This window comes from Cellulomonas sp. HZM (assembly GCF_000708885.1).
In the GTDB taxonomy this organism is placed as follows: domain Bacteria; phylum Actinomycetota; class Actinomycetes; order Actinomycetales; family Cellulomonadaceae; genus Cellulomonas.
Genome location: NZ_JEOE01000003.1, coordinates 57,672 through 115,342 on the forward strand (window position 1 = coordinate 57,672; position 57,671 = coordinate 115,342).

Consider the following 57,671-nt stretch of genomic DNA (forward strand, 5'->3'; position numbering starts at 1 on the left):
GCGGCCGCAGACTTCCGCAGGAAGTCGTCGGGGTGGAGGTACAGGTGGGTGATCGCAGCCGCCAGACCTTCGTGGTCGTCGAAGGGAGCGAGGAAGCCGACACTGGCATCGACGAACTCAGGGATCGCCGCCACGTCGCTGCTGACGGGCACGAGTCCGGAAGCCATCGCCTCGTCTTTCGACACACCCTGGGCGTCCATGCGGGTGGGCACGAGAAACACGCCGTACTGGCGGTGCAGCGCTGCGATCTGGCGCTGGTCGAGGAACCCTCGCTCGATGACGACGTTCGAGAACGGGCGCAACGGCTCGAGCGTCCGGTCGAACAACGGGCCGTCGCCGACGAACCGGAACTCGAGCTCGCTGAACCACGGCATCCGAGCGAGCTCGAGGACCGCAGCCACGGACAAGTCGTTGGCGTACTTCGCCGAGGCGTAGGGCCGGATCGACAGGATGCGCGTGCGCTGCGACGCGTCCTTGTCGACATACGTGAAGATCGACGTGTCGATCGGGTTGTGAATGATGGACACCTGACCGGGCGGAAATTGTTTGTCCACGTCCTGCGCCACCTCGTCCGCGAAGTACCGCGAGACGAAGACGAAATGGGTCTGCGGGTGCAACTCCTCGAGCACCCGTCGCCAGAATGCGAGACGGGCGTCAGACGCGGGCTTGGCGGCCTCCAGCTGTTCCTGCGTCTCGTAGTTGTACGCACGTCTCCACCACGGCTGGACCTCGGCGCCATGCACCCAGACGATCACGCGCACGCGGTCCTGGAAAACACGCAGGACTTCCCACATCTCCGGGCTGAGAAAGTGCACGAGCACTGTCCGGTAGGAACCGCTCGACAAGAGCCGACGTAGTGCACGCGCCGCACCCGTGGCGACCTGAACGCCCTCGAACTCCTCGTACGTGAGGGGTGCGTCACGTCGGAACCGGAAGACGTCCGCGACGACCCCGGCCTCACGGTAGGACCGCACGCGCGAGTGGACGAATCCGTTGCGATAGAGCGCACCGTAGGCGGGGTAGTTGTCGCTCAGAACCAGGATGTCCGACGTCCCTGACAGGAGAGGCGAGGTCAGCGCCGCGTCGTCGAGCCACACCCGGTGCACCGTGCTCCGCCCCGGACCGAGGATCCTCAAGCCGAACGCCAGCTCGACCGCGTTCTCGGGTATGTGCTGGACCAGGGCATGCTCGCCCGAGACGCTCTGGCTGCGCACTACGGCACCCGCCGCGTCGTAGAAGCGCACGGCAAGCCGCACGTCGGCGTCACCCACGATGATCGGTGCCAGGTGGACGGACCGGGAAGGCCAGATCTCGTCGGGTGCGTACCTCTCCGTCGACCACAGGTAGCGGCTCTTGTCCTCGTCGAGCGTCGACGTGACGACCAGTCCTGAGCTCGTTCGCCGTGCCTGCAGCTCGTCACCTTCGACAGCCGTCCGGACCGGAAGAGCCTCCTGCCTGAGCAGTCGTGCACCGGCACGGACAGTGTGCGCACCGACGTGGGTGCCGACCCGACGGTAGAGCTCATGGGTCTCGATGCCGCAGTCGATCGGAAGCCAGCCCTGGGCGCTCTCGCGGGCCTGTGTGTCCGCCACCGAGCCCATCTCGATGTAGTCGAACCGCCCCACGGCGAGCTGCGAGAGGCCGTCGAGCACCCACTGGCCAGAGCTCGCCCAGTCCGCCGCGTCGAGAGCCTCGGCGCCGCGGCGAGAGACCGCAGCTCGGCGCGGGGCGAGCCCGCTCGCCGGCACGTACTCATCGCCCGCCGCATGCTCCTCGAGCCCTGAACCGTTCCAGATCAGGCGCGCCTTCTTGCCGACGACCTCCGCATCCGTATAGCTCCGCGCGTGAGCGAGATCGACGAGATAGTGGTCGCCGTACCAGTCGTCGGAGTGGATCAGCGCGATCGACTCTGCGCCGTCCATCACCTCTGCGAGCCGGACACCCTCGAGCGATGACGGCGACGCGACCGCCGCGCCACGCGTCGTGAGCCAGGCCGCTGCGTCGACATCGTCCGTGAGGTACAGGGCACGGACTTCGACCGAGCGCTGACGCGCGACGGTGTCCCATCCAGACTTCGCTGCGCTCACGTCGCCCACCGGCACGACGACCGCAATGACCGGAACGCGCGGTACGTACTCGGTGCCGGCCGCAGTCGCGACGACGTACGCGAGCCGGTCCGCGTAGGTGTGCTCGCCGTGCACCTTGCGCAGCCCCATGAGGCGGAGCTTGTCGGCACGGTCGCGGTCGGCAACCAGGTCCGCGAGGTGGGCTCGCGTGCCCGCCGCGGAGTCGCTCATCGGGATGAGATCCCCGAAGACCTGCTGCAGGCCCCGCGCATAGTTGGAGATCGTGATCGTCCCGCACGACAACAACTCGTACGCGCGCCGTGCAAACATCGTCTGCGACGACTTCACCGAGTTGAGGTTCAGGGCGAAGCGGTACCCCTTGTACGCGACGTCGATCTCGCTCGGGTCGAGGGTACCGACGATGAGGTGCTGGTACCTGTCGGGAAACGAGTACTCGTCGTAGGTCGTTCCAAGCATCCGGTCATAGATCTCCACCGGCATGACATCGACTGCGCCGTCGATGATTGCAGCGAGGTTCTCCATGCGCTCGCGATAGCGCGTGTAGTAGCCCCCTGCGAAAACGAGCGCGTCGCGACGAGGTCGCGTCTCGATCGGATTCTGCAGGCGGGGCTGGCATGCGAAGCCGAGATAGCGCACGCGGTCGTGCCCGAGCATCACACGGTAGTGGTCGATGCGATCGGCATCGGTCGTGAAGACGTGGTCGAACTGAGCGGCGGTTCGCAGGAACGACTCGAAGTGGACGGGATCTTCCTTGTTCCAGAAGATCGTCGGCACGCCGTGCGCTGAGCACCACTCGATAATGTCCACGAGTTCCTGCGGGGTGCTGGGGATCGTGTTGTGCCACGAGCCCCCCTCCCCGCGCCACGCCGACTCGACGAAGAGCAGGTGCGGCGCAAATCCCTCGATCTCATCCCTCCACGGGCCGGGATGCAGATCCAGGAGGGAGCAGTCGAGCGACAGCGACTGGCGCGTGAAGTCGTCGACGATGGCCGCGACCCTCAGCCTGTCCCCCGAGGCGAGAGACTCGCGCAGGACCGCTCCACTGGCATTCGCCGTCACGCTGCGCTGCTCGAGCACGTCGGGTGCGGTTGCTCGAAGCGTCTCGATGACCGCCGTCGGCTGCGCCTTGGTGAGGGCGATCGTGGCCTTCTCGGCGGCCGCCCGTGCGCTTCGGGGGCGGGGCTTCGGGCGACGCGCCTCACGAACCAGGTCCAGGGGCAGGCGCACGAGCGCTCGCGGAGACCTCAGCGATTCCGTGACGACCTTTGCCATCCGCACGGATCGCTTCGAACGCTCTTTGGCGAGACGAGAGTTGGCCGTACGCGTGGCCCGCTTCTGCTCGTCCAGCGCGCGCGAGAGCTTCCTCGCCCGCCGCTTGGCCTCTCGCACCTCAGCACGGAGCTGCACGATCCGCTGGGTGCCCTCGTCCCGCGAACGCCGATACACGAACGCCTCGCCACGTACGCGCTCGTATGCAGCGCGCATGTTGGCCAGGTCCCGCGTCAACCGCGCAATCTGTTCGTGCTGCTCCGTCACTTGTTCGTCGAGGTGAGCAGCCGATCGGTGCGGGCCGCCCTGCGCCTCTGGGCCAACGCGGTCGGTCAACGCCACGCGCCCTTGGTGTCGATCACCACTACACCGGGATCCAGTAGGGGAGCCGACCGGAATACCACGTGGTCCACGAGAAGGACGACGACGTCCGCCTGTTCCATCGCTGCGTCGTAGTCAGTGAGCTCGACGTTGCGCCGGTTTCCCAGCTCGATCGGCAGCGCATCGACGTGAGGTTCGACGGCGAGCACGCGGCCAGACGGAACGGCGTCGGCGACCAGGCCGACGATCTGTCGCGCAGGCGACTCCCGCATGTCGTCGATGTCGGCCTTGAAGGCCAGACCGAGGGTCGCGATGACGGGGTTGGCGATCGTCGCCACCGCTTCGACCACCTGCTCGACCACCCAGCGCGGCTTGGCGTCGTTGACCTCGCGGGCCGTCCGGATCAGGCGCGCGTCCTGCGGGTCAGCGGCGACGATGAACCAGGGGTCGACAGCGATGCAGTGACCGCCGACGCCTGGGCCTGGCTGGAGGATGTTGACCCGAGGGTGATGGTTGGCGAGATCGATGAGCTCCCACACGTCGATCCCAAGGCGGTCGGCTATGAGCGACAACTCGTTGGCGAACGCAATATTGACGTCCCGGAACGAGTTTTCCACCAGCTTGGCCATCTCCGCGGTCACGGCGTCGGTCAGAAGGATCTGCCCCTGGCAGAACACCTCATAGACCTCTTTCGCGCGCTCCGCAGCAGCCGGCGTGAGACCGCCGACGATGCGATCGTTCGTGACGAGCTCGACCATCACGCGGCCTGGCAGCACACGCTCGGGGCAGTGCGCTATGAGGAACGTCGCCTCGCCTGACGTATCGCGGAGGTCTGGCCGGGCCTCGATGAGCCAGTCGTAGAGCTGCCGGGTCGCTCCCGGGGGCGAGGTCGACTCGAGGATCACCAGTGCGCCGGAGGCCAGGTGCGGGGCGATCGACCCCGCAGCAGCCCGGATGTAGGACAAGTCCGGCGAACGGTCGTCGAGGAAAGGCGTCGGGACGGCGACGATGTACACGTCGGCGGCCTTGACCTCGGTGCTCGCCCCCAGGAGCCCGTCGGCGACAGCCTTCGCGACGTACCCCGCAAGGTCGGGCTCCACGAACGGCACCGTGCCCGCATTGACCGCATCAACCGTGCGCTGCGAAACGTCGACGCCGTGCACGGTGACGCCGTTTGCCGCCAGGATCGCCGCCGTCGGCAATCCGATGTAGCCGAGGCCGACCACGACCGCCGTGAGGTTGGTTCCCACCGTTAAATTCCCCTCGTCCATGCCCCCGCCGCGCCTGAGGCGGGCGTCATCCTACCGACCAGTTGACGTGCCCTGAGCAACGATCAACCAGCGAAGTCCGCCAGCCGTTCTCCCACCCCGAGCATGGCCGCGATCGCTGCGACGCTCCGCTCCGCCGCGCGACCGTCACCGTACGGGTTCACCGCGTTGGCCATCGCTGCGTAGTGCGACGCGTCGTGCAAGAGCTTGCCGACCTCGTTCACGACTCGCTCTTCGTCGGTGCCGATCAGCGTGGCGGTACCTGCGGTGATCGCCTCGGGTCGTTCGGTGTCCTCACGCAGCACCAGAACGGGCTTGCCGAGCGAAGGAGCCTCCTCCTGAACCCCGCCGGAGTCGGTGACCACCAGCGTGCTTCGGGCCGTCAGCTGCGCGAAGTCCGTGTACCCGAGCGGCTCCGTCAGCAGCACGTTCGGCAATTCCGAGAGCGCCGGGACGAAGATCTCTCGAACGAGCGGGTTGGCGTGCAGCGGCAGGACGAACACGACCTCGGGCTCAGTCGTCGCCAGGCGCGCGAGCGCTCGTGCTGTGGAGCGCATCGGCTCGCCCCAAGACTCACGCCGATGCGACGTGACGAGCACGACCCGCCGCCCGTCGAGGTCGGCCGCGGCGAGGATCGGGTCAACGACGGGGCGCTCGACCTTCGCAGTGCTGAGAAGGGCGTCGATCACGGAGTTCCCCGTCACGACGACCGTCGTCGGGTCGACACCCTCACGCAGCAGGTTGTCACGGCTGCCCGCGGTGGGAGCGAGGTGCAGCGAGGTGATGTGAGACAGCAGGCGCCGGTTGCCCTCCTCGGGGAACGGTGACCAGATCGTCGCCGTGCGCAGCCCGGCCTCGACGTGGACCACCGGGATCTTGAGGTAGAACGCCGCGAGGCCAGCAGCGAAGGCGGACGTCGTGTCACCCTGCACCACCACGACGTCGGGGCGCTCGTCGCGTAGCACGGGTGTCAGTCGCTCGAGCGTGCGGCTCGTCACGGCCTCGAGCCCCTGGCCGTGGGCAAAGATGTCGAGGTCGTGCGCAGGTGTGATCCCGAACACCTCGTTCACCTGGTCGAGCATCGCGCGGTGCTGACCGGTGACCACGACCGTGCAGTCGAGCCGCGGGTCCGACTCGAGTGCGGCGACGATCGGTGCCATCTTGATGGCTTCTGGGCGTGTGCCGTAGACCGGCATCACCTTGGGAGACACAGTGCGACCTCACGATCGAGTTGTAGTAGGGCGCGGCGCGGCGCCCCCGCGAACAAATCCGGCGCCCCACGAGAGGTGCATGGTGCCGATGACGGCAGGAAGGCGACACAGCGCGGACGAGCTCAGTCGCCGTCCGACGACGATCGACACGGTCGCCACGCCGACCGCGTAGGCGAGAGGTACGACGAGGCCGACCGTGAGCCAGGTAGGCCCGACGACCACACCGACGACCGCGAGCACGGCCGACAGCACGATCGCGACTACCACCACCGGCGGCGCCAGGTACCGCACTGACGCCGTCTCCGGGTACCGCCGCATCACCTCGCGCCGCCACTGCCCGGTCTTGTAGAACTGCTTCGCCAGCGCCCGGAACGAGTCCCGCGGCCGGTACTCCACGCGCATCCGGGGCGTGAACCACACCACCGCACCGGCGTTGCGCAGCCGCAGGTTCAGCTCCCAGTCCTGCGCGCGCGTCCAGTGCTCGTCGTACCCGCCGGCGCGCTCGAAGGTCGCGCGGCGGAACGAGCCGAGGTACACGGTGTCCGCCGGCCCCTCGGCACCGCCGGTGTGGAACCGGCCGCCGCCCAGCCCGATCGGGTGGGACATCGCGAACGCGACGGCCTCCTGCACTGGCCCGTCGCCGACAGGCACCATCATCCCGCCGACGTTGTCCGCGCCGGTGCGCTCGAGCACGTCGACCGCGACACGGACGTAGTCGCTCGGGAGCTTGGCGTGCCCGTCGGTGCGGATCAGGTACGTGGCTGTGGGCTGCGCCGCGACGCCCGCGCGGACGGCGATGTTCAGTCCCTGGGGGGTGAGGCCGCTGGGGTTCTCGACCACGTGGACGCGAGGGTCGGCTGCGGCGAGCGAGGAAGCGATGTCGGCCGTCGCGTCGTGCGACGGGCCGACGGCGAGCGCGAGCACGAGCGGTCCCTCGTAGTCCTGCTGCAGCACGGCCTCGACCGCGCCCTGCAGGTCACGCTCCTCGTTGCGGACCGTCGCGAAGACGACGACGGCGGGGCGACGGGGACCGGGGGGCACGATGCCAAAGGATAGGACACCCCCGGTCGCCCGGGGGAATCGTCCCGTCCCGCACCGGCGAGCGTCACCCAGCCGCGCGGATCGGCTCCACCCCCGCGTCCCGCTGCACGCGCCACGCGGTCCACGCGCTCGACACGATGTCCTCCAGCCCTCGCGAGGGCGCCCACCCGAGCTCCTCGCGGATCCGGGACGCGGTCGCGACGAGCGACGCCGGGTCGCCCGGGCGGCGCGGCGAGACCTGGGGCGTGGCGTCCAGCCCGGAGGCCGCGCCGATCGCGGCGAGCATCTGCGCCACCGAGACGCCCGTGCCGGTGCCGACGTCGAACGTGTCGTGCGCGCGGTCGTCGCCGTCGAGGTAGTCGAGCGCGGCGACGTGGGCGTCGGCGAGGTCGGCCACGTGGATGTAGTCGCGCACGCACGTGCCGTCGGGCGTGGGGTAGTCGTCGCCGAACAGCACGGGCCGCTCGCCGCGCTCGAGGCGGTCCAGCACGAGCGTCATGAGGTTGAGCACCGCGACGTCGCCCAGCTCGGGGCGGCCGGCGCCGGCCACGTTGAAGTAGCGCAGCGAGACCTGCCGCAGGCCCCAGGCGCGTGCCGCGGCGCGGGCCATCCACTCGCCCGCGAGCTTCGTCTGCCCGTACGGGTTGATCGGCCGGGGCGTCGTGCCCTCGTCGACCACTCCGCCGTCCGGCTCGCCGTACACGGCCGCGGACGACGAGAACACGAGGCGGTCCACGCCCGTCGCACGCGCCGCCTCGAGCACGGTGCCGAGCCCGCCGACGTTCTCCCGGTAGTACCACTCTGGCTTCGCGACGGACTCCCCGACCTGCTTCTTCGCGGCGAGGTGCACCACACCGGTGGCGTGCGCGTCCCGCATGACGCCGGCGAGCTCGTCGGCCGCGCCGGGCGCAGCCAGGTCGAGCCGGTGCAGCGGGTGGTCGCCGACGCGGTCCGCGGTGGAGGTGGACAGGTCGTCGACGACGAGGACGTCGCGGCCCGCTGCGGCGAGCGAGTCGACGACGTGGGCCCCGATGTACCCGGCTCCGCCGGTCACGATGATGGTCACGGTCGTCCACCCTAGCCACGAGCGCGGCGAGGCAGCCGACGCGGGTGCAGGCGCAGGCGCACGCGACCAACCCGTCCGGTCCGCCCGAGAACGTGAACTGATCTGCACAGATCCTCCACCGGCTCCGTCCCGTCGGTCCGCGCGAGCCCCGCACGCGAAACCTAGGATCGAGCCCGTGACAGTCCGACACGCTGCCCCTGAGCGCGCCACGACCGCCCGCCACTCCCTCCGCCCGTCGCACACGCACGGGGTACTGAGAGGTGTGGCCATCGGCGTCGTGGCGCTCCTGGCGTTCGGCGTGGGCTCAGGCGCCGCCGTCTACGCACGCGTCAACGGCAACATCGACCACGTCGACATCGACTCGCTGGTGGGCGACGAGGCACGCCCGACGAAGTCGGCGGACCCCAGCGACCCGAACGCGGGCCAGGACGTCAACATCCTGGTCCTCGGCTCCGACCAGCGTGACGGCGAGAACGGCGCGATCGGCGGCAAGGTCGGCGGCATGCGGTCGGACACCGCGATCGTCATGCACATCTCGGCGGACCGCTCGCGCGTCGACATGGTGTCGATCCCCCGCGACTCCCTGGTGGACATCCCCTCCTGCAAGCTCTCCAACGGCAAGCACACGGGCTCGTACCGCGGCATGTTCAACTCGGCGTTCGCGACGGGGTGGGACCAGGGCGGTGACGTCGCCTCGGCGGCCGGGTGCACGTGGAAGACCGTGGAGCACACGACGGGCGTGCGCATCGACCACTCGGTGGTCGTGGACTTCGCGGGCTTCGAGAAGATGGTCAACGCGATCGGGGGCGTGCCGATCTGCATCCCCAACGACATGCACTCCAAGGATGCGAAGCTCACGCTCAAGGCGGGCTACCAGACGCTCAACGGCAAGACGGCTCTCGGGTTCGCCCGCGCCCGCAAGGGCGAGGGCGTCGGCGACGGCTCGGACATCAACCGCATCGGCCACCAGCAGCAGCTCATCGCGGCGATGATCAAGGCCGTCCTGGCCAAGAACGTCCTCACCAACGCGGGCCAGCTGCTCAACCTGCTGGGCGCCGCGAGCGCGTCCGTCACGACGGACAAGGGCCTGTCCCTGACCGACATGGTCGGCCTCGCCTACAACATGCGGGACATCCGGGGTGGAAACATCACGTTCATGACGATCCCGTGGGCTCCGGCCCCGTCCGACCCGAACCGCGTCGTGTGGACGTCCGAGGCCGCTCCCATCTGGCAGCGCATGGCCGAGGACAAGCCGATCGACGGCTCGAAGGCGGAGCCCTCGTCGACCGCGACGACCAAGGCGCCCACCGCGACCGACGAGCCGACCTCCACGTCCACGTCGAAGCCGTCGTCCACGCCGACGCCGCAGCAGACGCGCCAGGCAGGCAAGGAGTCGTTCACGCTCGACGACAAGACGGCCTCCTGCTCGAAGACGAAGTGACGATGAGCCCGGACCAGCCGCGCCGCCAGACTCCCCCGAGCTTCACGCCCGGGGCTCGGGCGTCGCGGCCCCCCGCCGACGGCGCGCAGCCGGTGGTCGTGGGCGGCGACGACGCCGTGGACGCCACGAAGGTCCAGCCCGTCGTCCCGCCGTCCTCCCGGCCCGCGCGTCCTGCTCAGCCGCGGTCCTACTCCCCGCCGGCGGGATCTGGCGGCTCCGCACGTCCCGTCGCCCCGCAGGGAGCGGCACCTCGGTCGACCACACCCCGCACCGCCGGTTCGGCGCCCGGCCACCCGGCCGGCCGGCCGTCGGGACAGCCGCCCCGCACGCCGGGGACCGGCACACCCGCACGCGACCCGCAGGACGCCGCGCCCCCGCGTCGGCGCCGACGCGGGCTCAAGATCGGCCTCGCCGTCGTCGCTCTCGTGCTGGTCGCCGCGCTCGCGTGGCCGATCGGCCTCGTGATGTGGGCCAACAAGAAGGTCCAGCACACCGACGCGCTGTCGGGCGCCGCGAGCACCGACGGGACCACCTACCTGCTCACGGGCTCCGACTCGCGTGCGGACGGCGGCGTCAAGGACGACGGCACGCTCGGCGCGCGCACGGACACGATCCTGCTGCTGCACGTCCCGAAGAGCGGCCCGACCGCGCTCATCTCGATCCCCCGGGACAGCTACGTCGCGATCCCCGGGCACGGAAAGAACAAGATCAACGCCGCGTTCGCCTGGGGCGGCGCGCCGCTGCTCGTCAAGACCGTCGAGAAGCTCACGGGCATGACCGTCGACCACTACGCCGAGATCGGCATGGCGGGCGTCAAGGACGTCGTCGACGCGGTCGGCGGGGTGCGCCTGTGCTACGACCACGACGTCGACGACAAGGACTCGCACATGAAGTGGAAGGCGGGGTGCCACGTCGTCAACGGCAAGAAGGCGCTCGCGTTCTCTCGCATGCGCAAGTCCGACCCCGAGGGCGACATCGGCCGTGCCAAGCGTCAGCGTCAGCTCATCGGCTCGCTCATGGGCAGCCTGGACCCGAGGTCGCTCGCCTTCCACCCGTCGCAGCAGGTCGCGCTCATCGACGCCGGCACGGCCGCGCTCACGGTCGACGAGAGCTCGGGCATCGTCGACATGGGCAGGATGGGGCTCGCGTTCCGGGCCGCCAACGGTGACGGCGGCATCACGGGCACGCCGCCGATCTCGAGCCTGGACTACCGTCCTGGCGGCGTCGGCTCGACGGTGCAGCTCGACCCGGACAAGTCCCCGAAGTTCTGGGAGGACATCGCCCAGGGCAACCTGAAGCCGGGCAAGGTCGGCGGCGTCGAGTAGCCGCGTGGGCTGTGCCGGTCGCGGCGGTCAGGCCTGGAAGCCCAGACCCTGACGGCCCGACGAGAGAGAGCGCAGCCGCTCGCCCTTCTCGTCCGCCTGCTCGCGCAACGCGGTCTGGAAGTCCGTCATCGCCCCGTGCAGCCGCGCCGCGAGCTCGTCGGTGCCTGCCGACAGGATGCGCACCGCGAGCAGGCCGGCGTTGCGCGCGCCACCCACCGACACCGTCGCGACCGGCACGCCCGCGGGCATCTGCACGATCGACAGCAGCGAGTCCATGCCGTCGAGGTACCGCAGCGGCACGGGCACACCGATCACGGGCAGCGTCGTCACGGAGGCGAGCATGCCCGGCAGGTGCGCCGCTCCCCCGGCGCCTGCCACGATCGCGCGCAGCCCACGCCCGGCGGCGTCACGGCCGTACGCGACCATCTTGTCCGGCTGCCGGTGCGCCGAGACGACGTCCACCTCGACGGGCACGTCGAACTCCGCGAGGGCCTGCGCCGCGGCCTCCATCACGGGCCAGTCGGAGTCCGACCCCATGACGATCCCCACCAGTGCACCGCTCATCGCGCGTCCCCGTCCGTCGTCGTACCAGAGTGCTCGCCACGCAGGATCGCCGCCGCGGCGAGCGCCCGGGCCCGCACGTCGTCGAGGTCGTCGCCGCTGACGTTCACGTGCCCGAGCTTGCGCCCCGGCCTGATCTCCTTGCCGTACAGCTGCACCTTCGCCCCCGGGTCGGTCGCCGCGACGAGCGGCACGCCGTCCGTGAGGTCGTCGAGCGCGCTGCCCAGCACGTTCGCCATCACGGTCCACCGCGCGCGGGGTTCGGTGCTGCCGAGCGGGAGGTCGAGCACGGCGCGCAGGTGCTGCTCGAACTGGCTGGTCACGGCGCCGTCGATGGTCCAGTGCCCGGAGTTGTGCGGACGCATCGCGAGCTCGTTGACGAGCACGCCGCCGTCGACCTCGAACAGCTCGACCGCGAGCACGCCCGTGACGTCGAGCCCCTGCGCGACGAGGGTCGCGACCTCGAGCGCCTGCCGCTCGACCTCCGGGTCGAGCTCGGGTGCCGGCGCGATCACCTCCGAGCACACCCCGTCGCGCTGGATCGACTCGACCACGGCCCACGTGCGCATCTCGCCGGACGGGCGGCGCGCGACGAGCACGGCGAGCTCGCGCCGGAACGGCACCTTCTGCTCCGCGAGCAGCGCGGGTCCGCCGTCGTCGGCCGCGGCGAACCAGTCGGTGACCTCGTCGGTCGACCGGACCACGCGTACGCCCTTGCCGTCGTAACCACCGCGCGACGTCTTGACCACGGCCTCGCCGTGCTCCGCGAGGAACGCGTCGAGGTCTGCGGCATCGCGCAACGGGGCCCACGGAGGGCACGGCGCACCGAGCTGGGTGAGCCGGCGCCGCATCACGATCTTGTCCTGCGCGTGCACGAGGGCACCGGTGCCCGGGCGGACCGCGACACCCGCGGCCGCGAGCTCGTCGAGCAGCGCGTACGGCACGTGCTCGTGCTCGAAGGTCAGCGCGTCGGCGCCGACGGCGAGCGCGGCGACCGCGTCCGGGTCCGCGGCGGCGCCCACAGGCGCGTCGACGACGACCTGCGCGGCCGACGACGTCGGGCTCTCGACCAGCACCCGCAGGTGCAGCCCGAGCGCGGTCGCGGCCGGGGCCATCATGCGAGCGAGCTGTCCACCGCCGACGACGGCCACCACGGGTGCTGTCACGTCGTCGGAGCCTAGTCGAGCCGGTGGAGGGGCCCAGACACCGTCCAGGAACCGGCGCTATCCTCGCGGTAGCCGTGCGGCTCTCGCCCGCGGATCCGAGCAGATGCCAGGCAGGTGCCGGGCAGGCACACGAGGCAGGGGCGCGCGTGGACGAGACCGACGAGCAGGAGCGTGCGACGCCACCCCGCTCGGCGCTGCACGAGCGGCTGCTCGAGGTCGCGCGGTTCCTCGCCGTCGGCGGTGCCGCCTTCGTCGTCGACCTCGGCCTGTTCAACCTTCTCTGCTACGGCCCGGGGCACCTGCTGGGCGCCAAGCCGATCACCGCCAAGATCCTGTCCCTGGCGGCCGCGACCGCGGTGTCGTGGATCGGCAACCGGCACTGGACCTTCGCGACGCACGCGTCTCCCGCCCGGGGGCGCGAGCTGTTCGTCTTCGTCGTCATCAACCTGCTGGGCGCGGCGATCCCCGTCCTGACGCTCGCGTTCTCGCGCTACGTGCTCGACCAGACGTCGCAGCTCTCGGACAACGCGTGGACCGTCACCGGCATCGCCGTGGGCACGCTGCTGCGCTACTTCGGCTACAAGGCGTGGGTGTTCACCGCGCGGCCGGCGCAGGAAGCCGTCGCGACGATCGTCTGACGACGAGCCGTCAGGGCACGTCCGCCTGGATGAGGACACCGTCACCGCGCGCGGTGAGCGGACCGTCGGCCGCGGGCACGAACGCCGCCTGCCCGCGCTCGAGCACGAGCGTGCCGTCCATCTCGCCGTGCACCTCGACCTCGCCCTCGAGGCACAGGATGACCCGCGGACCGCGCCCGGGGATGCGCGTCGTCCCCTCGTCGGTCAGCCGCGTCACGGAGAGCTCGAAGTCGTCGACCGGCGCGTAGAAGATCTCGGTCGAGGTGAACACGCGCTCCGGCGCGATGCGGATGGGCGGTGCCGCGACGGTGTCGAGCGCGGCGAGCAGCTCGTCGGTGTCCACGTGCTTGACCGTGAGGCCCGCGCGCAGCACGTTGTCGGAGCTCGCCATGATCTCGACCGCGACCCCGCCGAGGTAGGCGTGGACCGCGCCCGCGGGCACGAACAACGCCTCGCCGGGGTGCAGCGTCACCGGGTTGAGCAGCACCGACGTGACGGCCCCCGGGTCGCCGGGGTACGCCGCGGCGAGCCGCATCACGGTCCGGTCCGTGCGCGGGGACGGCGAGCCGTCCTCGAGCCGGCGCGCGCACGCGGCGGCGAACTCGTCGACGTCCGGCGCGGCCGGGCGGGTCCGCGCGTCGAGCAGCCACGAGAACGCGGCCCGCACGCCCGACGGCGTCGGGTCGCACACGAGGATGTCCGCGAGCTGCTTCGCGAGCGGCACGTCGAGTCCCTCGAGCAGCTCGGCCGCGCGCCGCGGCGCCCGGAAGCCGACCATCGCGTCGAGCCGGGTCAGCGCGTAGACCAGCTCGGGCTTGTGGTTGTCGTCCCGATAGCTGCGGTCCGGTGCGTCGAGGGGCACCGCCGCGGCGTTCTCACGCTCGAAGCCGGCCCGTGCACGAGCGATGTCCGGGTGCACCTGGAGCGAGAGCGGAGCATCAGCCGCGATGAGCTTGAGCAGGTACGGCAGGCGCGCCCCGAACCGGGTCACGACGCCTTCGCCCAGGGCGTGCAGGGGGTCACGGCCGATGAGCTCGTCGAGCGCCGGGCCGTCGACGACGGACGACGGCGCGCTCGGGTACGCCCCGAACCACGCCTCCGCGAGGGGGTGCCCGTCCGGCACGGTCCGCAGGACGTCCTGCAGGGCCGTGGTCGACCCCCACTGGTAGCTCTGCGTGGAGGGTGTCAGGCGGTACAACGTGGCTCCTGTCCGGCTCTGTCGACGCGACGGCACGCGGGCTGTCGCGTCCGAGCGCCTACCGTACGGGACGCGATCAGGACATATTGCCCAGTTCGTACGTCGTTCAGCCAGGCTTCGTCGAACCGTCGACCGCCGATCACGCGACCGGCGTGGCCGGCGCCGTGCGCGGACCGGACGATCACGACCGCCTCCGCCGGTCCGGCCGCCCCGTGACGACCGCACCGAGCGGGAGCACGACGTCGGGGCGCAGCGAGGCCGGCACGCCCGACAGGAACAGCGCGAACACCGCCGGGCGCCGCTGCGCGAGCTCGAGCCGGCCGCCGTCGGCCGCGGCGAGGTCGCGCGCGAGCGCGAGACCCAGGCCGGTGCCCTTGCCCGACGTCACCTCGCGCTCGAAGATTCGCCCGGCGAGCTCGTCGGGCACGCCCGCTCCCTCGTCGGCCACCTCGACGACGACCATGCCGGACGGCCCGCCGGGTCGGGACCGCACGGTCGTCGTCCCCGCACCGTGCTTGAGCGAGTTCTCGACGAGCGTCGCGACGACCTGCGCGAGCGCACCGGGCGTCGCGAGCACCTGCGTCGCGGGGTCGACCTCGACGACGAGCTGGCGCCCCGCGGCCTCGAACGTGGGCGCCCACTCCTCCTCCTGCTGGTGCACCACCTCGATGAGGTCCACCGCCTCGGTGGTTCCGCCCGCGCTGCGACGCGACGAGAGCAGCAGGTCGTCGACGACGCGGACGAGGCGCTCGACCTGCTCGAGCGAGATGCGCGCCTCCTCACGGACCTCGTCGGAGTCGGTCGCGAGCATGATCTCCTCGAGCCGCATCGACAGCGCCGTGAGGGGTGTGCGCAGCTGGTGGGACGCGTCCGAGGCGAACTGCCGCTCGGAGGCGAGGCGCGCCGCCATCCGGTCGGCGCTGCGTGCGAGCTCGGCCGCGACGAGGTCGATCTCCTCGACGCCGGACGGCTCGAGCCGGGGACGCACCTGCCCGGACCCGAGCTGCTCGGCCGACGCCGCGAGGTACACCAGCGGCGCGGCGAGCCGGTTGGCCTGCCAGATCGCCATCGCGATGCCCGCCGCGAACGCGACGACCGCGGCGACGACGACGAGTGCGATCACACGTGCGCTGAGCCAGAAGACGTCCCACCACGAGACGTACAGCATGACGTCGGCGCCGGTCCCGGACGTGGCGTGCACCGAGAGCGTGCGACCCGCGATGCGGTCGCCCGCCTGGAGCACACGGCCGTCGGGCGTGCGCACGACGACGGACGCGTCGACCTCGTCGGGCTCGGGACCCGTGTAGGGCAGGAGCATCCGGTCGGTGAGGTCGATGCCCTGGTCGATCCGGAAGTCGATCGTGCGCGCGACCGACTGTGCCCGCGACTGCAGCGACTGCATCTCGTTCTCGCGCACGAGCTGCGCGCCGAGGAACGCGAGGGGGAACCCGAGCAGGACGACCGCGACGGTGACCGCCGCGATGGTCGCCTGCAGGACGCGACGACGCACGGGCTAGTGCTGGTGGTCGGAGGTCGCGCCCGTGCCGGCGCCGGTCTCGAACCGGAAGCCCATGCCGCGCACGGTGGTCACGTACCGCGGCGCGTTCGCGTCGTCGCCGAGCTTGCGGCGCAGCCAGGACACGTGCATGTCGAGCGTCTTCGTGGAACCCGTCGGGTCGGAGTCCCACACCTCGCGCATGAGCGTCTCGCGGGCGACGACAGTGCCCGCGGCACCCACCAGGACGCGCAGCAGGTCGAACTCCTTGGCGGTCAGGTGCAGCTCGCGCTCGCCCTGGAACGCCCGGTGCGCGGCGACGTCGACGCGCACGTTCTGCGCGTGCAGCTCGTCCTCGTCGGTCGGCTCCCCCACCGTGCGGCGCAGCAGCGCACGCACCCGGGCGAGCAGCTCCGCGAGGCGGAACGGCTTGGTCACGTAGTCGTCGGCGCCCGCGTCGAGCCCGACGACCAGGTCCACCTCGTCGGCGCGCGCCGTGAGCACCAGCACCGGGGTGGTCAGGCCCTGGTTGCGGATCGCGCGAGCGACGTCGAGCCCGTCCATGTCCGGCAGGCCGAGGTCGAGGACGACGAGATCGGCCTCTGCCGCGCCGTCGATCGCGCCCTGGCCCGTCCCCTGCACACGCACGTCGTAGCCCTCGCGGCCCAGCGCGCGGGCCAAAGGCTCGGCAATCGCAGGGTCGTCCTCGGCCAGCAGCACCTGGGTCATCGCCCCATGCTAGGTCACGACGAGCGCCCGACCACCAGCCCTCGGCCCCGGATCGGCCCTGAATCTGCCATGACTTCGTCACACGCCGGTATGCAGGTCGACCGTGCCGAGCTCGACGCACCCGGGTACCGGTCGGACCCAGGTATGACGCCCCGGTCGCCGACGTCGGACCCTCGCACGACGCGGCCGACGGCCGCGCCCGCCTACGCTCGAGGGATGAACACGTGGGAGCGGCTGCTGGCCTGGGGCGAGCAGCACCGCTTCGCGGTCGACGCCTGCGGGACGCTCGCGCTGCTGGCCCTCGTCGTGCCGACCACCGCGTCGTTCAACGACGCGCTGATCTACGACAGCACGCGCTCGGGTGCGCTGCTCGCCGTGCTGCTCGTGACGCCGCTCGCGTGGCGACGGGTCGCCCCCACGCTCTCGGCCGTCGCGGTCTACACGGTCGCGCTCTGCCAGATCGTCTTCGTGACACCGCTAGCGCTCCCCGCCGACTTCGCGGTGCTCGCCGCGCTCTACTCGGTGACCGTGCACGGTCCGCGCTGGGCGCACCGCGTCGCGATGGCGTCCTCGCTCGTCGGCGCCGTCGCGCTCGGGCTCGCGGTGGACCCCCGGCGCTCGCTTCCCGGCGCGACCGCCGCCGCGGTGTTCGTCGCGACGTTCTCGCTCGCGGTGTGGGCGTTCGGGCTCGTCCGACGAGCGCGTCGCGAGACCGTCGAGGCGCTCGTCGACCGCGCGCAACGGCTCGAGGTCGAACGGGACCAGCAGGCGCAGCTCGCGACCGCCGCCGAGCGTGCCCGCATCGCACGCGAGATGCACGACATCGTGGCGCACTCGCTCTCGGTGGTCATCGCTCAGGCCGACGGCGGGAGGTACGCGGCCGCGAGCGACCCGGCTGCGGCGCAGCGCGCGCTCGCGACGATCGCGGAGACCGGGCGCGCGGCGCTGACGGACATGCGCCGGCTCCTGGGCGTCCTGCGGGACGAGCCCGGGGAAGCGCGCTCGTCGTCCGCCGCCGGGACCGTCGTGCCCCAACCGGCCGAGGGCGACCTCGACGCGCTCGTCGAGCAGGTACGCGCCAGCGGCACGCAGGTCTCGCTCGTGCGCATGGGCGCTCCGCGAGCGCTGCCTCCCGGCGTCGGGCTCACGGTCTACCGGATCGCCCAGGAGTCGCTCACCAACGTGCTCAAGCACGCCGGCCCGGACCCGCAGGTCACGCTCATGGTGCAGTGGCAGAGCGAGTCGATCGCGCTCGAGATCACCGACGACGGACGCGGCGCCGCGGCCGAGGGCGACGGGCAAGGCCACGGGCTGCGTGGCATGCGGGAGCGGGCCTCGATGTTCGGCGGCACGCTGAGCGCGGGTCCACGTCCGGGCGGGGGCTTCCGTGTGCGGGCGCTCCTGCCGACGACCGGCGGCGTCACGAGCGCCGCGGCACAGCCCCAGGAGCAGGAGACCGCATGACCGGCAGCAACGGCACCGTCCGCGTCGCGCTCGTCGACGACCAGCAGCTGGTCCGAGCGGGCTTCCGCATGGTGATCGACTCGCAGCCCGACCTCGAGGTGGTGCTCGAGGCCGGCGACGGCGCCCAGGCCGTGCGCGCGCTCGGACCCGGTGCCGCCGCGGGACCGGTCGACGTCGTGCTCATGGACGTGCGCATGCCGACGATGGACGGCCTGACGGCGACCGCGCAGATCACGGCCGCCGACGCGCCGGGCCGTCCCGCGCCGCGCGTGATCGTGCTGACGACCTTCGACCTCGACGAGTACGTGCTCGCCGCGATCCGCGCCGGCGCGAGCGGCTTCCTGCTCAAGGACGCTCCGCCCGAGGAGATGCTCGCGGCGATCCGCACGGTGCACCGGGGTGACGCGGTCATCGCGGCGTCGAGCACGCGGCGGCTGCTCGAGCACCTCGTCACCGTGCTCCCGGCACAGGCCGACGACAGCGCGCCCGACCCGGCGCGAGCCGCGGTCGCGGACCTGACCGAGCGCGAGCGCGAGGTGCTCGTGCTCATGGCGCGCGGGCGCTCGAACACCGAGATCGGCGCCGAGCTGTACGTCGCGGAGGCGACCGTCAAGACGCACGTCGGGCGCATCCTCGCCAAGCTGGGAGCGCGCGACCGGGTGCAGGCCGTCGTCACGGCGTACGAGACCGGGCTGGTGCGGCCCGGCGACGGGGGCTGAGAGCCCCAGGTCGCAGGCGGGTACGACCTGGGTACGACACGGGTGGGACCCAGGAGACGACCACGGGCCGATGCCCGCGACATCGACCGCCGCCTAGCGTCGAGGGCATGGACATCACCACCAGCCCCGACCTCTCGTCGGCCTCGTCCCCGCACGCCGCGACAGCCTCCAGCGCCCGTGGCCTGACCAAGGTCTACGGCTCCGGACCGGCCGCGGTCCGCGCGCTCGACGGCGTCGACGTCGACTTCGCCGCCGGCGCGTTCACGGCGATCATGGGCCCCTCGGGCTCGGGCAAGTCGACGCTCATGCACGTCCTCGCGGGTCTCGACCAGGCCAGCTCCGGGTCGGTGCGGCTCGGCGGGACCGACATCACGTCGCTCGGCGACGACGCGCTCACGCAGCTGCGCCGCGACCGGGTGGGCTTCGTCTTCCAGTCCTTCAACCTGCTGCCGATGTTCACGGCCGAGCAGAACGTCCTGCTCCCGCTCGAGCTCGCGGGTGCGAAGGTCGACCGCGAGTGGTTCGACACGCTGGTCACCACGCTCGGGCTGCGCGAGCGGCTCACGCACCGGCCCAGCGAGCTGTCCGGCGGGCAGCAGCAGCGCGTCGCGATCGCACGTGCGCTCATCGCGAAGCCCGAGGTCGTGTTCGCCGACGAGCCCACCGGCAACCTCGACTCGCGCTCGGGTGCCGAGGTGCTGAGCTTCCTGCGGCGCTCGGTGCGCGAGCTCGGCCGCACGATCATCATGGTCACGCACGACCCCGCGGCCGCCGCCTACGCGGACCGCGTCGTGCTCATCGCCGACGGCCGGATCGCGGGCGACATCGCCGACCCGACCCCCGAGTCGGTGCTCGCAGGCCTCGACGCCCTGCGCACGCTCGAGCAGCCGGCGGCGATCTGATGCTGCGACTCACGCTCGCCCAGATGCGGCGCAGCCTGGGCCGGCTGACGGCGGCCGCGATCGCGATCGCGATCGGCGCCGCATTCGTCGCCGCCACGCTGCTCACCGGCAACATCATCACGCGCACCAGCTACGACGCGGTCACCGCGAAGCTCGCGGGCGCCGACCTCGTCGTCGACCTGAACAGCCGCTACACGCCCGCGGTGCTCGACAAGATCCGTGCGACGCCTGGGGTCGCGCACGCCGAGCGGCTCGACCAGTACGGGTTCGAGATCGGCGACGGGAACCGGTCCGAGTACGTCACGGCGCTCGCCGCGATGGACGACCCCGACCTCGACAGCGTCGACGTGACGTCCGGGAAGGTCCCGGGCGCGGGTCAGACGGCTCTGCCGACGAGCCTCGCCGAGCGGCTCCATGTGGGGGTCGGCGACCGGGTGCGCGTCACGACCTACGACGCCGACGGCAACCCCGTCCCCGTCGAGCTCAGCGTCTCGGGCATCACCGACGACCCGCAGGGTGCGTGGTCGACGACCGACGGCGCCGCGCTGTTCGCGCGGTCCGACATGGAGAAGTGGGCAGGCGAGGACCTCACGTCGGACGTCACCGTGCTCGTGCGGTCGGACGACCCCGAGGCGGCTCGCGCGGCGCTCGCCGGCGCGATCCCGGCAGACACCGCGGTCCGCACGCGTGCGCAGGCGGCAGAGCTCGCCGTGAAGCAGGTCTCGGGCGACGGCAAGATCGTCGTGACGTTCGTGCTCGGGTTCGCCGCGGTCGCGCTGGTCGTCGCGGGGCTCGTCATCTCCAACACGTTCCAGGTGCTCGTCGCGCAGCGCACCCGCACGCTCGCCCTGCTGCGCTGCGTGGGGGCCCGGCGCAGCCAGCTGCGCACGTCGGTGGTGACCGAGGCGACGATCCTCGGCGTCGCCTCGTCGCTCGTCGGCGTGCTCGCCGGGACGCTGCTCACGCAGGCCGCGCTGCTCGTCGTCGGACCGATGAACGACGGGGTGCCCCTGCCGAAGACGATCACGTTCTCGCCGGCCGTGCTGCTCGTGCCGCTGGTCGCAGGCACCCTCGTCACGGTGCTCGCGTCGCTCGTCCCCGCGCGGGCAGCGACCCGCGTGGCACCCATCGCCGCGCTGCGCCCGCTCGACGCCCCCGTGCTCTCGTCGCACGCCGGACGCGTCCGTCTCGTGCTGTCGCTGCTCATGGTGGTCGGCGGCTTCGCCGGGCTCGCACTCGCCGTCGTCGGCTCGTTCCAGGGCGTGAGCGCGCTCGCGATGCTCGGCCTCGGTGTCCTGTCGGGCGCCGTGTCGTTCGTCGGCGTGCTCGTCGGCGCCGTGTTCTGGATCCCGAAGGTCGTGGGTGGCGTCGGCCGGCTCGTCGACCGCGCCGGACCCACGGCGCGGCTCTCGACCGCCAACACGGTGCGCAACCCGCGCCGCACCGCGGCCACCAGCACCGCGCTGCTCATCGGCGTGACCCTCGTGGTCATGATGAGCACCGGCGCGGCGAGCGCACGGGCGTCCTTGTCGGCCCAGCTCGACCAGCAGTTCCCCGTGGACATGCTCGTCGAGGCCCAGGCGACGGACGACGCCGGGCACGCGCAGCTGCCCGCCGACGCGCTCGCGACCGTGCGAGGCGTCGACGGGGTGCAGGACGCGGAGACGCTGCGGACGTCGTTCGTCTCGGTCGGCGACGCCGTGGTCGGCGTCGCGGCCGTGACACCCGAGCGTGCGCGGGCGCTGCTGCGGGACGACAGCTCGGCGGCGCACCTCGACGACTCGACGATCGTCACGCCCCGCGGCTTCGACGTCGACCGCGAGCACACCGACACCGTCCGGGCGACCGACGGCTCCGGCGCGACCGTCGCCGGCGGTACCTCGCTGCAGCTCCGGCACGTCGCCGACACCGGGCTGCACGGCAGCTCCCTCGTCACCCCCGCGACGCTCGCGAAGCTCGACCCAGGAGCCACCGACGGCCTGATCTGGGTCCGGGTCGCATCCGGCGCCAACGCGGTGACCGTGCTCAACGACGTGCGCGACGCCCTCGACGGCAGCGTGTCCGTCGAGAGCGCCGCCGCGGAGCGCGCGGGCTACGAGCAGATCATCTCGACCCTGCTCACGATCGTCATCGGGCTGCTCGCGGTCGCCGTCGTGATCGCACTCGTGGGCGTCGCGAACACGCTCTCGCTGTCGGTGCTCGAGCGTCAGCGGGAGTCGGCCACCCTGAGGGCGATCGGCCTGTCCCGGCGCAGGCTGCGCTGGTCGCTGGGCATCGAGGGGATGCTCATCGCCGGCGTGGGCGCGCTGCTCGGCGTCCTGCTCGGAGCCGTGTACGGCTGGGCGGGTTCGGCGGTCGTGCTCGGGCGCGTCGGCGAGCTGCACCTCGCCGTGCCGTGGCGTGACCTGGTCGTGGTGCTCGCCGTCGCGGTCGCGGCGGGGCTGCTCGCCTCCGCCCTGCCCGCGCGGCGGGCGGCGCGGACGTCGCCGGTCGCGGCGCTGGGGGTCGAGTGAGCACCTGACGCGCGCACCGCGTTTGCCCGGCTCGTCCGGGCACGCCGGTCCCGGTCGGAGGCGGAGGGGTCGTCGACCGGGGCCGGCGCGTGGTGCGGGCATCGTGCTGGGCGGGCATCGTGCTGGGCGGGCATCGTGCTGAGCAGGGTGGCGGGCGCGTGGGGCAGGGGGCCACGCGCCCGTCCGTGCGCCCGTGCGTCCGCCTGTCCGTCGAGCCTGACGGCGGGCCTGTGGACGACGCGACCGTCCACGCCACGCGGAGCCGGTCGCACGCCGCGTGCCGAACGCCCGCGAGCCTCGTGATGTGCTCCTGACCGTCGTGCCCCCGCGCCAGCCGCCGTTCGACGTCGACGTCGCGCCCGGGGTCCCGGTGGCCGTGCTCCGCGGGCGGATCGCACGCCTCACCGGCGACCCGCGCTGGGCGTCGAGCACGCTGCACGTGCACGACCGTCGCCTCGACGACACGCACCGCGTCGGCCACGCGCCCCTCGTCGAGGGCGCGCGGCTGCTCACGGTGCCGTCCGACCCCGACCCCGCCGCGACGGCCGCCGCGGCGGCGTGGCACCTCGCCGTGGTCGCGGGCGACGACGTCGGGCACGTGCTCGCCGTGACCGCGCGGGGCGTCGTCGTCGGCGCCCCGGGGACGACAGCCGACCTGCGGGTCGGCGGCACGGCCCGTGCCGTCCGGGCGCGTACCGTGCGCGCGGGCGTCCGGGTGCGTGTGGGATCCGGGCGGCCGCGGCGAGCACGGCACGGCGACAGGTTCACCACGGGCAGCGCCGTCGTCGAGCTGCGCTCGCGCGACGGCATCGGGGTACCGCGGTCCCGCGCCGGCACCGAGCACGTCGCGGCCTGGCTCGCATCAGGGCTCGGCGCCGCGGCGCTCGCGGCTGCGGCTCGTCAGCCGCTCTTCCTCGTCGCAGCGCTCGTCGGTCCCCTCGTCTCGGCCGGCGGTGCGGTGATCGACCGACGACGCCGGGCGGGCTCCACCCCGCACGCGTCGCCGCACTCCGGTGCGGCGGACGCGCGCGAGCCCGGGGCGATCGACGTGGCGGCCGTCGTGACCCGGTCGGCCGCCGCCGTCGAGCCGGCGGTCGCGGCCCACGGACCTTGGTCGCACGACGGGTCGGCGACCGTCCTCGGCGACCGGGCCGGCGCGCTGGCGGCCGCTCGGCACGTGGTCGTCGGAGCGGTCGGCTCGCACGCCCGGTCGCGCGTCGCGGTCGCGACCGCGCGCCGCGAGGACTGGGAGTGGTGCCGGTGGGTCGCGGCCGGCTGGGACGACGCGGACGTGCTCGTCGCCGACCTTCCCCTGGACGACGACGTGCTCGTGCGCGTCGCGGCGTGGCGCGCCGGCGCACCCGCCGGGCGACGACTGCTCGTGGTGGGAACCGACGAGCAGCAGCTGCCCGCGTGGGCACCGCGTCCTGTTCCCGCTCAGGCGCCGGGGATGACCGAGGACGCCGCACAGGACCAGCTGCGCCGCGCCGTCGCAGCACGTGCGTCCGCGGACGAGCGGTCCGCCGTCCCCGGTTCGGCGACGCTCGGCGGGCTGACGGGCACACCCACGCCGGACCCCACGGCCGTCGCGGCCGCCTGGGAGGCCTGCGGCGCCGCGCTCGTCGCACCGCTCGGTGTCGGTGCGGCCGGCGTCGAGCACCATCTCCACCTGGAACGCGACGGGCCGCACGCGCTCGTCGGCGGCACGACGGGCTCCGGCAAGTCGGAGCTGCTGGTGACGCTGGTGCTCTCTTGCGCGCTCCGGTACCCGCCCGAGCGTCTCGCGGTCCTCCTGGTCGACTTCAAGGGCGGTTCGGGGCTCGGACCCCTCGCCGCTCTCCCCCACGTCCTCGACCACGTCACGGACCTCGACGCGCCGAGAGCCCGACGGCTCCTCACGCTCCTGCGCGCCGAGCTGGGCCGCCGCGAACGGGTGCTGAGCTCGGCAGGCGTCGCCGACCTCGCCGACCTGGACCCGCTCGACCCACGCACCCCACCGCGACTGCTGGTCGTCGTCGACGAGCTCCGTGCGCTCGTCGACGACGTCCCGGGAGCCGCGACGGCGCTCGCCCGTGTCGCCGCGCTCGGACGCGCGCTCGGCGTGCACCTCGTCCTCGCCACGCAGCGTCCGGCGGGTGCGACGACCCCCGAGCTGAGGGCGAACGTGTCGCTGCGGGTCGCGCTGCGCGTCGCCGACGCGGCGGAGTCCGTCGACCTCCTCGACTCGACCGCTGCGGCCTCGATCGACCCCGGCACGCCGGGCAGGGCGATGGTGCGGCACGCGGGCGGCGCCTGCGTTCCCGTGCAGGTCGCACAGGCACGCCGCTGGGTAAGGACGCCCGTGGCGCTGGTCGAGCCCGGTGCGCGTCGGCTCGCGCACGAGTCGTCCGGCCGGGCGCCAGGCCGCGCGCACGAGCAGGGTCGCGACGCGCGCGACGACCTGTCGCGCTGGGTGACCGCTGCGCGCGAGGCCGCGCACGGACGGCGTCCGGCGGTGCCGTGGGCGTCCGCGCTGCCGCTCGCGGTGGGCGACGACGAGCTCGTCACGATCGTGGACGACGAGGCGTACGACCCGGACGCTCCCCGTGCCGGGCTGCCGCTCGCCCTGCCCCTCGCCCTGCCCCTCGCCCTGGCGGACGACCCGCGGTCCCAGCGGCGCTCGCTCGTCCGGTGGGACGCCGACCGGGGGCACCTGCTGGTCGTCGGCGCGCCGGGTTCGGGCAGGACGACCGCGCTCGTCACGGCCGGCCTCGCCGCGCTGCGTGCCGGGCTCGAGGTGCACGCCGTCGGGCTGCCGCCGAGCGCGACCGAGCGCCTGCGGTCCGCGACGACCGGCGCGTTCGGGACGGCGGTGCGCGCCGACGACCCCCGGCTGCTGGCCCGGCTGCTCGAGGTGCTCGCCGCCGCGTCGCCCATCGCGCGGCAGCCGGTGCTGCTCGTCGACGGGCTCGACGTCGTGCTCGAGCAGCTCGCGCACGTCGGGCGTGGCGCGGGCGCCGACCGCCTGGTAGCGGCGTGGCGCGGACCGCGTCGGTACGTGTCGGTCGCCGCGGCAGGTCCGCCGCGGTCGACGGTGCTCGCGCACATCGGGGCTTTCGCGGACCGGCTCGTGCTCCCCTGCGGCGACGACGCTACCGATGCGCTCGTCGGCGTCCCCGCGGGCGGCGAGCACGTGCGTGACGTCCGCGGTCGCGCGGTGCACCTACGAGGCTCGGCGGCGCTCGAGTGCCAGGTGGCGCTGCCGACCGACGACGACCCGGCCGCCGTGCAGTCCCGTCCGACGGGCACGGAGCACGCCCGACCCGAGCCGGCGGTGCCGCGGCTCGTCGCGCTGCCGTCGTCGGTCGCCCGTCCCCGGGGCGGGGGCACGCCCTCGTCGCCCGGCCCGACGGCCGAGGGGTTCACGCTCGGGGTGGGCGGAGACGACGCCCGTCCGCTGGTCGTCCCAGAGGGCTCGCTCCTCGTCGTCGGGCCGCCGGGATCCGGGCGCTCGAACGCACTGCAGGTGCTCGCGCACCAGGCCCGCGCGCGCGGGCGCCACGTCGTCGACGTGAGCCGCACGCACGACGTCGCCGCTCGTGACACCGGCCGTGCGACCGCCGGTGGGGTCTCAGCTGACCTCTCAGCTGACCTCTCAGCCGGCGACGACGCGGCGGGCTACGGGTTCCCGCGTGGCTCGGTGGTCGTCGTCGACGACCTCGACGAGCTCGAGCTGCTCCGGCCCGAGACCGCGGCCGCGGTCGAGACAGCCCTCGGCGAGCGGTCGGCCGTCGTGCTCGCGTCGACCACGTCGGCAGCAGCGGCTGCGGCGTACCGGGGTGCGGCGGCCGCGCTCGTGCGCGCCCGGTCGCTCGTCGTGCTCGACGTGCGCGACCCGTCGTCGGCCGAGCTCGTCGGGCCGCGTGCCTCGTGGTGGGCAGATCCCGCGCCGCCGCCCGGCCGTGGTGTCGTCGTGCACCGGGGTACGACGACACCTGTCCAGGTCTACCGTGCGTGAGGCCCTACCGTGCGTGCGGCGTCACGGCTGCTCGGACGGTCCGCCGCCGGCACGCAGCGACGTCGCCGCGACCACCGAGGGCAGGAGCAGCGCCACACCGACCACGAGCGCCACCGCCAGCACCGCGATCCCCCACGGCGTGACCTGCTGGCCGAGCCATCCGAGCGAGAGCACGACCAGGAGCACCTGCCATGTCATGACGGGTGAGCGCGCCCAGCGTCGCCCGTTCCAGAGCCCACGCGCGGCCGCGACGAGCACCAGCGCGATCGCGAGGCAGAACACGACGAGGAACACGAGCGCGCCGGGGACCTCAGCGCGTCCACGCACGAGGTCGACGAGCCAGGCGACGGCGAGGCCGACGAACACCGCGGCCTCGAGGAGGACGAGGAGGCAGACGGCGGCGAGTGCGGGAGGACGTCGTTCCACGGGTGCGAGCCTAGGTGCTGTCCGGAAGTAGCTCCGCAGCTGCTCGGCAGCCGCTCGGCAGCCGCGGAGGCGGTCGTCGCGGACGACACCGTCGCACGGCGCTGCGCCGCTCGCCCGGGTCCCCTCGCGTCTCTGCGGAGCCATCGCCTGGACATTCGTCCAGGATTAGCCGGATCGCGACGTCGTCGCACGTGACGACACGTGTACAGGCGGCTCAAAGGTGTGACGAAGACCTCACCCGTGATCAAGTCGAAACCTATTCGTAACCCCTTGTGCAGGAGCGCGACGGATGTGACTCTAGAACGAGCACGTCCCCCCACCCCTATTACCACGCTCTGAAGCGCGCCCTGACCACGGGTGCCCAGAGACGTGCGCCGAGGAGAGAAATCATGGATTGGCGCCACCGCGCAGCGTGTCTCGACGAGGACCCCGAGCTCTTCTTCCCGATCGGCAACACGGGCCCCGCGCTCCTGCAGATCGACGACGCGAAGGCCGTGTGCCGTCGCTGCGACGTCGTCGACACGTGCCTGAAGTGGGCGATCGAGACGGGTCAGGACGCGGGTGTCTGGGGCGGGCTGTCGGAGGACGAGCGCCGCGCCCTCAAGCGCCGCACCGCGCGCCAGCGCCGCGCCGGCTGAACCGCACCGCCCGAGCCATCGGCTCGAGAGCATCCCCGAGCGTCCCCGCGGCCTCGCCGCCGCGACCGGAGCTCCACGAAGGGGCCGACCTCGCACAGGTCGGCCCCTTCGTCGTCCCCTCACGACGCACCGGACGCCACGACGCACCGGCCGAGGTCCCCTCACGACGCACCGGACGAGTGCGCCGGTTCAGGACGAGCGCGCCGGTCCAGACCTCGACTGTCGTCCCGAACTGGCGCACTCAGCGCTGCGCAGGTGGGTCGCAGCTGCTCGAGCGAGGCCGGGCAGCTCGCGGGAAGGGTCAGCCCAGGGTGGCGTCGCGGGGCTCGCGCAGGCGGCACTCGATGACGACCGACGTGCCACCGCCCTCGCGGGGGTGCCACGCGATGGTCCCTCGCAGCTCGTTCGCGACGAGGGTCGACACGATCTGCGTGCCCAGCCCGGTGCCTGCCCCGCGCCCGGGCGGCAGGCCCGCGCCGTCGTCGGCCACCTCCACCCGCAGCTCCTCGCCGTCCCGGTCGACGACCACCTCGACGCTGCCGGACTCACGCCCCTCGAACCCGTGCTCGACCGCGTTGGTGACCAGCTCGGTCAGCACCAGGACGAGAGCCGTCGCGTCGTCGGCCGGAACCGACCCGAACGTCCCGCGCACCGTCGTGCGCACGTGCGCACCGGCGGTGGCGACGTCGGCAGCGAGGCGCAGGCTGCGGCCCACCAGGTCGTCGAACGGCACGGTCTCGTCGATGGTCTGGGAGAGCGCCTCGTGCACCAGCGCGATCGTCGCCACGCGACGCATGGCCTCGCCGAGCGCCTCCTTCGCCTCGGGCGACTCGACGCGCCGCGACTGCAGCCGCAGGAGCGCGGCCACGGTCTGCAGGTTGTTCTTCACGCGGTGGTGGATCTCGCGGATCGTCGCGTCCTTGGTGATGAGCTCGCGCTCGCGACGACGCAGCTCGGACACGTCGCGGCACAGCACCACCGCTCCGAGCCGGTCGCCGTGCTCGGTGAGCGGCACCGCGCGCAGCGACAGCGCCACACCGCGGGCCTCGACGTCGGTGCGCCACGGTGCGCGCCCCATGAGCACGAGCGGCATCGACTCGTCGACCGTCGCGCGCTGCTCCACGAGGTTCGCGGTGACCTCGACGAGCGAGCGCCCCACGAGGTCACCGAGCGCGCCGAGCCGGTGGAAGCAGGACAGCGCGTTGGGGCTCGCGTACAGCACCTCCCCCTCCGAGTTGAGCCGCACCAGGCCGTCTCCCACACGCGGGGCACCGCGGCGCGGGCCGGTCGGCGCGTCGGGCGAGGGGTACTCGCCGCGCGCGATCATCCCGACGAGGTCGTCGGCCGCCTCCACATAGTTGAGCTCGAGCCGGCTCGGCGTCCGGGCGCCGCCCAGGTTGGTCTGCCGCGCGACGACCGCGATCGCACGTCCTCGGCGGACCACCGGCACGGCCTCCTCGCGCACCGCGTACGCACCGAACCAGCGCGGTTCGCGCGACCGCTGCGGCGCCTGCTCCTCGAGCGCACGCCTGAGCTGCGGCCGCTGCCCCTCGGGGGCGTAGGAGCCGACGATGTCGTCATGGTGGACCGTCGCGCCCGTCGACGGCCGCGCCTGACCGACGGCCACGAAGTCGCCGTCGTCGGTGGGCAGCCACAGCACGAGGTCCGCGAACGCGAGGTCCGAGACCACCTGCCAGTCGCCGACGAGGAGGTGGAGCCACTCGAGGTCGGCGGCGTCGAGCTGTCGCGCATGCCGGGTGACGAGGTCGCTGAGCGTGGGCACGGGTCCCAGGGTAGGCGGCGCCCCGCGCGAGCCGCCCGCAGGTTAGTCTCGTCGGGACGGTCGTGCGGCGCGAGCACCCTGCTGGTTCTGCTCGGACGAGGACCGACGAGCACCCGCGAGGCCCGACGGGAGCCGACGGGACCACGTCCGGCCGGTCGCGGCCGACCGATCGACCGGAGGGCAGCCGCGTGCACCTGAGACTCGACCTGCCGCTTCCCGCATCGGCGGACCGGGCGGCCGCGCTGCTCGCGGACCCGCAGTTCGCGCGGGACGCCGCGAGCGCGGCCGGCGCGGGGCTCGACCACGTCGAGCTCACGGGGTCGCCCGACGGAGCGTTCACGGTGACGACGCGCCGCTCCTTCCCCGCCGACCAGATCCCCGCGCACCTGCGCGGCTTCGTGGGCGGTCGCATCGACGTACGCCAGGTGGACGCCTGGGAGGCGCCGCGCGCGGACGGCTCCCGGGTCGGCACCGTGGTCGTCGAGATCGCCGGGGCACCGGTGCGGCTCACCGGTCGGTCGTCGCTGCACGAGCAGGCGCCCGGCTCGACGCTCGTGACCTACGAGGGGGAGCTGCGCGCCGCGATCCCGCTCTTCGGCGCGGCCGTCGAGCAGGCGGCGGCCGGCACGATCCGTACGGCGTTCGCGACGACGGCCGAGGTCGCACGCGCGCACCTCTCCTGACGTCGGCGCGCGCGGCCCGGGCTCCCGCGTACCCGCCCACGGATCCCTGCCCGCCCTCCAGGTGCGCCTGTGCCCGCTGCGAGTGCGCGTCCACGGCGCCGGCTCGCACATGCCGCCACGCTCACCCGTGCGTGCGAGTCGTCGTCGGCTGCGGAGCGGACTCGAGGCCGTAACGATTCGGTAACACACTCGAGGACGAAAGTGCTTCTGACCTGCAGCGACGCGAGTGTGGGATCGCTACCACACCCGCCGCGGCGCCCCGCCTTCTTGACACCCGTCACCGCCGGGACGACAGTTCCTCCCAGCGCGTGGGAACGCTCCCGCAACTGCGGAGGGGAGCGCTCCCAAGCCCGGGTCCGCCAGACCCACGCCTCAGGTCCGTCACGGCTGACGGGCCGCCTGCGGCATCCAGGTACGGCGACGCCGCCGTCCGACCGACAAGGGAGTCACAGTGCGCAAGACCACCCGCAAGTTCCTGGCCGTCACGGCCGGGGCCGCGAGCATCGCCCTGCTCGCGACCGCCTGCTCGTCCGACAGCTCGGGCGACACCTCGTCGCCGACGTCGGGCTCGACCGGCGGCGCCTCGAGCGACGCGAAGGTCACGCTGAAGGTCGCCACCTTCAACGAGTTCGGCTACGCCGACCTCTACAAGGAGTACCAGCAGCTCCACCCGAACGTCACGATCGTCGACGACAAGGCCGACACCTCGGACAACGCGCGCGCCGCGGTCCAGAGCTCCATCGCGTCGAACACGGTCAAGGACGACATCGTCGCCGCCGACCTCGACTGGATGCCCGAGCTCATCGCGTCGTCGTCGTTCTTCGCGGACCTCGGCTCGGACAGCGTCAAGGACCGCTGGCCCGACTGGAAGACCGCGCAGGCGACCGACCCCGACGGCAAGCTCATCGGCTACGGCACGGACTCCGGCCCGGAGGCCGTCTGCTACCGCGCCGACCTGTTCAAGAAGGCCGGCCTGCCGACCGACCGCGAGGAGGTCGCGAAGCTCATCGGCGACAGCTGGGACAGCTACTTCGCGGCAGGCAAGAAGTTCATGGACGCGAACACCGGCGCCGCGTGGTTCGACTCGATCGGGGCGCTCTCGCAGGCCATGATCAACCAGCAGGAGGCCCCGTTCGAGGACCCGTCGACCGACGAGATCACGGTCACCAACGCCGACTCGCCGGCCAAGGCCGTCTACGACAAGCTGACCAGCCCCGAGGTCCTGGCGCAGTCCGCGCACCTCGGTCAGTGGTCGGACGACTGGAACAACGCGTTCAAGGGCGACAAGTGGGCCACGCAGATCTGCCCCCCGTGGATGACGCAGATCATCGCCGGCAACGCGCCTGACGTGAAGGGCTGGGACGTCGCCGACGTCCTGCCGGGTGGCGCCTCCAACTGGGGCGGCTCCTACCTGCTCGTCCCCTCCGGCGGCAAGAACGTCGACGCCGCGAAGCAGCTCGCCGACTGGCTGACGGCGCCCGAGCAGGCCGCCAAGGTCTTCGTGAAGTACGGCAACTTCCCGAGCCAGACCGCCGCGACCAAGGACGCCTCGGTCACCGGCAAGACGGACGCGTACTTCAACAACGCCCCGACCGGCCAGATCTTCGCCAACCGGTTCGCGCCGATCTCGAAGCAGCCGTACCGCGGTTCGCACTACTTCCCGATCAACTCGGCCCTCGGTGACGCCTACACCCGTGTGGACGTCGACAAGACCGACAACGCCGCGGACTCGTGGAAGAAGTTCCTCGCCGCGGTCAAGGACCTGGGCTGACGGACGTCGAGTGATCGCCCGGGGCCGGGGCGGACTTCCCGCCACGGCCCCGGGCGCACCAGCCTCACACGACCACCGACGCTCGAAGGACCCCCATGACCAGCACCCAGACCTCGCCCGAGGCGGAGCCGACGGCTGGCGACGAGAGGCAGCGGCAGACCCGACGGGTCGGTTTCACGCAGACCCTCGGCCGCTGGGACGTCAAGGTCTCGCCCTACCTGTACATCTCGCCGTTCTTCATCCTGTTCCTCGTCACCGGGCTGTTCCCGCTGCTGTACACGGCCTACGTGTCGGTCTTCAAGTGGGACCTGCTGCTCGGCAAGGGCGACTTCGTCGGCTTCGAGAACTTCTCGACGGTGCTCCAGGCACCGGTGTTCTGGAAGGCCGTCCGCAACACCGTCTCGATCTTCCTGCTCAGCTCCGTGCCGCAGGTCATCCTCGCGCTCGTCATCGCGGCGCTGCTCGACGCGAACCTGCGCGCCCGCACGTTCTGGCGCATGGGCGTGCTCGTGCCGTACGTCGTCGCCCCCGTCGCCGTGGGCGTCATCTTCAGCCGCATGTTCGCGGACCAGTCCGGAATCATCAACCAGGTCCTGCAGAACATCGGTCTCAACCCCATCGGGTGGCACTCCGAGGTCCTGCCGAGCCACCTGGCGATCGCGACGATGGTCAACTTCCGATGGACCGGCTACAACGCGCTGATCTTCCTCGCGGCGATGCAGGCGATCCCGCGCGACCTGTACGAGGCGGCCCTGATCGACGGCGCCAACCGGTTCCGCCAGTTCTTCTCGGTGACCATCCCGATGCTGCGCCCGACGATCATCTTCGTGATCATCACGTCGACCATCGGCGGCCTGCAGATCTTCGACGAGCCGCGCATGTTCGACCAGTACGGCCGTGGCGGTGCCGACCAGCAGTACCTGACGCTGACCAACTACGTCTACCAGCTCGGCTGGACCAACCGGAACTTCGGTCGGGCGGCCGCGGTCGCGTGGTTGCTGTTCGTGCTCATCCTGGTCATCGGCATCGTCAACTACCTGATCACGAGGCGGATCTCGTCGGACAAGAGCGCCGTCTCGAAGAAGCGGAAGAAGGTCCGGGCATGAGCGCGCCCTCGGTCGCCTCCATCGAGCAGTTCGCGGGCAAGGGCGCCGCGCGGGCCGCACAGCGCAAGCGCAACCGCGCCGGCCTCAACGCGGGCTCGCAGCGCCGGCCCCGCTGGGTGACGTACGTGCTGCTCGCCGCGGTGCTGGTCATCTCGTTCTACCCGCTGTACTACTCGTTCCTGCTCGCCTCGTCGACCGCCGACGACATCGCGCGACACCCGATCCCGTCGCTGATCCCCGGCGGCCACCTGATGGAGAACTTCCACCGGGTGCTCGACGCGGACATCGGCTTCTGGAAGGCCGTGTCGAACTCCGTGCTCGTCGCGGTGATCACGTCGGTCTCGGTCGTCCTGTTCTCGACGCTCGCCGGTTTCGCGTTCGCGAAGCTGCGGTTCCGCGGTCGCGGTCCGCTCCTGGTGTTCGTCATCGCGACGACCGCCGTGCCGACCCAGCTCGGCGTCGTGCCGCTGTTCCTCGTGATGAAGCAGCTCGGCTGGATCGGCCAGCTCCAGGCGGTCATCGTGCCGGGCCTGGTGACGGCGTTCGGCGTGTTCTGGATGACGCAGTACCTCGAGGCCGCGCTCCCCTACGAGCTCATCGAGGCGGCTCGCGTCGACGGCGCGTCGATGTTCCGGACGTTCTGGAGCATCGCCCTGCCGGCGGCGAGGCCCGCGGCGACGATGCTCGCGCTGTTCACGTTCGTCGCGTCGTGGACGAACTTCTTCTGGCCGTTCATCGTGCTGGGGTCGTCCAACCCGACGCTGCCCGTCGCGCTGCAGCTCCTGCAGGCGACGTTCTTCAAGGACATGTCGCTCATCATGGCCGGCGTCGTCCTGTCGGTGATCCCGCTCCTGCTCCTGTTCGTCGTGGCGGGCCGGCAGCTGGTCGCCGGGATCATGCAGGGCGCGATCAAGGGCTGAAACCCGTCGTGCACCGTCGGTGCGTGCGTCTAGCGTGACCTCGCGGACCATGCACAGCCACGTCGGCCATGCCGACCACGCACCGGCGGTGCGCAACGCCTCCGTCACACCCTGCTGCGGCGCAGCAACCCCTGGTCGCAGCACAGAAGGGACACCTGCGGTGAACACAGCACCGTCGTCGGACGTCCTGCCCGACACGATCGGCACCCCGACGCTCGAGCAGGTCGCCGAGCTCGCGGGCGTCTCCCGCTCCACCGCGTCACGCGCGATCAACGGCGGCCTGCGGGTCTCGCCCGAGGCGCAGGCGTCCGTGGACGCGGCCGTCGCGGAGCTCGGGTACACACCCAACCGTGCTGCCCGCTCGCTCGTGACGAAGCGGACCGACTCGATCGCTCTCGTCGTGCCCGAGCCCGACGAGCGGGTCCTGTCCGACCCGTTCTTCGCCGGCACCCTCAACGGCCTGTCCTCGTCGCTCGCCGACTCCGACATCCAGGTCGTGCTGGTCATCGCCCGCCCGGGCGAGTCCGACCGGACGCTGCGCTACCTGCGCAACGGGCACGTCGACGGCGCGGTCGTCGTCTCGCATCACCGGGCCGACGACCTGGACAGCGAGCTGCTCGCCTCGCGAGTGCCGAACGTCTTCGTCGGCCGCCCGCTCACGGCGGCCGAGGGTGCGGTCAACTTCGTCGACACCGACAACGTCGCCGGCGGTCGCCTCGCGACGACGGCGCTGATCGAGCGCGGCTGCCGTCGGATCGCGACCATCGCAGGCCCGCAGGACATGTCCGCGGGCATCGACCGCCTGCTCGGCTTCCGGGCCGCGCTCGCCGACGCGGGCATGAGCGACGACGCCGTGCTGCACGGCGACTTCACGATCGCGTCGGGCGCAGCGGCCGCACGAGAGCTGCTCGAGCGGCACCCGGACGTCGACGGCGTGTTCGTCGCGTCCGACCTCATGGCCACGGGCGTGCTCGGCGTGCTGTCGGAGCTCGGCAAGGACGTCCCGGGAGACATCGCGGTGGTCGGCTACGACAACATCGGTGTCGCGGCGTCCACCTCGCCCCCGCTGACGACGGTCGTGCAGCCGGTCGCCGCGATGGCACGCGCCGCGGGCGCACGGCTGCTCGCGCAGCTGCAGGGCGTGCCGACCCCCGACGAGCCGCTGATCTTCGCGCCCGAGCTCGTCCGCCGCGCGTCGGCGTGACGGTCCAGCGCAGCTCCTCACGGGAGGCGGGCTGCGCTCCCGGGCGAATGGTCAGGCCTTCCGGGAGTCCTGCGGCGCGACGTGCCCGAATCGGTGCAGCGTCCTGCTGATGGCTTGCTCGCGCAGCACGGTGAGCAGCTCACGCTCCGCCGACGCGAGCACGGGCCCGTCGAGCAGCGTGACCTCGCCGGCACGCGCCGCCGCGGCCGCCCGGAGCGCGGGCTCGGCTCCCCCGACGACGCGCACGCGCCCCACCACCGGGGCCGCCGACGACCCTGCGCCGAGCTGCACGCGCCGTGCGAACGCCTCGTCGCTCTCGTCGGCCACGTCGCTGACCCGGACCGGGACGCCTGCGACGGCCGCTGCGTGCCGCACCCGCGCGACATGCTCCGCCGCTGCACCGGCGCGTACGCGCAGCACGAGCGAGGGGACCGGCCGGTAGCGCAGCACGTTCGCCTCGGCGCGCAGCCCGCTCGGGTCGTGCTCGCGTGAGAACGTCTCGCGCCACGCGCGCTCGTCGTCGGCCGTCGCCCACGCGAGCCACGCGTCGGGTGCTTCCGGGACGTCCGGCGAGTCCGCCCACCGTCCGAGCTGCGCGACGTAGTGCGGTCCGCCGGCCTTCGCACCGGGTCCGACGACCGATGCCTTCCACCCCCCGAACGGCTGCCGCCGGACGATCGCACCTGTGATGTGCCGGTTCACGTAGGCGTTGCCGACCTCGGCGCGCTCGAGCCAGTGCGCGATCTCGGCGTCGTCGAGCGAGTGCAGCCCGCCCGTCAGCCCGAACGCTACGGCGTTCTGGATCTCGATCGCCTCGTCGAGGGTCTCGGCACGCATCACGCCGAGCACGGGCCCGAAGCACTCGGTGTGGTGGAACCACGACCCCGGCCGCACCCCGTGCCTGACACCCGGCGACCAGAGCCGGCCCTCGGCGTCGAGCCGCCGAGGTGCCACGAGCCACTCCTCCCCCGGGTCGAGCGTGGTGAGCGCACGCAGCAGCTTGCCCTCGGCGGGCTCGACGAGCGGCCCGACGGCGGTCGCGAGGTCGGTCGTCGGCCCGACGCGCAACGACGACGTGGCGTCGGCGAGCTGGCGTCGCAGCCGGTCGTCGCGACCGGCGGAGCCGACGAGCACCAGCAGCGACGCCGCCGAGCACTTCTGCCCCGCGTGCCCGAAGGCCGAGCGCACGACGTCCGCGACCGCGAGGTCGATGTCCGCCGACGGGGTCACCACGATCGCGTTCTTGCCCGACGTCTCCGCGAGCACCTCGAGGTCGGGGCGCCAGCCGGCGAACAGCCGCGCGGTGTCGATCGAGCCCGTGAGCACGACGCGGGCGACCGACGGGTGCGTGACGAGACGGCGGCCGACGTCCCCCTCCGGGCTCAGCACCGTCGTCAGCACGTCGGGCGGGAGGGCCGACGAGATCGCCACCATCGCGACCTGCGCGCACCGCGGCGTCGCGGGTGCGGGCTTGACGACGACCGTGCTGCCGGCCGCGAGCGCCGCCAGCACCGAGCCCGCCGGGATCGCGACGGGGAAGTTCCACGGCGGGGTCACGACCGTGACCCCGTGGGGTCGGAACACCGCACCGGGCACGCACCCGTCGGCGAGCTCGTCGGCGCGGTCGGCGTAGTAGCGCGCGAAGTCGACGGCCTCGCTCACCTCGGGGTCCGCCTCGGCGACGGTCTTGCCTGCCTCGTGGACCATCGTGCGCACGAGGTCGCCGCGTGCGCGCTCGAGCGCGTGCGCGGCGCGGCGCAACGCGTCGGCCCGCTCGTGCGGCGGCGTCGCGGCCCACGCGGAGGCGGCCGCCGCGGCGCGTGCGACGACGTCGTCGACCTGCGCCGTCGTCGTGACCTCGACGGCACCCGCCGGTGGCGGCGCGTCGGCCGCGAGCAGGTCAGCCGCCCACGCACGCGACGCGGGCACGGCGGGGTCGGTGTCCGACGCGTTCTCGAACGAGCCGCCCGGCGCGGTCCGCGTCCCGTCGCGCCGGGGTGCGAGCGGCACGTCGCCGCGTGCCGCCACGGCCCGCTCGAAGGCCTCCTGCTGTGCCTGCATCGCCGCACCCGGCACGTCGTCGGCGAACAGCGCGTGCAGGAAGTTCTCGCCCGCGGCGTTCTCCTCGAGGCGGCGCACCAGGTAGGAGACGGCGACGTCGAAGTCCCCGCGCGCGACCACCGGCGTGTACAGGAGCACCGCACCGACCTCGTCGCGCACGGCCCTGGCCTGCGCGGGGGCCATGCCCTGCAGCATCTCGACGTCCACCGCGGCGCCGACGCCGCGCGCCTGCGCGAGCAGGTGGGCCGCGGCGACGTGGAACAGGTTGTGGCTCGCGACGCCCACCCGCAGGCCCGCGGTCCGGCTCGGGTCGAGCGCGCGGTCGACGAGCCGCAGGTACGCCGCGTCGACGAGGTCCTTCGTGCCGTACGGTGCCTGCGGCCAGCCGTGCAGCTCGGCCTCGACCCGCTCCATCGCGAGGTTCGCGCCCTTGACCAGCCGAACCTTGAGCGGCGCGCCCCCGGCGGTGCGGCGTGCCAGCGCGATGTCGGCGAGCTCGTCGTACGCCTCCTGCGCGTCGGGCAGGTACGCCTGCAGGACGATGCCCATGGGCGATCCCTGCAGGTCCCGGTCTCCCGCGAGCCACTCGAACACGCGGATCGTGAGCTCGAGGTCGCGGTACTCCTCCATGTCGAGGTTGAGGAACGTGCCGTGCTCGGCGGCCGTCAGGTACAGCGGACGCAGGCGGTCGGCGACGCGGGCCGCGGCACCCGCGGTGTCCCACGTCGAGAGCTGGCTCGCGACCGCGGACACCTTGACGGAGACGTAGTCCACGTCGTCACGCCGCACCAGGTCGGTGAGCCTCGCCAGCCGCGCAGCCGCCTCGCGCTCCCCCAGCACGGCCTCGCCGAGCAGGTTGAGGTTCAGCCGGAACCCCTGGGCGCGCATGCGTGCGAGATGCCGTGCGAGCCCCGGGCCGTCGTCCGCGACGAGGTGGCCGACCAGGCTGCGCAGCCGCGCGCGGGCAGCGGGGACGACGAGCCCGGGCGCGAGCGGCGCGACCCGCGTCCCCGCGGTGAGCATCGCGCGGTCGACGGGCGACAGGAACGACGCCCGACCGGCGACGCGGCGCAGGTCGGCGAGCTCTCGGGCCGCGACCGCGTCGTCCGCGGGACGGGCCACCCGGTCGACGAAGCGCACCGCGAGCTCGAGCCCCGCGGGGTCTGACACGAGTGCCCCGAGGCGGCGCGCGGTGCGGCGCTCGGCCGACGAGCCACGGGGACCGCCCGTGCCGGTGAGGTGCTCGGCCCCGGCACCGTCGGACGTGGCCGCCAGCCACCGGCGCGCGAGCGCCACGGACTGCGGGACGAGGTCGTCGAGCTCGGGCATGGTCCTCCCTCGGGTCGGCACGGCGGGGGTCTCCCGGCACCGGCGACGACGCTCCGTCGTCGGGCCGTCGTCGTCCCCAGTGTGTCCCAGCCTCGCGTGCGCGTCCCGGCGTGCGACACGCCCCGGTCCGCGGGGCGGGAGGACCGGCGCACGCCCGCGCACGGTGGCAGGGTGGTCGGCGGATCCGCTCCGCGGCCCGGCGACGAGGCCGGTGCCCGCGCCGGCACACCGGAAGGACCACGATGCCCGACCCGAGCACCACCAGCGGCGCAGGCGCCACCACCCCCGACGCCACCGCCGACCTCACCGCCGACCTCACCGCCAACCCCGACGTCACGCCCCTGACCGCCCCCCGGCCGGCTTCGGCGCTCGCCACCGCGCAGGCCCAGCTCGCCTCCGCGGTCGAGATCCTCGGCTACGACGACGGGCTGCACCGCATGCTCGCCACGCCACGCCGGGAGATGAACGTCGCGATCCCCCTGCGTCGCGACGACGGCAGCGTCGAGCTGTTCACCGGATACCGCGTGCAGCACAACATCTCGCGCGGGCCCGGCAAGGGCGGGCTGCGGTATGCCCCGTCGGTCGACGTCGACGAGGTGCGCGCGCTCGCGATGTGGATGACGTGGAAGTGTGCCGTCGTCGACGTGCCGTACGGCGGCGCGAAGGGCGGCGTGACGATCGACCCGTCGCGCTACAGCAGGGCCGAGCTCGAGCGGGTCACGCGGCGCTACACGAGCGAGATCATGCCGATCATCGGACCCGAGCGGGACATCATGGCGCCCGACATCGGCACCGACGAGCAGACGATGGCCTGGGTCATGGACACGTACTCGGTGAACCTGGGCTACACGATCCCCGCGGTCACGACCGGCAAGCCGTTGCCCGTGGGGGGCTCGCTCGGACGCGCGACCGCGACGTCACGCGGCGTCGTGCACGCTGCCGCGGCTGCGCTCGGGGACGCCGGCGTCCGGCTCGACGAGGTGACCACCGCGGTGCAGGGCTTCGGCAAGGTCGGGTCGCACGCGGCACGGTTCCTGCACGAGGCCGGCGCGCGCGTCGTCGCCGTGAGCGACCAGTTCGGTGGCATCCGCGCGGCCGACGGGCTCGACGTCCCGGCGCTGCTCACGCACGTCGCGCACACGGGCAGCGTGGTGGGGTTCGAGGGCGCGGACGCGGTCTCCAACGCCGAGCTGCTCGCGCTCGACGTCGACGTCCTGGTCCCCGCGGCGGTGGAGAACGTGCTCGACGAGCACACCGCGGGCCGGGTCAAGGCGCGCTGGGTCGTCGAGGGTGCGAACGGGCCGACGACGACGGGCGGCGATCGCGTGCTCGCCGAGCGAGGCATCGTCGTCGTCCCCGACATCCTCGCCAACGCGGGCGGCGTCGTCGTGTCCTACTTCGAGTGGGTGCAGGCCAACCAGGCGTACTGGTGGACCGAGCACGAGATCGCGGAGAGGCTCGAGCAGCGCATGGCGTCGGCCTACGCGGCCGTGTCCGCGCTGTCACGGCGCGAGAGCCTGTCGCTGCGGGACGCCGCACTCGTCATCGGGGTGCGCCGCGTGGCCGAGGCGCACCAGATCCGAGGCCTCTACCCCTGAGCCGGTGCTCGGCCGCCCGTTCGGTCCGCCCGTTCGGTCCGCCCGTTCGGTCAGGACGGCGGTCAGGACGATGGTCAGGACGGCGGTCCCGCGAGCCTTTCCAGCTCGACGACGACGCCGTCGCGGGAGAGCTCGACACGGTCGAGCGTCCCACCCGCGTCGGCGCCGTCGCGCGGGTCCTGCGTGGGCTGAGGAGCACCGTCCGGCGTGCTCAGGCGCAGCTCTCCCGACAACGTCCGCTGCAGCGCGCTCTCGATCGCCATCGCGTCGGCCAGTCCGGCCATCAGGGTCGACACGAGCGGACCGAACGTCAGGTCGTCGCCCTCGACGGACCAGGTGCCGCGCACGCGGTTCACGCCGGACATGCCGTACACCACCCCGTCGCCCTCGAACGTCAGCCACGGTCGGTGCCGCTTGTCGGCGGGGACGTCCGTCCCGGTCAGCGAAGCGACGGCCCAGGTCTCCACGAGTCGGAGCATGGACCGATCATGGCACCCGGTCCGAGCACCCGCGCGAAAGCTGCCGCGCGGGGCTCAGCCGCGCGGCTGGCGGTCCGCCCACTGCGTGAGCTCGACGCGAGGGCCGGAGTAGAACGGCACCTCCTCGCGCACGTGCAGGCGCGCGTCCGTGGCGCGCAGGTCACGCATGAGGTCGACGATGCGGTGGAGCTCGGGCGCCTCGAACGCGAGGATCCACTCGTAGTCGCCGAGCGCGAACGCCGAGACAGTGTTGGCGCGCACGTCGGCGTACCCGCGGGCGGCCTGACCGTGCTCGACGAGCATGCGTCGGCGGTCGTCCTCGGGCAGCACGTACCAGTCGTACGACCGCACGAACGGGTAGACCGTCATGTACGCGCCGGGCTCCTCTCCCGCGAGGAACGCGGGCACGTGCGCGCGGTTGAACTCGGCAGGCCGATGCAGACCGACGACCGACCACACGGGCAGCAGGTACCGGCCGAGCTCGCTCGCACGCAGGCGCTGGTAGGCGCCCTGCACGTCCTCGACGTCCTCGCCGTGCCACCACACCATGAGGTCGGCGTCGGCGCGCAGGCCCGCGACGTCGTACCAGCCGCGCACGACGAGGCCGTCGCGCTCGACCGCGCGCAAGGCCTCGCTCACGAGCGCGTGCCGCTCGCCGTCGTCCTCCGGCAGGACGTCCTCGAGGGAGAAGACGGACCACATCGTGTAGCGCTGGGAGGCGTTGAGCGCCTCGTGGTCGACCGTCACGTCGGTGTGCCTCTCGTCGGTGGGGCTGTCAGTGGTGTGGGGGATCGGGGATGGCGCGCGGGGCGCCGTCAGGACCGCGGGTCGACCGCGCAGGCGACAGGTCGACCGGAGTCGACCCCCGCCTGGCGCCGGCAGCAGCCGGGCGGGCACACCGACGCACGGGGGGGCAGCGCGCCCACGGTCGCGCCGGGCTCGGGCTCGCGCCCCTCGTCGTGCGCACGCGCCTCCGCCGCCCGCTCGAGCACCAGGTCCACGAGCCCGCGGACGAACGGCCCGCGCGTGCCGACGGTGCCCGCGCGGACGGCGGTCAGGCCGAGCTCGGCAGCCGTCTCGAGCGCCTCGGTGTCGAGGTCGAACGCGACCTCCATGTGGTCGGACACGAACCCGATGGGCGAGATGACGACGGCTGTCGTGCCGGCGGCCGCGAGCGCGCGCAGGTGGTCGTTGACGTCCGGCTCGAGCCACGGCTGGCTGGGCGGACCGGAACGCGAGCAGAAGGCGAGGTCCCAGGCCACGTCGTGCCCCAGCCGCTCGGCCACGGCGGTGGCGACGGTCACGGCGACGTCGAGGTGCTGCTCGCGGTACGTCGCACCGCCCACGCCCGAGGCCTCCTCCATCGTGTCCGGGATCGAGTGCGTGACGAAGACGAGCCGCGCGTCGGACGGCACGCCGGCGTAGGCCTCGGCGACCGCGTCGACGTTCGCCTCGACGAAGCCCGGGTGGTTGAAGTAGGCGCGCACCTTGTCCACGACGAGCGGGTGGGCGCCCGCGCCGAGCCCCGTGCTCACCTCTGTGCTCACCTCTGTGCCCAGTTCTGTGCCCAGCTCGTCGAGCGACGACCAGAAGTCCTCGCGGTACTGGCGGCACCCCGAGTACGAGGCGTACGCGCTCGTCACGATCGCGAGCACGCGCTCGGCACCGTCGGCGTGGGCCGCGGCCAGCGCGTCCTTGGTGTAGGGCGTCCAGTTGCGGTTGCCCCACACGACGGGCACGTCGAGGTCCCGGCGCTCGAGCTCGGCCACGAGCGCGGCACGCAGCGCGACGTTCTGGGCGTTGATCGGGCTCGCGCCGCCGAAGTGGTGGTAGTGCTCCGCGACCTCGGCGAGCCGCTCGTCCGGGATGCCCTTGCCGGCGGTGACGTTGCGCAGGAACGGGAGCACGTCGTCGGGGCCGTCGGGGCCGCCGAAGGAGGCCAGCATCAGCGCGTCGTACGGGGCCAGGGGCGACTGGGGGGAGACCACGTCCCGATCATCGCACCGCGCCGCACGCACCCGTGCCGTCCCGGGGGCGTCCCGCGCGTGACATCGACCCGACAACCCGTCAGAAAGTCGCGTGGTCGCCCGGCAGGGACGACGACGCGCGCCCGGCGGGCAGGGGGTGGTCCGCCGGGCGCGCGTCGAGGGTGCCGGTCAGCCCTTGACGGCACCGCCCAGCCCGGCGCCGCGCAGGAACATGCGCTGGAACACCAGGAACAGCACGATCGGGATGAGCGTCGAGATGGCCAGCGCGGCCATGAGCTCACCCACGTCGGAGCTCTGCGCGATCGCGGGGAGACGGACCGAGAGCGGCTGCTTGTCGGGGTCGCGCAGCACCAGCAGCGGCCACAGGAAGTCCTTCCAGGACGCGATGACCGCGAACACGGACACGACACCCAGGATCGGCTTGCTCATCGGCAGCACGATCGACCAGAAGAGCCGGAACGGACCGGCACCGTCGACGCGTGCGGCCTCGAAGACCTCGCGCGGGAGGCTGTCGAAGAACCGCGCGACGAGCACCACGTTGAACGCGCTCGCGCCCGCAGGGAGCCACACCGCCCAGAACGAGTTGATGAGCGAGTGCCCGATCACCGGCGGGTGCAGGATCACCAGGTACAGCGGCACGAGGAGCACCACGGCGGGCACGAACAGCGTCGCGAGCACGGCGCCGTTGACGTACTTGGCCCACTTCGGCCGCAGCACCGACAGCACGTACCCGCCGGTCGTCGCGACGATCATCTGCGACACCCACGAGCCCGCCGCCACGATGAGCGTGTTGACGAAGTACTTGCTGATCTCGATGTCGTTCCACGCCGCGTCGAGGTTGGACCACGCGACGCCGTTGGGGAACCAGCCCAGCGGGTGGGCGTTGATGTCCATCGTCGGCGTGATCGCCCACTTGGCGAGCAGCAGGATCGGGCCGAGCCCCCAGACCACGAGGATCACGGCCATGACCACGTGCATCGTGGTCCAGGTGTACTTCACGCCGGGTCGACGCCAGTCGGCCGACGAGAGGGCCCCGCGGTCTGCCTGCGGCGCGCTGGCCTTGCCGGGGCGGCGCCGGCGCGGCGCGCGCTGCGTCTCCACCTCGGCGGCGACCGAGCTCGCCTCGACCTCGGCGGAAGAGATGTTCGTCAGGCTCACGATGCGCTCCAGCTACGGGTCAGGCGGAAGTACACGAGGGACATCACGGCGAGGAACACGGCGAGCATGAGGCTCAGTGCCGTCGCCATGCCGTAGTTGCCGCCGAGCGACTGGAACGCGTAGTTGTAGATGAGCAGCAGGATCGTCAGCGTCGCGTTGTCCGGGCCACCACCGGTGAACAGGTAGGGCTCGAGGAACACCTGGGCGGTCCCGATGATCTGCAGGATCAGGGTGATGAGCAGGATGCCGCGCAGCTGCGGCAGCGTCACGTGCCACACCTTGCGCCACACCGAGGCGCCGTCGACCTCGGCGGCGTCGTACAGCTCGCTCGGCACGCTCGTGAGCGCCGCGAGGTAGATGATCACCGTGCCGCCGGCCGCGGCCCACGTGGCCTCGAGGACCAGGGACGGCATCGCGAGCGTCGACGAGTTCAGCCACGCAAACGGACCGATGCCGAACCAGCCGAGCACGGTGTTGAACACGCCGGTGTCGGACGGGTCGTAGAACGTCTTCCACAGCAGCACCGCCACGACGGGCGGCACGACGACCGGCAGGTACGCCAGTGCCGAGAAGATGCCCTTGGCCCGGCGGACCTCGCTCATCAGCACGGCCGCGACGAGCGGCACCGGGTAGCCGAAGATCAGCGCGAGGAGCGCGAAGTACGCGGTGTTGCGGATGGCCACCGGGAGCATCGGGTCGGCGAAGACCTGCTGGAAGTTGTCCCAGCCCACCCACGAGCTGACGATGAGGTTGGTCTCCTGGAAGCTCATCACCACGGCGCGGACGATCGGCGCCCAGGAGAACACTCCGAAGATCACGAGCAGCGGGAGCGCGAACACCACCGCGCTGAGCCCGCCTCCGCGCGCCCACGTCAGCGGGTTGCGCGTCCGCGTGCGCTGCTGCACCGCGTCGGCCCGCCGGGGCGGCTTCCTCAGGACGGCGTCGTCCGTGGTCATGCTGGCCTTCTCTCGGTGCGGGGCCTCGGCTGGCGAGGGTCTGTCAGGTGCGGGTCTGCAGGTGGTGCGGGCGGTGCCCGGACCGGTCTCGGCCGGTCCGGGCACCGCCGTGCGATCTGTCCGTGATCGCTCGGCGACCAGGTCGCCGAGCGATCACGAGTGGATCACTTGGACTTCTCGATGAGCTTCTGGCTCGCCGTGTTGGCCTTGGCCAGCAGGCTGTCGAAGTCCGGGTTGTCCTTCGTGATCGCCGACTGCACGATCGGGAAGAGCAGGCCGTACGTGTCCTGCGTGGCGCGGGCCGCCTCGGGGATGAGCGGCTGCGTGAACATGACGTCGGTGTAGCCGGTCATGTGGTCCAGCGGGACGTTGATGTAGTCCTTGATCCACGTCAGCGACTCCTGGTACTTCTCCTTCGAGAAGATCGGGAGCACCGGGGTGCCGACCGCCTGCGGCGGCTTCTGGTCGGCGAGGATCTTGGCGTCCGCCACGGCCTGGTCCTGGTCGCTCAGCTTGGCCAGGTACCAGAAGTCGATCCACTTCATCGCGGCGTCCTTCTCCGCGTCCGAGGCGTCGGGGCGCACACCCGCGTAGGTGCCGCCGGTGAGGGCGCCGCCGCCGTTCTCGGTCGGGATCGCCGTCAGGCCGTAGTCCAGGTTGTCCTTCGTGACGCCCTGGTTCTGCACGAGCGCGGTGTAGATGTCCGAGCCGGACGTGTACATCGCGAACTTGCCGGCCGCGAACGCCGCGTTGATCTCCGCCCAGCCCAGGCCGGAGTCGGGGTACAGCGAGCCGTCCTTCTTGAGGTCGGACAGGAACTGCAGGCTCGCCTTGACGGCGGGGTCCGTGAGCGTCGCGGTGTAGGTGCCGTTGGCCTCGGTCTGGACGCGCCCGCCGCGCGAGTAGGCCGCGGCGACGAGCTGCCAGCCACCTGCGTTGTCCTTGGCCATCATCCCGTAGCCGGCCTTGCCGGTCTTCTCCTTGATGACCTTGGCGTCGTCGCGGACCTCCTGCCACGTCGTCGGCGGCTTGTCAGGGTCCAGGCCCGCCTTCGTGAAGAGCTCGCGGTTGTAGTGCAGCGCGACGCTGTAGAAGGACTTCGCCGGCACGGCGTAGACGTGGCCGTCCTCGCCCTTGCCGCCCGCGATGACCTGCTCGTTGAAGTCGTTCGCGTACGGCTCCTGCTTGAGCTGCGCGTCCATGTCCGCGAGCTGCTTGTTGGCGATGAGCGTCTTGGTGTCCGTCGCCGGCACCTCGAACACCGTCGGCAGCGTGCCGCCGGCCAGGTCGGCGGCGAACGTCGTCGGGAGCCACTGGTACTCCTTGGACTTCACCGTGATGTTCGGGTACTTCTCCTGGAACTGCGTGATGCGGTCGTTGAGCGCGTCGACCGCGGCCTTCTCGGCACCGGGCAGGAGGCCGGCGACCGTGATCGTGACCGGCTCGTTCGACGGCGCGCTCGAGGTGTCGCCACCCGGAGTCGTCGTGCCCGAGGGGCTCGCCGCGTCGTCCTTGTTGCTGCTGCACGCCGCCAGCAGGCCGAGGGACATCGTCCCGGCCATGACGAGCGCGGTGGTGCGGTTGAACCTCATCGTCACTCCTTCGTGAGGTACGCCTGACCGGTGCCAGGTCGCGAGGTGGGAACTGCTGCTTGTCTGTCGTGGTCCTGCGGGTCTGCCGGAACCACTGCGGACGGCTCCGGATCGTGCTGGTCGTGCGGTCGGTTCTCAGGGGGTGATGCGCAACCACACGGCGGTGTCGCGTGGAAGCTTGCCTGCCACGAGCGGGGCGCTCGCGAGCAGGAGATCGGAGTGCTCGGGCAGGTCGACCGCCTCCGCACCGAGGTTGACGACGCACGCGATGTCGCCTCGCGCGAACGCGAGCACCTCGTCGTCGCTGTCGAGCCACGTCATCGGGCCGTCGCCGAGGCTCGGCTCGGCGCGGCGGCGCGCGAGGACGTCGCGGTAGAGGTGCAGCATCGACGCGGGGTCGCTCGACTGCGCCTGCACGGTCAGGCCGGCCCACGACGCGGGCTGCGGCAGCCACGTGGGCTCCGCGCCGGCCGGGCTGAACCCGAAGGGGGCGGCCGGACCGGACCACGGCAGCGGCACACGGCAGCCGTCGCGTCCGGGGTCGACCCCTTCGGACCGGAAGTGCATCGGGTCCTGCAGAAGGTCGCGCGGCAGGTCCTCGACCTCCGGCAGCCCGAGCTCGTCGCCCTGGTACAGGTACAGCGATCCCGGCAGCGCCGCCGTGAGCAGGGCCGCGGCGCGTGCGCGGCGCGCGCCGAGGTCGAGGTCCGTCGGGGTGCCGAAGCGCTTGGCCGCGAACGCGAACGAGCTGTCGTCGCGGCCGTACCGGGTCACGGGGCGCGTGACGTCGTGGTTGGAGAGCACCCACGTCGCCGGCGCGCCCACCGGGCCGTGCGCCGCGAGCGTCATGTCGATGGACTCACGCAGCTGCTTGGCGTCCCACGGGCGGGCCATGAAGTCGAAGTTGAACGCCGTGTGCATCTCGTCGGGACGCAGGTACTGCGCGAACCGCGCGCGGTCCTGCAGCCACACCTCGCCGACCAGCACGCGCGTGCCCTCGTACGAGTCGGCCACCGAGCGCCACGCCCGGTAGACGTCGTGCAGCTCGTCGCGGTCGACGTGCGGGTGCTCGCCCGGCCCGGGGTGCTCGGTGTACTCGGGCAGCTCGGGGTCCTTGATGAGCAGCGCGGCCGAGTCGATCCGGATGCCCGCGACACCACGGTCGAACCAGAACCGCAGGACGTCCTCGAACTCGGCCCGCACGTCGGGGTGAGACCAGTTGAGGTCGGGCTGCTGCGGTGCGAACAGGTGCAGGTACCACTCGCCGGGCGTGCCGTCGGGGTTCGTCGTGCGCGTCCAGGTGCTGCCCTGGAAGTCGGAGACCCACGCGGTCGGCATCTCGTCGCCGTGCTCACCCTTGCCCGGGCGGAACCAGAAGCGCTCGCGCTCGGGTGAGCCGGGGCCGGCGGCGAGCGCCGCCTGGAACCACGCGTGCTGGTCGGAGACGTGGTTCGGGACGATGTCGATGATCGTGCGGATGCCGAGCTCGAGGCCCTCCGCGACGAGAGCCTCAGCCTCCGCGAGCGTGCCGAACGCCGGGTCGATCGCACGGTAGTCCGCGACGTCGTAGCCGCCGTCTGCGAGCGGGGAGACGTACCACGGGGTCACCCAGATCGCGTCGACGCCGAGGTCGCGCAGGTAGGGCAGGTGCGCGCGGATGCCGGCGATGTCGCCGGTGCCGTCGCCGTTCCCGTCGGCGAAGCTGCGCGGGTAGACCTGGTAGATCACCGCACCGCGCCACCAGGTGGCGTCGGTCTCGGGGTGGGGGTGCACCACAGGTCGCTCGTCTCTCGGTGGGCCGTGCGCCGTGCGCCGGCCGGTCGGTCGTGGTCCGCGACCGCTGCGTCCTCGGGGCTCGCCCGGTGCGGCTCGGCGGTGCCGAGCTCTCTCACCGGCTACACCGTGAGACGTCGCTGTCGTGATCTGGAATCTAAAGGACCGAACGAGATCAACGCAAGAACCTGACAGGACGTTTATCGAAGTGTGACCGAAGAGCCTTCGTAACAGGTGCGCGCGCCGTCGGTCGCTGGCGTGACCGACGACACAGCAAGCTCGGACGGGTACTCGTCGGTACGTCGACGCGCGCGACGACGCGCAGCGGCGCGGGTGCGCGTCCGGGCACGCCGGCAGCTGCACCGCGCGTCGGGCGCGGTGCCGCTGGGGCGGTCGCTCAGCCGGCGAGGGCCGGTGCGACCGCAGGGGCGGGCCCCGTCGAGCCGCGCACGACGAGCTCGGGCTCGAAGAGCAGCTCCTCGTGCGGCGCCGAGCCGCCGTTGATCTGGTTGACCAGCAGGTCGATCGCGGCACGCCCCATCGGCTCGATGGGCTGGCGCACGGTGGTCAGCGGCGGTTCGGTGCAGTTCATGAAGGCCGAGTCGTCGTAGCCGACGATCGACACGTCGTCGGGCACACCCAGCCCCGCGCGGCGAGCCGCACGGATGGCCCCGAGCGCGAGCGGGTCGCTCGCGCACACGATGCCGGTCACACCCTCGCGCAGCAGGCGGGTCGCCGCGGCATGTCCGCTCTCGAGCGAGTACGACGAGTGCACGACGTGCCGGTCGCCGATCTCGAGGCCCAGCCTGCGGGCGCTCGCCTGCGCCGCACGCAGCTTGCGCTCGGACGGCACGTGGTCCACGGGCCCGAGGATGACGCCGATCTGCGTGTGCCCGAGCGAGGCCAGGTGGCCGAGCGCCTGCTCCATGGCGACCTCGTCGTCGCAGGACACGCGCGGGAACGCGAGGTCCTCGATCGAGGCGTTGATGAGCACGACGGGCAGGTTGCGCCCGGTGAGCCGCTCGTAGTGGCCGTGCGTCGCGTCGCGCTGGGCGTAGTGCCCGCCGGCGAACACGATGCCCGAGACCTGCTGGCCGAGCAGCAGCTCGACGTAGTCCGCCTCGGACACCCCGCCCGCGGTCTGCGTGCAGAGCACCGGTGTGAATCCCTGCTGCGCGAGCGCTCCGCCCACGACCTCGGCGAACGCGGGGAAGATCGGGTTCTGCAGCTCGGGGAGCACCAGGCCGACGAGTCGCGCACGCTCGCCCCGCAGCTTCGTCGGGCGCTCGTAGCCGAGCACGTCGAGCGCCGTGAGCACGGCCTCGCGGGTCTGCTCCGAGACGCCGGGCTTGCCGTTCAGGACGCGACTGACGGTCGCCTCGGAGACACCGACCTTGCGCGCAACCTCTGCGAGACGCCGTGACATGGGCACCACTCTAGGGGCAGCGGCTGCAAATGGCTTGCATCGACTTGCAAGAACGCGTTCCGCGGCGCGAGGACCGCTCGCCGTGCGGAACCGGCTGCGCGGACCTACCGTCTGCTCGGAACCCGTTCCACGGCCTGAGCCCACCGTTCGCCCACCCGTCGTCCCGGGTCGTCCCCCGCTGTCCCACCGTTGCCCGCCTCCGCGGCCCGAGCCACCGAGGACGTCGATGCACGTGACCGACGAGCGCTCCGGCGCCGCGCTCGCACGCCGCTACCGCGTCGTCGCGCCGCTCGGTCGCGGCGGCTCGGGCGAGGTCTTCCGTGCCGTCGACCTGCGCGTGGGCCGCCAGGTCGCGCTCAAGGTGTTCACGCTCGACGACGCCACGCCGTCCGACGTGCGCCGGTACGCCGCCGAGGCCCGTGTGCTGGCCGGGCTCTCGCACCCGGGCCTCGTCGCGCTCCTCGACGTCGGCGCCGACGTCGACCCGACGATCGGTCCCGTCGCGTTCCTCGCGATGGAGCTCGTCGAGGGCGCGACGCTGCGCGACACCATCGCGTCCGGTCCGCTCGACAGCCGCACGGTCGCCGGCATCGGGCACCAGCTCGGCGCGGCCCTCGCCCACGCCCATGCCGCGGGTGTCGTGCATCGTGACGTCAAGCCGTCCAACGTGCTCGTCTCGGACGAGCGGCGCGTGAGCTCCCACGGGCCGGAGCTCGGCGTCGTCCTCGCGGACTTCGGCATCGCGAGCACGCGGCGCCCCGGCCCGACATCCGGCCCGACATCCGGCCCGCCCCCGTCGCGCACGTCGGGCACCGCCGGCTACCAGTCGCCCGAGCAGGCGCTCGGCGACGAGGTCGGGCCGGCCTCGGACGTCTACTCGCTCGGCCTGGTCCTGCTCGAGTGCCTCACCGGTACGCGCGCGTACCCGGGTGACGCGCTCACGAGCTCCCTGGCCCGTCTGCTCGGTCCGGCGCCCGTCCCGGAGCACCTGGGCCGCGACTGGGTGCGCCTGCTGACGGCGATGACGGCCACGGACCCGCGCGACCGTCCGCCCTTGGCCGCCGCGACGGCGGAGCTGCGCGCGCTGCGCCTCTGATCGGCGGCTGTGTGAAGACTTTCGTCGCTCACAGCCGACGAACGCTTCACACAGTGCCCAGCGCGGCGCGCGGGGCGAGCGCGCCGTCGACCGTCAGCCCGCGACGAGCGACGTGCGCACGCCGTCGAGCGCGTCGGCGACCTCGTCGGCCCACCGTCGCACGGCGTCGACGTCGCGGTGGTCCCCCTCCCGGGCGCGAGCACCCGCGATCGTCGCGCGCTCCGCGAACGAGAGGACCTCGCGGTCCAGGCGACCGCGGAAGCTGCGGTGCCCGCGCGCCCGGACGAGCTCGATCGCGCGCCCGAGCTCGTGCGGCGAGTTGGACGCCGCGGACGGCTGCGTCGACAGCCCCGACGAGAACAGCCACACCGGCCGCGCGCGCAGGTCGTCGGCGTGCCGCGCCAGGAGGTCGCGCGCGGGGGCGAGCCAGTGGCCGACGTAGACCGCGGAGCCGACGACGACGGCGTCGTACCCCGTGACGTCCTCGACCTCGGCCGGGTCGCGCACGTCCACGTCGTGGCCGCGAGCGCGCAGCGTGGTCGCGGCCCACTCTCCGATCTCCTGCGTGGCCCCGTGGCGGGAAGCGACGGTGATCAGCACTCGCACGATGGTCTCCTGTCGTCTCGGTGGTCGAGCCGGTCGTCGAGCCGTTGGTCGAGCCGTTGGTCGAACCTCCGACGTCCGACCTCCATCGTCCGTCGCCGGACCCCCTCGGCGCGTGGGCCACAGGTCCCGCGCCCGCCGGGCACCGCGGACGTCCGGGGCAGCGGCGGCGCACGCGTCAGTGGGGATCGCGTCAGTCCGGGATCGCGTCAGTCCGGGATCGACCGCTGCGCAGCGCGCAGCCGCTCGGTGAGTCGCGTGAGGGTCGCGAGGTCGTCGGCGCCGAGGGCACCGCCGACGAAGCGGTGGATCGAGGCGACGTGCCGGCGACCGATCTCGCGCTGGGTGCGCAGGCCGCTGTCGGTGAGCACGACGCGCACGCCACGGCCGTCGCCGGCCACGGGCTCACGGCGGACCAGGCCGTCGGCCTCGAGCCGCTCGACGAGGCGCGACAGGCTCGGCTGGGTGAGCAGGCTGTTGTCGGCCAGCTCACGCAGCCGCGCCGCGTGCCCGGGCGCCGTCGAGAGCGTGAAGAGCACGTCGTACTCCCGCATCGACAGGCCGCCCCACACGTCGTCGCGCTGGAAGCGACGCATGAGCGCGACCTGTGCTCGGAACAGCGACTCCCACGCGGCCGCCGACTCGCGCGCCGTCGCCTCGTCGTGCGTCGTCATCTGCGCCACTCCCCTCCCGCACCCGCCCTGCGCGGTCCATGCGTACGCATGGACCCAACGCTCGTCGCACCCGCGAGTGTTCCCCTACCCTGACGGGATGACGCGCACCACGTACGTCCTGGTCGACGGCGAGAACATCGACGCGACGCTCGGCTCCGCGATCCTCGGCGGGCGGCCGACGCCGGACCAGCGTCCCCGGTGGGACCGCGTGCTCGCGTTCGCCAAGGAGCGGTGGGACCAGCCCGTCAAGGGCCTGTTCTTCCTGAACGCGTCGAGCGGCTCACTGCCGATGGCGTTCATCCAGGCGCTGACCGCGATCGACTTCCAGGCGATCCCCCTGTCGGGCGAGTCGTACGAGAAGGTCGTCGACATCGGCATCAAGCGCACGCTCGAGGCGATCGCGGACCGCGAGGGCGACGTGCTGCTCGCGAGCCACGACGGCGACTTCGCGCCCGAGGTGGAGGCGCTCGTCGCCGACCCTGGCCGCCGCGTCGGCCTGCTGGCCTTCAAGGAGTTCACGAGCCAGCAGCTCGCCGCCCTCACGGCGCGCGGGCTCGAGGTGCACGACCTCGAGCACGACGTGAAGGCGTTCAACTTCGACCTGCCGCGCCTGCGGATCATCCCGCTCGAGGAGTTCGACCCGCTGCGCTACCTCTGAGCGCCGCCCGGACCGGCCCGTCCTCAGACGCCCGGTCGCGCCGCGTCCGAGCGCGCTGCACGGCTCCCGCGCGACCGCCGATCGTGTGGCTGCGGAGTGGCGCAGGTCACAGGGCCGTAACGGTTACCTGATACCCGCCCGGTTTTACCTGCTACCGCGTGGCCTACGTGTTCTGCGCGCTGGTAGACAGTCCGCCGACCGTCCTGGACGGGCGCGCCCGCCGGCAAAGGCGACGGCCGGGCGCGCCGCGCAGGTCGGCCCCCCCGGCACGTCCAGGGACGACCAGGGGTCACGGACCGGGCACCTCCCGGAACCGGAGCGAACGACGAGCACCACACCGAGGTGGACATGAGGCGGTACATCATCGCGGGGCTCGTCCTCGCCGTCCTGACGACGTTGCTCGTCGTCCTGTCCGACGCGTTCGGGCTCGACACCGAGGGGGTCGCGCTGCTCGGCGGCGCGCTCGGCGGCGCGCTCGGCCTCGTTCCCGACCGGAGCCCGGCGCAGCGCGCGGGCGCCTTCGGCATCGGGTTCGTCGCCGCCTGGATCGGGTACGCGCTGCGCGCGGCCGTCCTGCCGGACGCGACGGCAGGGCGCGCGGTCGCCGTGCTCCTCGTGCTCCTCGCCTGCCTCGCGGTGGGCGCCGGGACGCGCGGCCGGCTCCCGCTGTGGGCGACGCTCCTCGGGGCCGCGGCGATGGCCGGTGCCTACGAGACGACGTACTCGGCCGACCCCACGGCCTTCCTCAGCTCGTCGGCCACGACCGCGACCTCGATCCTCGTCGCCGCCGGTGCGGGCTTCCTCGCCACCTCGCTGCTCGGCCCCCAGGTCGAGCGCTCGCGCGAGCTGGAGCGGGAGGCCGAGCACAGCGCGCCCGCGCGCCACGCACAGGACGACGACCTGTCGTCGGTCATGGCCGCGCAGGCGGCCGAGACCGACGACGCCGCCGCGACCGGCCGCCGCGAGGCGAGCTCACCGCGCCGCGAGGGGCCCGCCCCGTTCCTGACCCTGCAGCCCCGCCCGGAGGCCTGACGTGCGACGCCCGATCCTCATCACCACCGCAGCCCTGACGGCGCTGCCGCTCATCGTGTGCACCGGCGCGGCGCCGGCGCTCGCCGCCTCGTCATCCGGCGACGTCGCGGTCTCCAACACCGAGACGATCCAGGCGCACCTCGACGCGACCGGCCACCTGCGCGACGCGCGCATCTACGACCAGCTCGCGCTCACCGGCCACGGCACGGCGACGATCTCCAACCCCGTCTCGACCGACGGCCTGCGCAACCTCGACGGCTTCGGCGGTACCAAGGTCGTCGACGGTGCGGCCGTCTCGACCGTGAGCGTCGACGGCGAGCGCCGCCTGCGGACCGTGAGCAACTACGACAAGAAGCTGCCGCTGCAGGTCGAGGTCACGTACACGCTCGACGGCAAGGCCGTGCACCCGGGAGACGTCGTCGGACGCTCGGGCACGCTGCAGGTGCACTACAAGGTCACCAACACGACCGGCCGGCAGCAGCAGGTCACGTACGCCGACGGCAAGGGCGGCCAGACGACGAGCACCGAGACCACGGTGGTCCCGATGATCGGCCAGCTCGTGACCGTGCTGCCCTCGTCCTTCACCGACGTCTCGTCGGACGAGGCCGGCGTGGCGGGCGACGGCCGCGGTGGCACGCAGCTCACGTTCCAGATGACGCTGTTCCCGCCGATCGGCGCCGCCACCGCGGAGTTCGGCTACAGCGCGAAGATCTCGCACGGAGTGGTGCCGCCCGCGACGCTCTCGTCGATGCCGGTCTCCCCGATCGACTACCCGTCGTTCAAGGGCGGGTCCGCCAGCTACAAGGCAGGTGCGCAGAGCGGTGTCGACCTCACGGCCGGTGCCGTGCAGATCGACGAGAACCTGCTCAAGCTGCACGACGGTGCGGCCCAGCTGCTCGACGGGATCCTGCAGCTGAACGACGGTGCGGCCCAGCTCTCGCAGGGCCTCAACGACCAGGCGGCACCCGGCGCCAAGGACCTCGCGGCCGGCCTGGACCAGCTCGCGCCCGGCGCGTCACAGCTCTCGGCAGGCCTCGGCGGCAAGCTCGCCCCCGGTCTCGACACGCTGTCCGCTGCGCTCGGTGACAAGCTCGCGCCCGGCGCCGCGTCGCTGTCGAAGGCGCTCAACGAGCAGATCACGCCGGGTGCGGGGCAGCTCTCGGACGCGCTGACCGACCTCATCGAGCCGGGCTCGTACGACCTCGCGTCGGCCCTCAACGACCTGCTCGCCCCCGGGGCCAAGCAGCTCTCGGACGGGCTCAACGACGCGGACCCGACGAAGGGCGCCGCGGCCGGGGCCGCCGCGCTCTCGGCGGCGCTCGGCACGCAGCTCGCACCGGGCGCCAAGCAGCTCTCCGACGGGCTCAACGACCCCAAGGCCGGTGCGGCCGCGGGCGCGGCCCAGCTCTCGGGCGCGCTCGGCACGCAGCTCGCACCCGGCGCGAAGGCGCTCTCGGACGGGCTCAACGACCCGAAGGCCGGCGCGGCCGCAGGAGCGAAGGCCGTCGCGGACGGGGCGAAGTCGCTGTCCGACGGGCTCTCGCAGGCCGGCGGCGCCGTCCCGACGCTCGTCGGAGGCCTCACACAGCTCTCGGACGGCCTCACCAACCTGGACGCGGGGCTCAAGCAGCTCAGCACGACCGTGGGCGGCGTGCCCGCGCAGATCAAGCCGCTCGGTGACGCGCTGGCCACGATGCGCGGCGGGATCGGCACCGCCGAGACCAAGGACACGCTGCTCTACCTCACCGACCAGCTGCAGAAGAGCATCGCCGGAGCCGCGACGGGCGCCAGCCAGATCGGCGGCGGCGTCTCCGGATCGGCCGACACGATCGACGCGCAGGTCACGGCGATCAGCGACGTCGCGGCCTCGTTGCCCGCGGGCGACGAGAAGGACGCCCTCCAGGCCGCGGTCGCCAAGCTCCAGGGTGCCTCCGGCGCGCTCAAGACGCTCGGCACCAAGGCGACCGGCATGGGCACGAGCCTCGCCGGGGCGGACGGCTACTTCACCCAGCTCGCGACGGGGCTCTCCGGCATCGCCGCCGGCCTCGACCAGTCCTCGACGCAGCTCGGCGGCGCCGTGACCAAGCTCGTCGGCGACATCCAGGCCGCGATCGGCACCGACAGCTCCGACACGACGACCACGCTGCGGGGCGGCACGCACCTCCTGCAGGGCGGGCTCGGCCAGATCTCGACGGGCGTCACCGGCAAGGACGGGCTGGTCGCCGGGCTCACGGCCCTCAGCACCGGCGCGAAGGACCTCAGCACGGGCTCGGCGAAGCTCTCGGCAGGGATCGACCAGGCCGCGGCCGGGTCGAAGAGCCTGTCCGACGGCGCCCAGCAGGCCGCCGACGGCTCGGCAGCCCTGTCCGCGGGCATCGACAAGGCCGCGGCCGGGTCGAAGGCGCTGTCGGACGGCGCGCAGCAGGCCGCCGACGGCTCCGCGGCCCTCTCCGCGGGCATCGACAAGGCCGCGGCCGGGTCGAAGGCGCTCTCCGACGGTGCGCAGCAGGCCGCCGACGGCTCGGCCGACCTCTACGGCGGCATCGCCCAGGTCACCGACGGCACGGTCTCGCTGCACGACGGACTCGTGCAGGCGGCCGGCGGCTCGAAGAAGATCGCGGTCGGCGTCTCGCAGGCGTCCGACGGTGCGTCGCAGCTGTCCGACGGGGCGGGCGACGCCGCCGACGGGGCCGCGAAGCTCTCCGCCGGGGCCAAGGCCGCCTCGGCCGGTGCGCACCAGCTCTCGGACGGCATCTCCGACGCCGCCGACGGGTCGACGAAGCTGTCCGACGGCCTGAGCACCGCGGCCGACAGCGCACCGCAGCTCGTGGACGGCGCGCAGCAGCTGTCCGACGAGGGCACGAAGAAGGTCGTCGAGTCCGGTGAGGAGACCGCCGCGTCGTACGGAGCGGGATACGCGGTGCTGCAGGCCGGCGCCGAGCGTGCGGCGACCGAGGGCATGGCGTACGGCGCCCCCGAGGGCGCACAGGGCGCGACCGCGTACTCGATCGAGATCGCCGGCGCCGACGGCGAGGGCGCGAGCTCGGTCGGGCGCCTGATCCTGGCGCTCGTGCTCTTCGTGGGCGGTGCGGGCATCGCGTCCGTGGTGCGGCGGCGGCTCGGCTGACCGTGCGGGTCTCCACGGAGCCCTGACGACGAAGGGGTGCGTGCCTGCGGGCTCGCACCCCTTCGTCGTGCTCGCTCGTCGTGCGCCTGGGGTCAGCCCTGGCCGCCGAACGAGCGCGTCAGCTCGTCGTCGATCGCGAACGTCACGTGCTCCGCGTGGCCGGGGTCCGCGAGCATCGCGACGCCGTGCGCGGCGAGCGGGATCTCGAGGAACGACGGGCCGTCGTCGGGGCGGGCCACCTGGTAGGACTCGTCGCGCGGGACGTCGGTGTCGTCACGGCTGGCGAGCACCAGGAGCGGTCCCGTGTACGTGACGGCGGCCGACCGGGCGCTGAGCCCGTCGAACGTGGCAGGCGGGCTGAGCACGACGACACCCTTCGCGTCGAGCTCGTCGGCCATCGCGACGGCGTACGTGCCGCCCTTCGACGCGCCGACGAGCGCGAGCTCGGTGGCGCCTGCGGTCCGCAGCGACTGCGCGGCGGCCCGCATCGACGCCTTCCCGGCGTCGGGACCGTCGTCGGCCCACGTGAACGTCGCGACACGGTAGCCCTCGTCGGCCAGGTGCCCGATCTCGTCGCCCCACTGGCACCAGTCGCCATGGTTCTGCGGCGCCAGGACCACGCCCTTGGTGCCACCGCCGACGACCGCGACCGGTGTGCTGTACCCGTCGACGTCGACGTCGACCGCCTGCGCGCCCTTCGGCAGGCACGACGGGGCCTTGGCCGCGGCCATGCTGCTGCTGGTGGGCTGCGGCGCCTGGTCGGCGCACCCGGCGAGGCCGGTCGCGACGAGGGCCAGGGCTCCGACGAGCACGGCGGACGAGCGGTTCACGACGATGTGCACGCCTGATTCCTACGGCGCGCGGTGGCCGTCCACAAGTACCCGTCCACCTACCGACCTGTCAGTGGATCTGCCTGTGGACCTGTCGGCGGGCCTCGTCGAACCGGTCGAGGACGATGTGCGCGAGCCGCGGGTCCGGCGCGAGCGGCGCCGCCACGACGTCGGCACCCGCCTCCCGGACGCGGTCGTGGAAGTAGCCCGGTGCGAGCAGGTAGGACGCGACGACCACTCGCGCCGCCCCGTCGCGTGCCGTCGCGACCGCCTGCGGAACGCGCGGCTCGGCACCCGCGCCGTAGCCGATCGTCACCGGGTTCCCGATCGCGTCGGCGAGGCCCGCGGC

General features: G+C 72.7%; 44 protein-coding genes (2 of these 44 cut by a window edge). 19 read left to right on the forward strand and 25 right to left on the reverse strand.

All coding sequences use genetic code 11. The features are described 5' to 3' along the window. The 5 genes from AW16_RS0103040 to galE form a co-directional block, all read right to left on the reverse strand. On the reverse strand, positions 1-3,698 hold the 5' portion of the coding sequence (locus AW16_RS0103040) for a DUF6270 domain-containing protein (RefSeq protein WP_156044036.1). 835 nt of this gene lie to the left of the window's left edge; only the first 3,698 of its 4,533 coding nucleotides appear in the window; the start codon lies at positions 3,696-3,698; its stop codon lies off the left edge, out of view. After that, positions 3,689-4,927, reverse strand: a complete 1,239-nt coding sequence (wecC, locus tag AW16_RS0103045; protein ID WP_034648095.1) for a UDP-N-acetyl-D-mannosamine dehydrogenase — start codon at positions 4,925-4,927, stop codon at positions 3,689-3,691. The genes AW16_RS0103040 and wecC overlap by 10 nt, the downstream gene beginning before the upstream one ends. 83 nt (positions 4,928-5,010) lie before the next feature. Then, complete coding sequence (wecB, locus tag AW16_RS0103050; protein WP_029288107.1) at positions 5,011-6,141, reverse strand: non-hydrolyzing UDP-N-acetylglucosamine 2-epimerase; 1,131 nt, start codon at positions 6,139-6,141, stop codon at positions 5,011-5,013. 24 nt (positions 6,142-6,165) lie between these two features. After that, entirely contained in the window at positions 6,166-7,197 is a 1,032-nt protein-coding gene (locus AW16_RS0103055) for a glycosyltransferase family 2 protein (protein ID WP_029288109.1), read from the reverse strand. 64 nt (positions 7,198-7,261) lie between these two features. Continuing rightward, positions 7,262-8,263 carry a UDP-glucose 4-epimerase GalE gene (gene galE, locus AW16_RS0103060; RefSeq protein WP_029288110.1) on the reverse strand — a complete coding sequence of 334 codons (1,002 nt, stop codon included), beginning with the start codon at positions 8,261-8,263 and terminating at the stop codon, positions 7,262-7,264. A gap of 262 nt (positions 8,264-8,525) precedes the next feature. Between galE and AW16_RS0103065 the strand changes: the two genes are divergently transcribed. Together AW16_RS0103065 and AW16_RS16795 are read left to right on the forward strand one after the other, a co-directional pair. Beyond that, the gene (locus AW16_RS0103065; protein ID WP_231495933.1) at positions 8,526-9,704 is read left to right on the forward strand and encodes an LCP family protein; all 1,179 of its coding nucleotides are present in this window, start codon (positions 8,526-8,528) and stop codon (positions 9,702-9,704) included. 2 nt (positions 9,705-9,706) lie between these two features. Then, a complete protein-coding gene (locus AW16_RS16795; RefSeq protein WP_081861440.1) occupies positions 9,707-11,029 on the forward strand; it encodes an LCP family protein in 1,323 nt (440 codons plus the stop codon). Between the two features lie 27 nt (positions 11,030-11,056). Here the strand turns inward: AW16_RS16795 and purE are convergent, their stop codons facing one another. Both purE and AW16_RS0103080 read right to left on the reverse strand, forming a co-directional pair. Continuing rightward, positions 11,057-11,593, reverse strand: a complete 537-nt coding sequence (purE, locus tag AW16_RS0103075) for a 5-(carboxyamino)imidazole ribonucleotide mutase (RefSeq protein WP_029288115.1) — start codon at positions 11,591-11,593, stop codon at positions 11,057-11,059. Then, positions 11,590-12,756, reverse strand: a complete 1,167-nt coding sequence (locus AW16_RS0103080; RefSeq protein ID WP_029288117.1) for a 5-(carboxyamino)imidazole ribonucleotide synthase — start codon at positions 12,754-12,756, stop codon at positions 11,590-11,592. Before AW16_RS0103080 ends, purE begins: the two co-directional genes overlap by 4 nt. A 146-nt stretch (positions 12,757-12,902) precedes the next feature. Here AW16_RS0103080 and AW16_RS0103085 point away from each other — a divergent pair, with 146 nt between their 5' ends. Beyond that, positions 12,903-13,394: a GtrA family protein gene (locus AW16_RS0103085; RefSeq protein ID WP_051681620.1), complete on the forward strand. Its 492-nt coding sequence runs from the start codon at positions 12,903-12,905 to the stop codon at positions 13,392-13,394. A 10-nt stretch (positions 13,395-13,404) separates the two neighbouring features. Here the strand turns inward: AW16_RS0103085 and manA are convergent, their stop codons facing one another. From manA to AW16_RS0103100, 3 genes are all read right to left on the reverse strand, one after another. Then, on the reverse strand, positions 13,405-14,592 hold the full coding sequence (gene manA, locus AW16_RS0103090) for a mannose-6-phosphate isomerase, class I (RefSeq protein ID WP_029288120.1): 1,188 nt from the start codon (positions 14,590-14,592) through the stop codon (positions 13,405-13,407). Between the two features lie 181 nt (positions 14,593-14,773). Continuing rightward, a complete protein-coding gene (locus tag AW16_RS0103095) occupies positions 14,774-16,102 on the reverse strand; it encodes an ATP-binding protein (RefSeq protein ID WP_029288123.1) in 1,329 nt (442 codons plus the stop codon). 3 nt (positions 16,103-16,105) lie between these two features. After that, positions 16,106-16,816, reverse strand: a complete 711-nt coding sequence (locus tag AW16_RS0103100; RefSeq protein ID WP_029288125.1) for a response regulator transcription factor — start codon at positions 16,814-16,816, stop codon at positions 16,106-16,108. Positions 16,817-17,032: 216 nt separating this feature from the next. Here AW16_RS0103100 and AW16_RS0103105 point away from each other — a divergent pair, with 216 nt between their 5' ends. The 5 genes from AW16_RS0103105 to AW16_RS0103130 all read left to right on the forward strand — a co-directional run bounded on the left by AW16_RS0103105 (position 17,033) and on the right by AW16_RS0103130 (position 26,411). Beyond that, positions 17,033-18,280, forward strand: a complete 1,248-nt coding sequence (locus tag AW16_RS0103105) for a sensor histidine kinase (protein ID WP_029288127.1) — start codon at positions 17,033-17,035, stop codon at positions 18,278-18,280. Then, complete coding sequence (locus AW16_RS0103110; RefSeq protein ID WP_029288128.1) at positions 18,277-18,999, forward strand: response regulator transcription factor; 723 nt, start codon at positions 18,277-18,279, stop codon at positions 18,997-18,999. The genes AW16_RS0103105 and AW16_RS0103110 overlap by 4 nt, the downstream gene beginning before the upstream one ends. A 107-nt stretch (positions 19,000-19,106) precedes the next feature. Further along, a complete protein-coding gene (locus AW16_RS0103115) occupies positions 19,107-19,901 on the forward strand; it encodes an ABC transporter ATP-binding protein (protein ID WP_029288131.1) in 795 nt (264 codons plus the stop codon). Beyond that, positions 19,901-22,414 (forward strand): ABC transporter permease, encoded by a 2,514-nt coding sequence (locus tag AW16_RS0103120; protein WP_029288133.1) that lies wholly within the window; start codon positions 19,901-19,903, stop codon positions 22,412-22,414. Before AW16_RS0103115 ends, AW16_RS0103120 begins: the two co-directional genes overlap by 1 nt. A gap of 304 nt (positions 22,415-22,718) precedes the next feature. Continuing rightward, positions 22,719-26,411, forward strand: a complete 3,693-nt coding sequence (locus AW16_RS0103130) for an FtsK/SpoIIIE domain-containing protein (protein WP_029288136.1) — start codon at positions 22,719-22,721, stop codon at positions 26,409-26,411. A gap of 21 nt (positions 26,412-26,432) precedes the next feature. On the opposite strand, the gene AW16_RS0103135 is transcribed toward AW16_RS0103130, so the two are convergent. After that, entirely contained in the window at positions 26,433-26,837 is a 405-nt protein-coding gene (locus tag AW16_RS0103135; protein ID WP_029288138.1) for a hypothetical protein, read from the reverse strand. A gap of 389 nt (positions 26,838-27,226) precedes the next feature. On the opposite strand from AW16_RS0103135, the gene AW16_RS0103140 reads away from it, so the two are divergent. Continuing rightward, on the forward strand, positions 27,227-27,475 hold the full coding sequence (locus tag AW16_RS0103140) for a WhiB family transcriptional regulator (protein ID WP_029288139.1): 249 nt from the start codon (positions 27,227-27,229) through the stop codon (positions 27,473-27,475). Between the two features lie 301 nt (positions 27,476-27,776). Here the strand turns inward: AW16_RS0103140 and AW16_RS0103145 are convergent, their stop codons facing one another. Then, positions 27,777-29,258 (reverse strand): sensor histidine kinase, encoded by a 1,482-nt coding sequence (locus AW16_RS0103145; protein ID WP_029288141.1) that lies wholly within the window; start codon positions 29,256-29,258, stop codon positions 27,777-27,779. 188 nt (positions 29,259-29,446) lie between these two features. Here AW16_RS0103145 and AW16_RS0103150 point away from each other — a divergent pair, with 188 nt between their 5' ends. The 5 genes from AW16_RS0103150 (at position 29,447) to AW16_RS0103170 (ending at position 34,942) form a co-directional block, all read left to right on the forward strand. Further along, positions 29,447-29,941 carry a DUF2505 domain-containing protein gene (locus tag AW16_RS0103150; protein ID WP_034648060.1) on the forward strand — a complete coding sequence of 165 codons (495 nt, stop codon included), beginning with the start codon at positions 29,447-29,449 and terminating at the stop codon, positions 29,939-29,941. 451 nt (positions 29,942-30,392) lie between these two features. Further along, positions 30,393-31,712, forward strand: a complete 1,320-nt coding sequence (locus AW16_RS0103155; protein ID WP_029288144.1) for an ABC transporter substrate-binding protein — start codon at positions 30,393-30,395, stop codon at positions 31,710-31,712. A 95-nt stretch (positions 31,713-31,807) separates the two neighbouring features. Next, positions 31,808-32,818, forward strand: a complete 1,011-nt coding sequence (locus tag AW16_RS0103160; protein WP_051681621.1) for a carbohydrate ABC transporter permease — start codon at positions 31,808-31,810, stop codon at positions 32,816-32,818. After that, positions 32,815-33,738 carry a carbohydrate ABC transporter permease gene (locus AW16_RS0103165; protein WP_029288148.1) on the forward strand — a complete coding sequence of 308 codons (924 nt, stop codon included), beginning with the start codon at positions 32,815-32,817 and terminating at the stop codon, positions 33,736-33,738. Before AW16_RS0103160 ends, AW16_RS0103165 begins: the two co-directional genes overlap by 4 nt. Before the next feature lie 160 nt (positions 33,739-33,898). Beyond that, positions 33,899-34,942 (forward strand): LacI family DNA-binding transcriptional regulator, encoded by a 1,044-nt coding sequence (locus AW16_RS0103170; RefSeq protein ID WP_231495934.1) that lies wholly within the window; start codon positions 33,899-33,901, stop codon positions 34,940-34,942. Positions 34,943-34,993: 51 nt separating this feature from the next. Here the strand turns inward: AW16_RS0103170 and AW16_RS0103175 are convergent, their stop codons facing one another. Next, positions 34,994-38,332 (reverse strand): bifunctional proline dehydrogenase/L-glutamate gamma-semialdehyde dehydrogenase, encoded by a 3,339-nt coding sequence (locus AW16_RS0103175; RefSeq protein WP_034648062.1) that lies wholly within the window; start codon positions 38,330-38,332, stop codon positions 34,994-34,996. Between the two features lie 242 nt (positions 38,333-38,574). On the opposite strand from AW16_RS0103175, the gene AW16_RS0103185 reads away from it, so the two are divergent. Beyond that, positions 38,575-39,930, forward strand: a complete 1,356-nt coding sequence (locus tag AW16_RS0103185) for a Glu/Leu/Phe/Val dehydrogenase (RefSeq protein WP_081861433.1) — start codon at positions 38,575-38,577, stop codon at positions 39,928-39,930. Positions 39,931-40,004: 74 nt separating this feature from the next. Here AW16_RS0103185 and AW16_RS0103190 read toward each other — a convergent pair whose 3' ends face one another. From AW16_RS0103190 to AW16_RS0103225, 8 genes are all read right to left on the reverse strand, one after another. After that, positions 40,005-40,409 carry an META domain-containing protein gene (locus tag AW16_RS0103190; protein WP_029288153.1) on the reverse strand — a complete coding sequence of 135 codons (405 nt, stop codon included), beginning with the start codon at positions 40,407-40,409 and terminating at the stop codon, positions 40,005-40,007. Between the two features lie 54 nt (positions 40,410-40,463). Further along, complete coding sequence (hemQ, locus tag AW16_RS0103195) at positions 40,464-41,156, reverse strand: hydrogen peroxide-dependent heme synthase (protein ID WP_029288155.1); 693 nt, start codon at positions 41,154-41,156, stop codon at positions 40,464-40,466. A 68-nt stretch (positions 41,157-41,224) separates the two neighbouring features. Further along, the gene (locus AW16_RS0103200) at positions 41,225-42,355 is read right to left on the reverse strand and encodes a ferrochelatase (RefSeq protein ID WP_051681622.1); all 1,131 of its coding nucleotides are present in this window, start codon (positions 42,353-42,355) and stop codon (positions 41,225-41,227) included. Between the two features lie 210 nt (positions 42,356-42,565). Beyond that, positions 42,566-43,549: a carbohydrate ABC transporter permease gene (locus tag AW16_RS0103205; protein ID WP_029288158.1), complete on the reverse strand. Its 984-nt coding sequence runs from the start codon at positions 43,547-43,549 to the stop codon at positions 42,566-42,568. A 2-nt stretch (positions 43,550-43,551) separates the two neighbouring features. Beyond that, complete coding sequence (locus tag AW16_RS0103210) at positions 43,552-44,511, reverse strand: carbohydrate ABC transporter permease (RefSeq protein WP_029288160.1); 960 nt, start codon at positions 44,509-44,511, stop codon at positions 43,552-43,554. Positions 44,512-44,675: 164 nt separating this feature from the next. Next, complete coding sequence (locus AW16_RS0103215; RefSeq protein ID WP_029288162.1) at positions 44,676-46,103, reverse strand: ABC transporter substrate-binding protein; 1,428 nt, start codon at positions 46,101-46,103, stop codon at positions 44,676-44,678. Positions 46,104-46,238: 135 nt separating this feature from the next. Further along, positions 46,239-47,879, reverse strand: coding sequence for a glycoside hydrolase family 13 protein (locus AW16_RS0103220; RefSeq protein WP_029288163.1), 1,641 nt, complete (start codon positions 47,877-47,879; stop codon positions 46,239-46,241). A gap of 394 nt (positions 47,880-48,273) precedes the next feature. Then, the gene (locus AW16_RS0103225; RefSeq protein WP_029288165.1) at positions 48,274-49,302 is read right to left on the reverse strand and encodes a LacI family DNA-binding transcriptional regulator; all 1,029 of its coding nucleotides are present in this window, start codon (positions 49,300-49,302) and stop codon (positions 48,274-48,276) included. 226 nt (positions 49,303-49,528) lie between these two features. On the opposite strand from AW16_RS0103225, the gene AW16_RS0103230 reads away from it, so the two are divergent. Further along, positions 49,529-50,398, forward strand: a complete 870-nt coding sequence (locus AW16_RS0103230) for a serine/threonine-protein kinase (RefSeq protein ID WP_029288167.1) — start codon at positions 49,529-49,531, stop codon at positions 50,396-50,398. A gap of 93 nt (positions 50,399-50,491) precedes the next feature. On the opposite strand, the gene AW16_RS0103235 is transcribed toward AW16_RS0103230, so the two are convergent. Both AW16_RS0103235 and AW16_RS0103240 read right to left on the reverse strand, forming a co-directional pair. Beyond that, positions 50,492-51,004: a flavodoxin domain-containing protein gene (locus tag AW16_RS0103235; protein WP_029288168.1), complete on the reverse strand. Its 513-nt coding sequence runs from the start codon at positions 51,002-51,004 to the stop codon at positions 50,492-50,494. A 206-nt stretch (positions 51,005-51,210) separates the two neighbouring features. Then, the gene (locus tag AW16_RS0103240) at positions 51,211-51,675 is read right to left on the reverse strand and encodes a MarR family winged helix-turn-helix transcriptional regulator (protein ID WP_029288170.1); all 465 of its coding nucleotides are present in this window, start codon (positions 51,673-51,675) and stop codon (positions 51,211-51,213) included. A 97-nt stretch (positions 51,676-51,772) separates the two neighbouring features. Between AW16_RS0103240 and AW16_RS0103245 the strand changes: the two genes are divergently transcribed. From AW16_RS0103245 to AW16_RS0103255, 3 genes are all read left to right on the forward strand, one after another. Further along, a complete protein-coding gene (locus tag AW16_RS0103245; RefSeq protein ID WP_029288172.1) occupies positions 51,773-52,333 on the forward strand; it encodes an NYN domain-containing protein in 561 nt (186 codons plus the stop codon). 348 nt (positions 52,334-52,681) lie between these two features. After that, positions 52,682-53,365 (forward strand): hypothetical protein, encoded by a 684-nt coding sequence (locus AW16_RS16800; RefSeq protein ID WP_231495935.1) that lies wholly within the window; start codon positions 52,682-52,684, stop codon positions 53,363-53,365. Between the two features lies 1 nt (position 53,366). Then, a complete protein-coding gene (locus AW16_RS0103255; protein ID WP_051681623.1) occupies positions 53,367-56,492 on the forward strand; it encodes a hypothetical protein in 3,126 nt (1,041 codons plus the stop codon). A 92-nt stretch (positions 56,493-56,584) separates the two neighbouring features. Here AW16_RS0103255 and AW16_RS0103260 read toward each other — a convergent pair whose 3' ends face one another. Both AW16_RS0103260 and AW16_RS0103265 read right to left on the reverse strand, forming a co-directional pair. After that, positions 56,585-57,334 carry an alpha/beta hydrolase gene (locus AW16_RS0103260; RefSeq protein WP_029288176.1) on the reverse strand — a complete coding sequence of 250 codons (750 nt, stop codon included), beginning with the start codon at positions 57,332-57,334 and terminating at the stop codon, positions 56,585-56,587. Positions 57,335-57,392: 58 nt separating this feature from the next. Further along, on the reverse strand, positions 57,393-57,671 hold the end of the coding sequence (locus tag AW16_RS0103265; protein ID WP_029288177.1) for a sirohydrochlorin chelatase. Its footprint extends 417 nt past the window's final position; 279 of the gene's 696 nt are visible here — the last part of the coding sequence; the start codon falls outside the window, past its right edge; the stop codon is at positions 57,393-57,395.

Excerpts from the sequence above, each read along its gene's own strand:
- AW16_RS0103230 (WP_029288167.1), top strand. The coding sequence starts at position 49,529 with ATGCACGTGACCGACGAGCGCTCCGGCGCCGCGCTCGCACGCCGCTAC.
- AW16_RS16800 (WP_231495935.1), top strand. The coding sequence starts at position 52,682 with ATGAGGCGGTACATCATCGCGGGGCTCGTCCTCGCCGTCCTGACGACG.
- purE (WP_029288115.1), bottom strand. The coding sequence starts at position 11,593 with ATGAGCGGTGCACTGGTGGGGATCGTCATGGGGTCGGACTCCGACTGG.
- AW16_RS0103200 (WP_051681622.1), bottom strand. The coding sequence starts at position 42,355 with ATGCTGGCCTCCTTCGGCGGCCCCGACGGCCCCGACGACGTGCTCCCG.
- AW16_RS0103140 (WP_029288139.1), top strand. The coding sequence starts at position 27,227 with ATGGATTGGCGCCACCGCGCAGCGTGTCTCGACGAGGACCCCGAGCTC.
- AW16_RS0103100 (WP_029288125.1), bottom strand. The coding sequence starts at position 16,816 with ATGACCCAGGTGCTGCTGGCCGAGGACGACCCTGCGATTGCCGAGCCT.
- AW16_RS0103110 (WP_029288128.1), top strand. The coding sequence starts at position 18,277 with ATGACCGGCAGCAACGGCACCGTCCGCGTCGCGCTCGTCGACGACCAG.
- AW16_RS0103190 (WP_029288153.1), bottom strand. The coding sequence starts at position 40,409 with ATGCTCCGACTCGTGGAGACCTGGGCCGTCGCTTCGCTGACCGGGACG.
- AW16_RS0103165 (WP_029288148.1), top strand. The coding sequence starts at position 32,815 with ATGAGCGCGCCCTCGGTCGCCTCCATCGAGCAGTTCGCGGGCAAGGGC.
- AW16_RS0103215 (WP_029288162.1), bottom strand. The coding sequence starts at position 46,103 with ATGAGGTTCAACCGCACCACCGCGCTCGTCATGGCCGGGACGATGTCC.
- AW16_RS0103245 (WP_029288172.1), top strand. The coding sequence starts at position 51,773 with ATGACGCGCACCACGTACGTCCTGGTCGACGGCGAGAACATCGACGCG.
- AW16_RS0103115 (WP_029288131.1), top strand. The coding sequence starts at position 19,107 with ATGGACATCACCACCAGCCCCGACCTCTCGTCGGCCTCGTCCCCGCAC.
- AW16_RS0103120 (WP_029288133.1), top strand. The coding sequence starts at position 19,901 with ATGCTGCGACTCACGCTCGCCCAGATGCGGCGCAGCCTGGGCCGGCTG.
- AW16_RS0103210 (WP_029288160.1), bottom strand. The coding sequence starts at position 44,511 with ATGACCACGGACGACGCCGTCCTGAGGAAGCCGCCCCGGCGGGCCGAC.
- AW16_RS0103225 (WP_029288165.1), bottom strand. The coding sequence starts at position 49,302 with ATGTCACGGCGTCTCGCAGAGGTTGCGCGCAAGGTCGGTGTCTCCGAG.
- AW16_RS0103240 (WP_029288170.1), bottom strand. The coding sequence starts at position 51,675 with ATGACGACGCACGACGAGGCGACGGCGCGCGAGTCGGCGGCCGCGTGG.
- AW16_RS0103175 (WP_034648062.1), bottom strand. The coding sequence starts at position 38,332 with ATGCCCGAGCTCGACGACCTCGTCCCGCAGTCCGTGGCGCTCGCGCGC.
- AW16_RS0103160 (WP_051681621.1), top strand. The coding sequence starts at position 31,808 with ATGACCAGCACCCAGACCTCGCCCGAGGCGGAGCCGACGGCTGGCGAC.
- AW16_RS0103185 (WP_081861433.1), top strand. The coding sequence starts at position 38,575 with ATGCCCGACCCGAGCACCACCAGCGGCGCAGGCGCCACCACCCCCGAC.
- AW16_RS16795 (WP_081861440.1), top strand. The coding sequence starts at position 9,707 with ATGAGCCCGGACCAGCCGCGCCGCCAGACTCCCCCGAGCTTCACGCCC.
- AW16_RS0103105 (WP_029288127.1), top strand. The coding sequence starts at position 17,033 with ATGAACACGTGGGAGCGGCTGCTGGCCTGGGGCGAGCAGCACCGCTTC.
- wecB (WP_029288107.1), bottom strand. The coding sequence starts at position 6,141 with ATGCCGGTCTACGGCACACGCCCAGAAGCCATCAAGATGGCACCGATC.